Source organism: Streptococcus sp. NLAE-zl-C503 (assembly GCF_900104285.1).
GTDB lineage: Bacteria > Bacillota > Bacilli > Lactobacillales > Streptococcaceae > Streptococcus.
In genome coordinates, this window is sequence record NZ_FNJT01000005.1 from 1 (window position 1) to 56,389 (window position 56,389).

The following is a 56,389-nucleotide window of genomic DNA, read 5'->3' on the forward strand; positions in this document are numbered from 1 at the left end:
TATTTGATAGATATTCAATTTTGAGTAGGTATTACTCAGAGTTAAGTGACGATAGCCTAGGAGATACACCTGTACCCATGCCGAACACAGCAGTTAAGCCCTAGAACGCCGGAAGTAGTTGGGGGTTGCCCCCTGTGAGATATGGAAGTCGCTTAGCTTTTATCCGCCATAGCTCAGTTGGTAGTAGCGCATGACTGTTAATCATGATGTCGTAGGTTCGAGTCCTACTGGCGGAGTAAGATCAAGAGTCTGAGATAAAATGGTTCTCAGCCACAAAAAAGCTAGAGATTCCCAATAGTGGAACTCTAGCTTTTTAATTTTGAGTCGTTCTCTTATTGTATTTTAGGAAGTTATTAGCCATGAGTACCAATCCCATGTCAATTCTCACTTGACGCTTATCTCTCAGATTACATCTCTTGTAACCTAAACAAGCCTTTATCTGCCCAAAGACAGGTTCCACATCAATCTTACAGTGTAGCTATCCTCCTTGTCATTATAATGCCAATTTGCTAAGTTTCTAGCCGACTGTTTATACCCTCTCTTCTGTTCCTGATCAAACATGGCATATTTAATCAGATGGTTCACCTTCTTTTCATCTAGACGAAGGAGGTTTTCTTCGCTTCTATATCCAGCATCTGCGACAACTGTCTTCAAGTCATGCGGATAAGTTTCAAGTAAAGGTAAAAGAGTTTTGGTGTCTGTCGGATTTGAGAAGGCATCATAGTGAAGAACAAATTGGTTTTCCGTTCATCCTTTCCTTTAACGGGTGGCTCCTCCATGTCTTGGCTCAGTTTTTCCAATTCTTCTTCAAGGACTTGAGCGAATTCTTCTTGAAAATAGACCTGTATCTGTTCTTGAAGTTTGGCGGAGAATTTCTCTGTCGCTTCCTTCCACACGAAACTATCCTTGTTGGCATTGGTTTCAATCTTAGTCCCGTCAATAAACAAACAATCTAAGGTCACTAACTCTTCCATTTTTAAACGAAGATTGAGGTCGATGAAAAGATCACGAATGAGTTCTTCCATCCCTTCAGCGACACGAAAACGATTGATGGTACGATAGCTGACAACCAACTGCCCTGTTAGGTATTGCATAGCGAGATTTTCAATCATCATTTTTTCAATTTTTCGTCCAGAGAAAATCCCTTGTGAATAGGCAAATAGAAGAGTAGCTAAGAGCATTTTAGGGTGATAAGACGGGCGCCCAAAGTCATGATAGAAGGCGTGGAAGTGACGTTCCTCCAAGGTATTTACCACTTTTTCAATCGTAAAAATGAGATGATCTTGTGTCAAGAAAGAACGGATTTCTAGTGGTACAGTTGTTTGATTTGTGTTATAGTGAATATGCATGGGATAGCCTTTCTAAATGGTTTATTGGGCAATTCTATTTTACCAAGACTATCGCAACCATGCAAAAAAGCAACGGCAAATCCGTTGCTTTTTGGGGAGACAAGGAACTATTGTCCCAGTCTCTTTTCTTATGTGAACCACATCCCAAAAGTTAGACAAAAAAATCTAACTTTTGGGATGTGGTTCATAGACGGGTAGTTATAATTTTATAAATGAAGTAAACTTCTCAAAATTCAAAACTTAATTTTGGCATCTATAATTACCTTTATATTTTATTTTTAGTTCGTTTAGCTTTAAATTCTACTCTTATAGGATTTGAAGCTTTTTTAGTTTGTTTTTCTGTTAGACTAATGTTAATAATAAGAAAGGGATTTTTTATATGCTTCAAAAATTTTACGAACGAGCATTTGTCTTTTTGAAACTAGTTGAACAAGAATATGCTTCTTTATGTCAGAGTTGTGCTGAGTGGGAATCACTTCATCTTCGTTTTTTACTTTATTACCTGATAAGATTTAGAATTAAAAGCGATAAAGAGTTTTGTCTATATCATTTCCAGACGGCCTATCGTCTGTATCTAGATAAATTCTTGCTAGAGGGTGCTACTCTAAACTAGTGAGGTTCATATATATCATTTATCACGAACAATAATGAGCATTGAATTTGTGATTTTAAGGATTTTATTTAAAATATAAGGTTTTGCATTTTATGATTTACAGAAATTCCAAATCTTTTCCAGTGTTTCTTCTTGATAAAATGGTCTTTTTTTCTTATAATAAATTGTAAGATATGATTGCAGGTGAGACTCCTGCCATGTATATGAGAAAGGAAGAGCCTAGCGGCTCAGACAAGATTATGACTTCAGTTGTTGTTGTAGGTACCCAATGGGGCGATGAAGGTAAAGGGAAAATTACAGATTTTCTTTCATCCAATGCGGAAGTGATTGCTCGTTACCAAGGTGGTGATAATGCTGGTCACACTATTGTGATTGATGGTAAGAAATTTAAGTTGCACTTGATTCCATCTGGAATTTTCTTTCCTGAAAAAATCTCTGTTATTGGGAATGGGATGGTTGTAAACCCTAAATCTCTAGTAAAAGAGTTGAGTTATCTTCATGAGGAGGGTGTTACAACAGATAACTTACGAATTTCTGACCGTGCACATGTTATTTTGCCTTACCATATTGAGTTGGATCGCTTGCAAGAAGAGGCTAAGGGTGAAAATAAGATTGGTACTACAATTAAGGGAATCGGTCCAGCCTATATGGACAAGGCAGCTCGTGTCGGTATTCGTATTGCGGATCTTTTGGATAAAGACATTTTTCGTGAGCGTTTAGAACGTAATCTTGCGGAAAAGAATCGTCTGTTTGAAAAATTATATGACAGTACTCCTATTTCAATTGATGATATTTTTGAAGAGTACTATGAGTACGGTCAACAAATCAAGCAGTATGTGACAGATACATCCGTTATCTTGAACGATGCGCTTGATAACGGCAAACGTGTGCTTTTTGAAGGTGCGCAAGGTGTTATGTTGGATATTGACCAAGGGACTTATCCATTTGTTACTTCGTCAAACCCTGTCGCTGGTGGTGTGACAATTGGGTCTGGTGTTGGCCCAAGTAAGATTGACAAGGTTGTAGGTGTATGTAAAGCCTATACGAGTCGCGTAGGTGACGGACCTTTCCCAACTGAATTGTTTGATGAAGTGGGAGATCGCATTCGTGAAGTAGGTCATGAATATGGTACAACAACTGGTCGTCCACGTCGTGTAGGTTGGTTTGACTCAGTTGTGATGCGTCACAGCCGTCGTGTATCTGGGATTACCAATCTTTCATTGAACTCTATCGATGTTTTGAGCGGTTTGGATACTGTGAAAATTTGTGTGGCCTATGATCTTGATGGTCAACGTATCGACCACTACCCAGCTAGCCTTGAGCAATTAAAACGTTGCAAGCCAATCTACGAGGAATTGCCAGGTTGGTCAGAAGACATCACAGGAGTTCGTAATTTGGAAGATCTTCCTGAGAATGCACGTAACTATGTTCGTCGTGTAAGCGAGTTGGTTGGGGTTCGTATTTCTACCTTCTCAGTTGGTCCTGGTCGTGAACAAACCAATATTTTAGAAAGTGTTTGGTCATAGGAGATTTTTAAGATTAGTTTAAGAGAGGGCGGGTATACTATAGATAGTTACAAGAAGACCTCCTAACTTGTTGTAACAAATATCCTAAACTTTTCTTTTTCATAATAATCTCCCTATTAAGTCACCGCATTCGGTGGCTTTTTTAGTTCATAAGTCTTATACAGGCTTCTACTTGACTTTTTAAGATAAAGAAAAAAACAGTGGGACAGAAATCTCTAGACCAAGTCTTAATTTGATAGACCTAGAACTTCATGGTTTCAACAATTCGGTAGATTGGTTAAGGTTGTGGATAGAGAAAGGAAGTTTTGTTTAAAGGAGTTTTTGAATTCTAAAATACCAACAAATAGTTTAATCTACTAATAAATTATAGGTGTACAACTAAGCAAAAATGAGGTTGGGATTTTTGATCCCAGCCTCTTCAGTGAACTATTTTCTTTAGAATTTATAAGTTAGATAAAATTAAATTTTTTGTAAATTAGCTTATTTGATAACTTGGTTTCCTGATTTGTCATTTTGAATTTGGTTCATTTCGTGCATAAAAACATCTGCTTTCAGTTTATCTGTGATGATACTGATACTTATTAGCTTATTTCGATTTTTCTCATATCCTTCTAAAAAAATAGGATTTCTAATTTTCATGGTTAACTTTGCACAATTAAAGGGACGCTTTTTAATGGTTATTTGTTTGATATCTTGAAGTTTAAATTGATAATGTAATACGCTGAGGCCTCTGCTACTATAGGTATAATACTGAATAGTATTGTTTTTATGAACTTCTAATTTTACTCCATTTATGAAGAGATAATACCCCATAAACCATAGAAGAAGTGGAACATAAATCAGTACAATTGCTATAATAATCTTGTCTGTAAAATCGGTATTATAACCTATCAGATGCTTTAGAATCCAGAGAATCATAACAGATAAAGATATCATGAATGGTCCCCCTACTCTATTAAATTGATTTTTATATGGAAACATTAAGGTAAATTTTGGTTTATCCAGTAATAACTCTAATTTCATCATTTACCCTTTCATATTGTTTATTGTATAAATTTCAGTATATTCATCTCTTGAACTTTATATGTCAGTTATTTCTATTATTTTAAGTTCATGATTTCTGATTTTCTATCAATTTTGCTAATATTATACTCTTTTTAAAACATTATTTCTACAATCCAGCGGTTTGATAATATCTAAAGTTAGTCAGTGTAAATATTATAGAGCTCTTTTTTTGTCTAGGAAAACATGCTATAATGATAGAATCGATAAGTAGGAAAAGGAATAATCGATGAATTATACAGTTGAAGAAAAAGAAAGCTTCATGAGAGAGGCCTTGAAGGAGGCAGAAATTGCTCTAGAACACGATGAAATTCCAATTGGCTGTGTGATTGTCAAGGATAGAGAAATCATTGGTAGGGGGCATAATGCGCGCGAGGAGTTGCAACGGGCGGTTATGCATGCAGAAATCATGGCTATAGAGAATGCTAATCTGAGTGAAGAGAGCTGGCGTTTACTAGATTGCACCCTTTTTGTGACCATAGAGCCTTGTGTCATGTGTAGTGGGGCAATCGGGCTTGCCCGTATTCCAAACGTAGTCTATGGGGCTAAGAATCAGAAATTTGGTGCAGCTGGAAGTTTGTACGATATTTTGACAGATGAGCGTCTCAATCATCGTGTAGAGGTTGAAACGGGAGTTTTGGAGAGTGAGTGCGCAGGTATTATGCAGGACTTTTTCCGAAATCGACGGAAAAAATAATTTTTCTTTAAAAACAGAGGAGAATGTGGTATAATAAACAGTGGAGCAACAGTTCTGCGTGAAGCGGGTCAGGGGAGGAATCCAGCAGCCCTAAGCGAGTGTGAATTGTGTGCTCTTTTTTCGTGCTTTTTTCGAATAAATAAGATAAAATAGCCTAGAATAAATGATTATAGAAAAGAGAAAATATGAAAATTCGTGGTTTTGAATTGGTTTCGAGTTTTACAGATGAAAATTTATTGCCGAAGCGTGAGACAGCGCATGCGGCTGGTTATGATTTAAAGGTTGCAGAACGCACTGTGATTGCTCCAGGAGAGATTGTTCTCGTCCCAACAGGAGTCAAGGCTTATATGCAGCCAACAGAAGTGCTCTATCTCTATGACCGTTCATCAAACCCTCGTAAGAAGGGTTTGGTCTTGATCAACTCTGTGGGGGTTATTGATGGGGATTATTATGGCAATTCTGGTAATGAGGGACATATCTTTGCGCAGATGAAAAACATTACTGATCAGGAAGTAGTTCTTGAAGTTGGGGAACGTGTGGTTCAGGCTGTCTTTGCACCATTTTTAATCGCAGACGGAGATGCAGCTGATGGCGTGCGGACTGGTGGATTTGGATCGACAGGACACTAGGATGAAAATCATCTTTGTACGTCACGGGGAGCCAGATTACCGTGAGTTAGAGGAACGTTCTTATACAGGTTTTGGGACGGATTTAGCACCTTTATCTAAGGAAGGACGGCAACAAGCTCAGGAACTTTGCCAAAATCCTTTGCTTGGCTCAGCTGATATACTGGTGTCTTCTGCAGTGACGCGAGCATTAGAAACGGCTTTTTATGTATCTTGTGCTACAGGTCTTCCTTTAAGAGTAGAGCCTTTATTGCATGAATGGCAGGTTTACGAAAGTGGCATAGAGAATTTTGAAAAAGCACGTACTCTGTTTTTAGAAAACAAGGGGGAGTTGCTTCCTAATAGTCCTATTCAGTATGAGACAGCTGAGGAGATGAAGGCGCGTTTTTTGGAAACTATGATAAAGTACCGAGACTACCAGACAGTGCTAGTTGTCGCTCATCGAATGCTCATGCGCCAATTTGTACCAGACGAGAAGATTGATTTTTGTCAAGTGATTGAGTGTGAGGTAGAGATTTAGAAAGAGGTTTATCATCGCAAAGAAAAAAGCGACATTTGTATGTCAAAATTGTGGGTATAATTCCCCTAAATATCTAGGGCGCTGTCCAAACTGTGGGTCTTGGTCTTCTTTTGTAGAAGAGATCGAGGTTGCAGAGGTCAAAAATGCGCGTGTGTCCTTGACAGGTGAGAAAACTAAGCCTATGAAACTGGCTGAGGTAACCTCAATCAATGTCAATCGAACCAAGACCGAGATGGAGGAGTTCAACCGTGTACTTGGAGGCGGAGTGGTACCAGGAAGTCTCGTACTCATAGGTGGGGATCCTGGAATCGGGAAATCAACCCTTCTCCTACAAGTTTCAACCCAGCTGTCTCAAGTAGGGACTGTTCTCTACGTCAGCGGGGAGGAGTCTGCTCAGCAAATCAAGCTACGAGCAGAGCGCTTGGGAGATATTGATAGCGAGTTTTATCTCTATGCAGAGACCAATATGCAGAGCGTTCGAGCTGAGGTGGAGCGCATCCAACCAGACTTTCTTATCATTGACTCCATCCAGACTATCATGTCTCCTGAGATTTCAGGGGTACAAGGATCTGTGTCTCAGGTGCGAGAGGTGACAGCTGAGCTCATGCAGCTGGCAAAGGCTAATAACATTGCCATCTTTATCGTAGGGCATGTGACCAAGGAAGGAACCTTGGCTGGTCCGCGTATGTTGGAGCATATGGTAGATACGGTGCTTTACTTTGAAGGGGAACGACACCATACCTTCCGTATCTTGAGAGCAGTCAAAAACCGTTTTGGTTCCACTAATGAGATTGGCATCTTTGAGATGCAGTCAGGTGGATTGGTTGAGGTGCTCAATCCGAGTCAAGTTTTCCTAGAGGAGCGTTTGGACGGGGCTACTGGCTCGTCAATCGTTGTAACTATGGAAGGGACGCGTCCGATTTTGGCGGAGGTCCAGGCTTTGGTAACACCGACTATGTTTGGGAATGCTAAGCGTACTACAACTGGACTAGATTTCAATCGTGTGAGTTTGATTATGGCTGTTTTGGAAAAGCGGGCAGGACTTCTCTTGCAAAATCAGGATGCCTATCTCAAATCTGCTGGTGGCGTGAAATTGGATGAACCTGCGATTGACTTGGCTGTTGCGGTTGCCATTGCTTCGAGCTACAAGGATAAGCCAACCAATCCTCAAGAATGCTTTGTAGGAGAGTTGGGCTTGACCGGAGAAATTCGGCGCGTGAATCGTATCGAACAACGTATCAATGAAGCGGCAAAACTGGGCTTTACCAAGATTTATGTACCCAAGAATTCCTTGACAGGAATCACTCCACCCAAGGAAATTGAAGTCATTGGTGTGACGACTATTCAGGAAGTTTTGAAAAAGGTCTTTGCATAATCCGTGACAAATCTTCTTAAAAATGATAAGATAGGAGAAATATTTGATTGTCAAATTTTTGAGGAGGGAATCGTGTCGTATTTTGAACAGTTTATGCAAGCCAATCAGGCTTATGTTGCCCTACATGGGCAGTTAAATCTGCCACTTAAACCCAAAACCAGAGTAGCTATCGTGACCTGTATGGACTCACGTCTACACGTTGCGCAAGCTCTAGGTTTGGCCCTTGGGGATGCTCATATCTTGCGGAATGCGGGTGGTCGAGTAACTGAGGACATGATTCGTTCACTGGTAATTTCCCAGCAACAAATGGGGACAAGAGAGATTGTGGTGTTGCACCATACAGACTGTGGAGCTCAAACCTTTCAAAATGAAAGTTTTCATGAACATTTGAAACACGAGCTCGGAGTTGATGTGTCTGATCAAGATTTTTTACCATTTCAGGATGTTGAAGAGAGTGTGAGAGAGGATATGCAGTTGCTTCGAGAATCCCCGCTGATTCCTGATGATGTGGCTATTTCAGGTGCGGTTTACGATGTGGATACAGGGAGTATGAGAGAAGTATACTAACTTCATCCCGCAGAATTCTAATTCTAGCATAAAATCGATTGTTAAAATGTAGGATTTTTAATTTTAATATAGCCAATATAAAATAGTAAAAAACAAGAGTATAAATGTTTGCTCTTGTTTTATTTTTGATTGAAAAATAAAGGAAAAAGCGCTACAATGGTAGATGGAAAATGTTGTGTAAAAAACAAGCGATACATAAATACCGGAGGAAATCATGTCTTTTTCTGATTTAAAGCTGTTTGCCCTTTCTTCTAATAGGGAATTGGCAGAGCGTGTGGCGCAAGAGATTGGAATAGAGTTGGGGAAATCAAGTGTTCGCCAATTTTCAGATGGGGAGATTCAGGTTAACATTGAAGAATCAATCCGTGGAAAACACGTCTTTATCCTACAATCAACTAGTTCACCTGTAAATGATAATTTACTTGAAATTTTGATTATGGTGGACGCATTGAAGCGTGCTAGTGCAGAATCTGTCAATGTTGTTATGCCTTACTATGGCTACGCACGTCAGGATAGAAAAGCGAGAGCGCGTGAGCCAATCACTGCAAAACTCGTTGCCAATATGCTAGAAGTGGCTGGAGTGGATCGTTTGTTGACGATTGATTTGCATGCTGCGCAGATTCAGGGATTCTTTGATATTCCTGTGGATCACTTGATGGGTGCTCCTTTGATTGCGGACTATTTTGAACGTCGTGGCATGGTTGGATCTGACTACGTAGTTGTCAGCCCAGACCATGGTGGAGTGACTCGTGCTCGTAAATTGGCAGAGTTTTTGAAAACTCCGATTGCGATTATTGACAAACGTCGTAGTGTAGACAAGATGAATACCAGCGAAGTGATGAACATTATTGGTAAGGTAGAAGGTAAGACTTGTATCTTGATTGATGATATGATTGATACGGCTGGAACGATTTGTCATGCAGCGGATGCTCTTGCTGAAGCAGGTGCTGTTGAAGTTTACGCAAGCTGTACACACCCAGTTCTTTCGGGGCCAGCTATGGACAATATCCAAAAATCAGCTATTGAAAAATTGGTTGTTTTGGATACCATCTACCTACCAGAAGAGCGTTTGATTGATAAGATTGAACAAATTTCGATTGCCCACCTTCTAGGAGATGCCATCGTGCGTATCCATGAAAAACGCCCTCTTTCTCCTTTGTTTAGCATTGAGAAAAAGATTTAATCTTTCACTTGAAGTAGACAGAACTCCTAGCAAGTTTCTTTTCTTGCTAGGAGATTTTTTGTAGTCAAATTCTGCAAGCCTTTTCAAAATATGCTATACTGATGAAAAAGGAGGATTTCTATGAGCCAAGAATTTATCAATCCAAGTGATGGAGTGATTCGTCAGTATCTGACAACCAGTAAAACGTTAGCAGTGGTGGGCTTGTCCGACCGCGAGGAGACAACCAGCAATCGAGTGACCAAGGAAATGCAGGCTCGAGGCTATAAAATCATTCCAGTTAATCCCAAGGCTGCAGGTGGTGAAATTTTGGGAGAAAAGGCTTATGCGAGTCTAGCTGAGATTCCTTTTCCTGTAGATATTGTCAATGTTTACCGACGGAGCGAGTTTTTACCAGATGTGGCACGTGATTTTCTCAAGGCTGATGCTAAGATTTTTTGGGCGCAATTAGGACTTGAAAATCTAGAAGCGGAAGAAATCCTGCGTGCTGGAGGATGCGATGACATTGTGATGAATCGCTGTATCAAGAGAGAACATACACGCTTAATTCTTGAACAATAAAAGGTAGCCAGTGGGCTACCTTTTGTGTTAGAAAATACCAATCAATGCTTGCATGCCTAGACTGGTGAGGATGATGGCAATCCAGCAAAGGGCTCCGAGGACAATAGATTTGCCACTGGATCTAACCATGCCAATCAGATTGGTTTTGAGACCGATGGCACTCATGGCCATGACGATAAGGAATTTGGAGAGTTGCTTGAGAGGTGCAAAGAAGTCACTGCTGACACCTAATGAAGTGAGAATGGTAGTTAGCAGAGAAGCCAAGATAAAGTAAAGGATAAAAAGTGGGAAGACCTTTTTTAGTTGGAAATCTTGGCTGTTTTTTTGTTGGCGACTTTGCCAGTAGGAGAGAAAGAGCGTAATGGGAATGATTGCTAAGGTGCGTGTGAGTTTAACAATGGTTGCCGATTCGAGGGTATTGGTTTGGTAAAGACTGTCCCAGGAGCTGGCTGTGGCCGTTACAGAAGAAGTATCGTTGACTGCGGTTCCTGCAAAGAGGGCAAAGCCTTCGTTGGATAGGTGAAGCCAAGTTCCTAGAGTTGGAAAGATGAGCGCAGCCAAGACATTGAAGAAAAAGATAACGGAAATGGCTTGGGCAACTTCTTTTTCCTTGGCATGGATAACGGGCGCTGTCGCAGCAATGGCAGAGCCACCACAGATAGAAGAACCCACTCCAATCAAGGTAGCTAGTTTTGTGTCTAGCGCAAAGAAACGCTGGAAGAGGTAGGCGACAATCAAGGAAATCGAAATGGTGGAGAGGATAACAGGGAGCGAAGATTGCCCGACCGCGAAGACTTGCGAGATATTGAGACCAAAACCAAGCAAGACAACGGCATATTGGAGTAATTTTTTAGAACTAAAGGTCAAGCCAGCATCCAGTTGCTTGTAGGAAGAGAGAAAAGGATGGAGGAGCATTCCCGCAAAAATCGCAAAGACAGGTGCTCCGACGACAGGAAAGAAACCTCCTAGGTACCAGGATATGATAGAAATGAGAAGGCAGGCCAAGATTCCTGCTCCATTTTTTGATAAAAATGACATATAAACCTCCAAAAATAAGCACTTATTATTATAGTCCTGTCGAGAAAAAAAGTAAAATAGAAAGTGAAAAATACAGGTTTCAGATGGATTTTGCGGTCAGGGAGCTTTTGTAGTATAATAGTACTATGTTCTGTAAACAAGGGGGATATCTATGGACTTAACCAAGCGCTTTAATAAACAGTTAGACAAGATTCAAGTTTCGTTGATTCGTCAGTTTGATCAGGCCATTTCAGAGATCCCTGGAGTTTTGCGTTTGACCTTGGGGGAACCTGATTTTACAACGCCAGATCATGTCAAGGAGGCAGCCAAGCGAGCCATTGACCAGAACCAGTCCTACTATACAGGGATGAGCGGTTTACTGACCTTGCGCCAGGCAGCCAGTGATTTTGTAAAAGAAAAATACCAGCTAGATTATAATCCTGAAAATGAAATTTTGGTTACAATTGGGGCGACAGAGGCTTTATCTGCTACTTTGACAGCTATTTTGGAAGAGGGAGACAAGGTTCTCTTACCAGCTCCTGCCTATCCAGGATATGAGCCGATTGTCAATCTAGTTGGGGCAGAGATTGTCGAGATTGACACGACTGAAAATGGTTTTGTCTTGACTCCTGAAATGTTGGAAAAGGCCATTTTGGAGCAAGGTGACAAGCTCAAAGCGGTTATTCTCAACTATCCGGCTAATCCGACAGGAATTACCTATAGTCGGGAGCAGTTGGAAGCCTTGGCAGAAGTTTTACGCAAGTATGAGATTTTCGTTGTCTGTGATGAGGTTTACTCAGAATTGACCTATACAGGGGAAGCTCATGTGTCTCTAGGAACTATGCTGAGAGACCAGGCCATTATCATCAACGGCTTGTCTAAATCGCATGCTATGACAGGTTGGCGCTTGGGTCTGATTTTCGCTCCTGCAGCTTTCACAGCGCAGTTGATTAAGAGTCACCAGTACTTGGTAACTGCCGCAAACACTATGGCTCAACATGCTGCGGTGGAGGCTTTGACCGCTGGTAAAAACGATGCAGAGCCTATGAAGAAGGAATACATTCAGCGTCGAGATTATATCATCGAAAAGATGACTGCTCTTGGTTTTGAGATTATCAAACCAGACGGTGCCTTCTATATTTTTGCTAAAATTCCTGCGGGCAACAATCAAGATTCCTTTGCTTTTTTGAAGGATTTTGCTCAGAAGAAAGCCGTGGCCTTTATTCCTGGTGCCGCCTTTGGGCGTTACGGAGAAGGCTATGTGCGTTTGTCTTATGCAGCCAGCATGGAAACGATCAAAGAGGCCATGAAACGACTTGAGGAGTATATGAGAGAAGCATGATTCAGTCTATCACGAGTCAAGGCTTGGTGCTCTACAATCGTAACTTTCGTGAGGATGACAAGCTAGTCAAAATTTTTACCGAGCAGGCTGGCAAACGCATGTTTTTCGTCAAACACGCTGGTCAGTCCAAACTGGCTCCTGTTATTCAGCCCTTGGTGTTGGCACGATTTCTCTTGCGAATCAATGATGATGGGCTCAGTTACATCGAGGATTACCATGAGGTGATGACCTTTCCCAAGATTAATAGTGACCTCTTTGTCATGGCCTATGCGACCTACGTAGCAGCTCTTGCAGATGCTAGTTTGCAGGATAATCAGCAGGATGCTCCCTTGTTTGCTTTTTTGCAAAAGACTTTGGAATTGATGGAAGAGGGCTTGGATTATCAAGTTTTGACCAATATTTTTGAAATTCAAATCTTGACCAGATTTGGAATTGGGCTAAATTTTAATGAGTGTGTCTTTTGTCATCGAGTTGGTCAGGCTTTTGACTTTTCTTTCAAATATGGAGCCTGCCTCTGTCCAGACCATTACCATGAGGACGAGAAACGTTGCCATCTGAATCCTAACATCCCTTATCTGCTCAATCAATTTCAAGCTATTGATTTTGAGACCTTGGAAACCATTTCGCTCAAGTCTGAAATCAAGCAAGACTTGCGCAAGTTTATGGATCAAATCTATGAAGAGTACGTCGGGATTCACCTAAAATCAAAGAAATTTATTGATTCCCTAGCAGACTGGGGACAATTACTAAAAGAGGAAGACAAATGAAAAAAATCGCAGTAGATGCTATGGGGGGCGATTATGCACCTCAAGCCATCGTTGAGGGTGTCAACCAAGCCCTTACTGACTTTTCAGATATTGAGGTTCAACTCTATGGAGATGAAAGCAAAATCAAGCAATATCTAACAGCGACAGAGCGCGTTAGCATTATCCATACGGATGAGAAGATTGATTTTGATGATGAGCCTACAAAAGCTATTCGTAAGAAGAAAAATGCCAGTATGGTATTAGCGGCTAAGGCAGTCAAAGAAGGAGAGGCAGACGCTGTCCTCTCGGCTGGGAATACAGGTGCCTTGTTGGCTGCAGGATTCTTCATTGTCGGTCGTATCAAGAATATCGACCGTCCTGGACTCATGTCGACCTTACCGACCATTGATGGCAAAGGCTTTGACATGCTAGACCTTGGAGCCAATGCAGAAAATACAGCTCATCATCTGCACCAATACGCTGTTTTGGGTTCCTTTTACGCGAAAAATGTTCGTGGGATTTCGAAACCACGTGTTGGTTTGCTCAACAACGGAACAGAAAGCAGCAAAGGTGATCCCCTTCGTAAGGAAACTTACGAATTGCTAGTAGCTGATGAAAGTTTGAATTTTATCGGAAACGTGGAAGCGCGTGATCTGATGGAGGGAGTGGCTGATGTTGTCGTAACAGATGGTTTCACGGGAAACGCTGTGCTCAAATCCATCGAAGGTACAGCCATGGGGATCATGAGCTTGCTCAAGACGACTATTACAGGTGGTGGGCTTCGAGCAAAACTTGGTGCTCTTCTTCTCAAGGATAGCCTTAGAGGTTTGAAAAAGCAACTCAACTATTCAGATGTTGGTGGAGCTGTTTTGTTTGGTGTCAAGGCACCTGTTGTTAAGACTCATGGCTCAAGTGATGCTAAAGCTGTGTACAGTACGATTCGTCAGATTCGTACCATGCTAGAAACAGACGTAGTTGCCCAGACTGCGCGTGAATTTTCAGGAGAATAACAGATGACAGAAAAAGAAATTTTTGACCGTATTGTAATCATTATCCAAGAGCGACAGGGAGAGGACTTTGTCGTGACAGAAGCTTTGAGTTTGAAAGACGATCTCGATGCAGACTCAGTGGACTTGATGGAGTTTGTCTTGACGCTAGAAGATGAATTTGGTATCGAGATCAGCGATGAGGAAATTGACCAATTGCAAAGTGTAGCAGATGTGGTCAGAACTATTAAAGGTAAAATATAGCAAAAAGCAACATGCAAGTCATGTTGTTTTTTTGTTTGCAGAAAAAAGAATAACGTTAAAATTTTTTGTAGAAATTGCGAATAAAGAGATGAGAAAGAAAAAAGGAGGAACGTTCATGTACATGCCAATCTTGTATCCATGGTACATCAAGTGGTTTTTAAAATAAAAATGAATTAATTGTTCATTTTCGAATTGTTTTTCGAATAGATAGATAAGAAAAAAAGGAAGGAGACTACGCGATGTATTTACCAATCTTATTGCCATGGTTTATCAAATGGTATTTAAAATAAATGAAATTTACCTGTTCATTTTCAATCATCTCTCGAATAGATAAGTGAGAAGAAAAGGAAGGAAAAAAGATTTCAGTAATTTATCCAATCTGGATTTTAAAATGGTTTAAAATCTAGAAGTCGTAAACTAAAAAATAGAAATAAAGGAGAAAAAAGATGACAAACTTTGACAAAATGGAACAGAACTTTGTAACTCTTACAGAAGAAGAGTTGATGGATGTGGATGGGGGTTCTGTTACTGCTGTGGTAGTAGGGGGCATCCTACTTATTGGCGGTATTGCTTGGGGATACTTTATGTGATAATAGGAGGATAAAATGAATATGAATAATTTAAATAATTGGCCAGAGTTGACAGAAGACGAATTAATGAATACTGATGGAGGCGTGATCACATTCGCTACGATTGGTATTGGAGTGACTATTTTCCTTGGCGGTAGATTAATCGGGCAAGATTTAAAGCGTAGGTTTGGATAAAAAGTGATTAGGTATGAAAAATCGAAAAAATTTAATAGGCGTGCTTTTAATCAGTTTTGGAGCACTCTGCGTTCTAGGTGATTTAAATGTAATTACCTTTAAAGTTGATCAGTATGTAGGCTCGGAATTATGGATTCCAATCCTTATTTTAATGATGAGTTATTTGGATTCAGGCAAAAACAAGGTTTAAAGAGAACTATTGTTAGTGTGTGGGAAATACTATTGAATAGTCATCTTTTAGTTACTATCAATGAAAAAAGAACTAAAAAATGGAGAAATAAATGAAGATTTCAGAAGAATTTTCAGTAATTATTATATCAGCTTCAGGAATAGTAGAGCTTTTGGTTGGAGTAGCTATTGGATTAGCCAGTATTATTTAAAAAGGAGAGAGAAAAATGAAAAAACTGGATGAAAAATTTGACATCATGACAGAAGCAGATTTGGCTCTTACTGAAGGAGGCTTCGTTGTCACTACTTCCACAGCAATAGCTTGGGGTATATTAGGAGTAGCTTCTTATATGTATGGGCGTTATCTAGGAAGTAGACGTTAAGCTAAAAATTTGGGATAAAGTAGGTAAGGAAATTAACCATGAATCACAACATTAATCTCAACACACTCTTACCTAAATTAGCCACTGTATTTCCTTTGTTGGCAATCGGCCTGCATCTTGCGCTTCATGTGATTCGTACAGGTTCATTAGTATCCTTTGATTGGAAATGGACTGTAGTTGGTTTACTTGCTTCGGGCTATTTTGGTATTTTTTGCAGAGATTTGTCAAAAAATAATCAAAACTATAAATGATGAATCTGAATGAAAAGGATTTTGTGTATGTAAATGGCGGAGTTTTCCCGCCTTTCTTTTCAGGTAAATAGGAGTCTGCTATGAAAAAATTCTTATTAGGATTTGCTGAGGGGTATTTTGTCGTATCAATCATTATTTATATCGCAACGTATTTGATTTTGAAAAAACCGCTCAATACCTTGTTTTATCCAGAAACTTATCCGATTCTGCTTGGCTTGTTTTATGTAGGGTACAAGTACAAAATAACAGAAAGTAAGATAGGAAATTGATTGACCATCAGATTGGAGTTTGAGATGAAAGTTGTTTAATTACTAGGAAAAGCTTGGCCAGAGACCGCTATATTATTTGGCTTGATGGCTTATCTAATTATTAGAATCGTAGCTGATATAAACAAAATAAATCTAGCTACATGGTTTGAATATTTTGATATACCTACGATTTCATTATTCTTGATGACCTTTATCTTACTTTATAGAAGTGAAGAAAAAGATGACAAGTGGTGACAACATGAGTCTGATTTCTGTAGCTCCAGCATAAAAGCAATCTTGGAGTGTTAGACCAATGAACCATAATCTGCATTTAGTGAGGAAGGTATCCGTATGTTAAAAAAGAAGTGATGTTATTAGGGGGGCTTCTACTAGTACGTATTGTACTTTCTATCCTTCAAGTTTTAATGGACTATAAACTATTGCCAGGAAAGTATAGTGTAAATTTCATGGGAGTTTCAGACTTGTTCTCTTATCCCCTACTTCTTTTAATCATTTACATAGCGGTAAAATACCATACTATCCAGAAAATAACGGCTAAAGAAGGCAATGAGGGCGAAAATGACTAAGATTTTAAAATCTATTCTTGTATTCACTTTCCTATTTTTGATGAATATTTTCATCTTTGGGATACTAGCAACTCTTGGATTTCAAGTAACAATGAGTGAAAATAGTTATATGGTGCCCCCAGTGTTTGCATTTATCGTTTTATACACCATTCACAAAAGAAGTGGGAAAGGTAAGAAATCTGTGTAATTGAATGATCTAGGTAGGACGTTTGTTCTGCCTATTTTTTGCCCAAAAAAGTGCAGTTGAGGTGTTTATTTGGAGTTTTACATATATTTTTGATAAAATAGGTGCAGAAATTAGGAAAGTTGAAGAAAAGAAATGAAGAAGGTTTTAGGATATTTTTTAGTATTTGTTTTTCTATTTTTGATGAATATTTTCATCTTTAAGATACTAGCAACCATGGGATTTCAGCTGACAATGAGTGAAAAGAGTTATATTGTACCACCGCTGTTTTCGATTATCGTTTTGTACATGATTGACAAAAGAATTAGGAAGAAAAAGAAATAAATATATATTTTAGGTAGGACGCTTGTTCTGCCTATTTTCTTTGGCAAAAAGTGCTGTTTAGGCGTGGATATTGTTTTTTCAGAAATAATTCCCTTATTTCTTCTTCGTTTGGTTAAAATAATCTTACAAAGTTTTTAAGAGATTGTTAGAAAAAAGGAGAAGGATATGAAATTTAAGAAAAGGCACTATCGTCCCCAGGTGGATCAGATGGATTGTGGCGTGGCTTCCTTGGCCATGGTATTTGGCTACTATGGTAGTTATTACTCCTTGGCTCATCTACGAGAACTAGCTAAGACGACCATGGATGGGACGACGGCTTTGGGCTTGGTCAAGGTGGCAGAGGAGATTGGTTTTGAGACGCGAGCAATTAAGGCGGATATGACGCTTTTTGACTTGCCAGATTTGACTTTTCCTTTTGTTGCCCATGTGCTTAAGGAAGGAAAATTGCTCCACTACTATGTGGTGACTGGGCAGGATAAGGATAGCATTCATATTGCAGATCCAGATCCTGGGGTGAAATTGACCAAACTGCCACGTGAGCGTTTTGCGGAAGAATGGACAGGGGTGACTCTTTTTATGGCACCTAGTCCAAACTACAAGCCTCATAAGGATCAAAAGAATGGTCTGCTCTCTTTTATCCCTATATTAGTGAAGCAGCGTGGCTTGATTACTAATATCGTTTTGGCGACACTCTTGGTGACCCTGATTAACATTGTAGGTTCTTATTATCTGCAGTCTATCATTGATAGTTACGTACCAGACCAGATGCGTTCAACCTTGGGTATCATCTCAATAGGGCTGGTCATCGTCTATATCCTCCAGCAGATTTTGTCTTATGCTCAGGAGTATCTCTTGCTGGTCCTTGGGCAACGCTTGTCAATTGACGTGATTTTGTCCTACATCAAGCATGTTTTTCACCTGCCGATGTCCTTTTTCGCGACACGCAGGACAGGAGAAATCGTGTCTCGTTTTACAGATGCCAATAGTATCATCGATGCGCTGGCATCGACCATTCTGTCGATTTTCCTAGATGTGTCGACGATTTTGATTATCTCGCTTGTCTTGTTTTCACAAAATGTGACGCTCTTTTTCATTAGTCTGCTTGCATTTCCTATCTATACCGTGATTATCTTTGCCTTTATGAAGCCTTTTGAAAAGATGAATCGGGACACTATGGAAGCCAATGCGGTTCTGTCTTCTTCTATCATCGAGGACATCAACGGTATTGAGACCATTAAATCTTTGACTAGTGAAAGTTCACGCTATCAAAAGATTGATAAGGAATTTGTAGCTTATCTGAAAAAATCCTTTACCTATAGTCGGGCAGAAAGCCAGCAAAAGGCTCTGAAAAAAGTTGCCCAGCTCCTGCTCAATGTTGCCGTTCTCTGGATGGGAGCAGTTCTGGTCATGGATGGGAAAATGAGTTTGGGCCAGCTGATTACCTATAATACTTTACTTGTTTACTTTACCAATCCTTTGGAAAATATCATCAACCTGCAAACCAAACTTCAGACAGCGCAAGTCGCCAATAACCGTCTGAACGAGGTCTATCTAGTAGCTTCGGAGTTTGAGGAGAAGAAAACGGTCGAGGATTTGAGCATGATGAAGGGAGATATGACTTTCAATCAGGTTCACTACAAGTATGGTTACGGTCGAGATGTTTTGTCGGATATCAATTTGACGATTCCGCAAGGTTCTAAAGTGGCTTTTGTGGGAATTTCAGGATCAGGCAAGACAACTTTGGCCAAGATGATGGTTAATTTTTACGATCCAAGTCAGGGAGAGATTAGTCTGGGTGGTGTCAATCTCAATCAGATTGATAAAAAAGCCTTGCGCCAGTACATCAACTATCTGCCTCAACAGCCCTATGTCTTTAACGGAACGATTTTGGAGAATCTTCTCCTTGGAGCTAAGGAAGGGACGACCCAGGAAGATATCCTACGAGCAGTTGAATTGGCTGAGATTCGGGAGGATATCGAGCGCATGCCACTGAATTACCATACAGAATTGACTTCGGATGGGGCTGGAATTTCTGGTGGGCAACGGCAGCGAATCGCTCTGGCGCGTGCTCTTTTAACGGATGCTCCTGTTCTGATATTGGACGAGGCGACCAGCAGTCTGGATATCTTGACGGAGAAGCGGATTGTCGATAATCTTATGGCTTTAGACAAGACCTTGATTTTTATCGCCCACCGCTTGACCATCGCTGAGCGGACAGAGAAGGTTGTTGTCTTGGATCAGGGCAAGATTGTCGAAGAAGGCAACCATGCAGCCTTGCTTGCCCGAGGTGGATTTTACGCTCATTTGGTGAATAGCTAGAAAGAGGAGAAGATGAAACCAGAATTTTTAGAAAGCGCAGAGTTTTACCATCGTCGTTACCATAATTTTGCCAGTCGTGTGATTTTACCCATGACGCTTTTGCTCGTGTTTTTACTTGGCTTTGCAGTCTTTGCAGAGAAGGAGATTAGTTTGTCTACCAGAGCGACTGTCGAACCTAGTCGGATCATTGCCAACATCCAGTCGACTAGTAATCAACGCATTGTGGCTAATTATATAGAAGAAAACAAACTAGTCAAGCAGGGAGATCTCCTCGTTCAGTACCAGCAAGGGGCGGAAACCGTTCAGGTTGAAGCATACACCAGTCAGTTGGAGATGTTTAAGGATCAAAAAAAGCAGTTGGGTTATTTGCAATCCAGTTTGAAAGAGGGGACTGATCAATTTCCAGAGGCGGATAAGTTTGGTTATCAGGAGATGTTTCGAGACTATCTCAGCCAAGCTAGTAGTCTTAGGAGTAATGTTTCTCAGCAAAATGCCAGCATCTCCTCGCAGAATGCGGCAGCAAGTCAGAGTCAGGCCGAGATTGGCAATCTTATCAGCCAAACGCAGGATAAAATTCGAGATTACAAAACAGCTAAGTCGGCGATTGAAACAGGAGCTCAACTGGATAGTCAAAATGCGGCCTACTCTTTTTACCAGACCTATAAAAACCAAGCTGGAGAAGATCCGCAAGCTAAATCGCAAGTGATTGCGCAAATGGATGCACAAATTGCTCAGCTAGAGTCTAGTTTAGCTACTTATCGTGTGCAGTATGCGGGTTCTGGAGCTCAACAAGCCTACGCAACGGGACTGGATAGTCAACTTGAATCCCTCAAGTCTCAGCAGCTAGTCAAAGTCGGCCAGGAATTAACCCTTTTGGATCAGAAAATTTTAGAAGCAGAGTCGGGTAAGAAAGTCCAAGGAGGTCTGCTGGACAAGGGGAAAATTACAGCAAGCGAGGACGGTGTGCTTCACCTTAATCCTGAAACCAGTGATTCTACCATGGTTGCAGAAGGAACCCTGCTAGCCCAACTGTACCCGGCCTTAGAAAGAGAAGGCAAAACCAAACTCACAGCTTATCTCAGTTCAAAAGATGTTGCAAGGCTAAAAGTAGGTGATTCTGTTCGCTTTACTACAAGCAAGGATGCCAACAAAGAACTTATTCTTGTTTCTGCGATTACGAATATTGATGCGACAGCTACTAAGACTGAAAAGGGAAATTTCTTTAAAATAGAAGCGGAGACCAGTCTGACTCCTGAACAGGCGGAAAAACTTCGCTACGGTTCAGAAGGACGTTTGACGCTAATCACAGGGAAGAAAAGTTATTTCCGCTATTATTGGGATCAATTTTTGAACAGAGAATAATGTTTGGTTTTAATGCAACATTATACTTTTAAAACTGTAAAATGTTTTGATTTTACAGTTTTTCTTAATGTTAAAAATAGGTGTCTTCATCTTCGTTCGCAAATTCTTGCTATTCTTGCTATTTTGTAGTAAAATGAAGTAAAGAAATACGAAAGGCGAACTTTAAAATGTCAAAAGAATTGATCTATTCGGGAAAGGCCAAGGATATCTATACAACTGAGGATGAAAATCTCATTATTTCAACTTACAAGGACCAGGCAACTGCCTTCAATGGTGTCAAGAAGGAGCAGATTGCGGGTAAGGGAGTCTTGAATAATCAGATTTCATCTTTTATTTTTGAAAAGTTAAATGCTGCTGGCGTAGAGACTCACTTTGTGGAGAAAATTTCGGACACGGAACAACTCAATAAAAAGGTGGAGATCATTCCTTTGGAAGTTGTGCTCCGCAACTACACCGCTGGTTCCTTTTCAAAACGTTTTGGCGTAGAAGAAGGTATCGCATTTGAGACTCCAATTGTCGAATTTTACTATAAAAATGATGATTTGGATGATCCCTTTATCAATGACGAGCATGTGAAATTCCTTAAAATTGCGGATGACCAGCAGATTGCCTACTTGAAGGAAGAAACACGTCGTATCAATGAACTTTTGAAAACCTGGTTTGCTGAGATTGGGCTTAAGTTGATTGACTTTAAGCTAGAGTTCGGTTTTGATAAGGATGGCAAGATTATCTTGGCAGATGAATTTTCACCAGATAACTGCCGTTTGTGGGATGCGGATGGCAACCACATGGATAAGGACGTTTTCCGTAGAGGATTGGGAGAACTAACAGATGTTTATGAGATTGTCTGGGAAAAGTTGCAAGGTTTAAAATAACACCTTCAAGGTTATTTGGGAACATTGCAAGAACTGAAATAAAGGAATAAGAACTGATGGATAAACGTATTTTTGTTGAAAAAAAGGCTGATTTTCAGGTCAAGTCAGAGAGTTTGGTGAGAGAGCTCCAGCACAACTTGGGATTATCAACTTTGAAAAGTATTCGCATTGTGCAAGTTTATGATGTCTTTGATTTAGCTGAGGATTTGTATGCACCTGCAGAGAAACACATCTTTTCTGAGCAGGTGACAGACCGTGTCTTGGACGAATCGACTGTGCAGGCGGATCTTGCTAACTATGCTTTCTTTGCCATTGAAAGCCTGCCTGGTCAGTTTGACCAACGTGCAGCATCTTCACAGGAAGCCTTGTTGTTGCTGGGAAGTTCGAGTGATGTGACGGTCAATACAGCCCAACTTTACTTGGTTAATAAAGATATTGATGCGACTGAGTTGGAAGCGGTCAAAAACTATTTGCTCAACCCAGTTGATTCTCGTTTCAAGGACATCACGACAGGAATTGCCAAGCAGGAATTTTCAGAGTCAGACAAGACCATTCCTAAATTGACTTTCTTTGAAAGCTATACGGCAGAAGACTTTGCCTGCTACAAGGCTGAACAAGGGATGGCTATGGAAGTGGATGATTTGCTCTTTATCCAAGACTATTTCAAGTCAATCGGGCGCGTGCCAACTGAGACGGAGCTCAAGGTTTTGGACACTTACTGGTCTGACCACTGCCGTCACACGACTTTTGAGACAGAGTTGAAACAGATTGATTTCTCAGCATCTAAGTTCCAAAAACAATTACAGGCAACCTATGATAAGTATATTGCCATGCGTGAGGAGTTGGGGCGTTCTGAAAAACCGCAAACCTTGATGGATATGGCGACTATTTTTGGTCGTTATGAGCGTGCTAATGGTCGTTTGGATGACATGGAAGTGTCTGACGAGATTAATGCCTGCTCGGTTGAAATCGAGGTGGATGTGAATGGAGTGAAAGAGCCATGGCTTCTCATGTTTAAAAATGAAACCCACAATCACCCAACAGAAATCGAACCATTTGGTGGAGCGGCTACTTGTATCGGTGGAGCTATTCGTGACCCATTGTCAGGGCGTTCTTATGTCTACCAAGCTATGCGTATCTCAGGTGCTGGAGATATTACAGCACCAATTTCAGAAACTCGTGCTGGGAAATTGCCACAACAAGTTATTTCTAAAACAGCGGCTCATGGTTATTCTTCTTACGGGAACCAGATTGGGCTTGCGACGACCTACGTTCGTGAATACTTCCACCCAGGCTTTGTTGCTAAACGTATGGAGCTTGGTGCCGTTGTTGGTGCAGCTCCAAAGGGAAATGTAGTCCGTGAAAAACCGGAAGCGGGAGATGTCATTATCTTGCTCGGTGGTAAGACTGGACGTGATGGTGTCGGTGGTGCGACAGGGTCTTCTAAGGTTCAAACAGTTGAATCGGTTGAAACAGCTGGTGCTGAAGTTCAAAAAGGAAATGCCATCGAAGAGCGCAAGATTCAACGTCTTTTCCGTAATGGCGATGTCACTCGTCTTATTAAGAAATCCAATGACTTTGGTGCTGGTGGTGTCTGTGTAGCCATCGGTGAATTGGCAGACGGTCTTGAAATCGACCTCAACAAGGTTCCTCTTAAATACCAAGGCTTGAATGGTACAGAAATTGCCATCTCTGAATCACAAGAACGGATGGCGGTTGTGGTTCGTCCTGAGGACGTAGATGCCTTCGTTGCAGAATGTAATAAAGAAAATATTGACGCGGTTGTGGTTGCGACAGTGACTGAAAAACCAAATCTAGTCATGCACTGGAATGGTGAAACAATTGTCGACTTGGAACGTCGTTTCCTTGATACAAACGGTGTGCGCGTGGTCGTAGATGCTAAGGTAGTTGACAAGGATGTCAAGCTTCCAGAAGAACGTCAAACATCTGCTGACACACTTGAAGCAGACGCCCTTGTGGTTCTATCTGATCTCAACCATGCGAGTCAAAAAGGCTTGCAGACCATCTTTGACTGTTCGGTCGGTCGTTCAACGGTTAATCACCCACTTGGTGGTCGCTACCAACTCACACCAACTGAGGCATCTGTGCAGAAATTGCCAGTTCAACACGGTGTAACTCACACTGCGTCAGTCATGGCTCAAGGCTTTAACCCTTATGTAGCAGAATGGTCTCCATATCACGGAGCTGCCTATGCAGTTATCGAATCAACCGCTCGTTTGGTGGCTGCTGGTGCAAACTGGTCCAAGGCTCGTTTCTCATACCAAGAGTATTTTGAGCGGATGGACAAACAAGCTGAGCGTTTCGGTCAGCCAGTAGCAGCTCTCCTAGGTTCTATCGAAGCACAAATCCAGCTTGGCTTACCATCTATCGGTGGTAAGGATTCTATGTCTGGTACTTTCGAAGAATTGACCGTACCACCAACCTTGGTCGCTTTTGGGGTGACGACGGCAGATAGCCGTAAAGTCCTTTCTCCTGAGTTCAAGACTGCTGGTGAAAACATCTACTACATTCCAGGTCAAGCCCTCTCTGCAGAGATTGATTTTGATTTAATTAAGCAAAACTTTGCTCAATTTGAAGCCATCCAAGCTGACCATAAAGTAACATCTGCATCAGCTGTTAAATATGGTGGTGTTCTTGAAAGCTTGGCTCTTGCTACCTTTGGGAACCATATCGGTGCAGAGGTAACCTTGCCTGAACTTGAAAGTTCTTTGACAGCTCAATTGGGCGGATTTGTCTTCACATCTCCTGAAGAAATTGCTGGAGTGGAGAAGATTGGACAAACAAGAGCAGACTTTACACTCCTTGTCAACGGTGTGAAGCTAGATGGACACAAGCTTGACAGTGCTTTCCAAGGAAAACTGGAAGAAGTTTATCCAACAGAATTTGCCCAAGCTACAGAATTGGAAGAAGTGCCAGCTGTCGCTTCTACCGCAGTCATCAAAGCTAAAGAAACTATTGAAAAACCAGTGGTTTACATCCCAGTCTTCCCAGGAACCAACTCGGAATATGACTCAGCAAAAGCTTTCGAAAAAGAAGGTGCAGAAGTCAACTTGGTGCCATTCGTGACCTTGAATGAAGAAGCTATTGTCAAGTCAGTTGAGACCATGGTTGACAATATCGGCAAGGCCAATATCCTCTTCTTTGCAGGTGGCTTCTCAGCTGCGGACGAACCAGATGGTTCAGCTAAGTTTATCGTCAACATCTTGCTCAATGAAAAAGTACGTGCAGCAATTGATAGCTTTATTTCTCGTGGTGGCTTGATTATCGGTATCTGTAATGGATTCCAAGCCCTTGTAAAATCAGGTCTTCTTCCATACGGTAACTTTGAGGATGCCAGCAGTACTAGCCCAACCCTATTCTACAATGATGCCAACCAACACGTGGCCAAGATGGTGGAAACTCGTATTTCTAATACAAATTCACCGTGGCTTGCCGGAGTGCAAGTGGGCGATATCCACGCTATTCCTGTTTCGCACGGTGAAGGGAAATTTGTCGTGACGGCTGAGGAATTTGCAGAGCTCCGTGACAATGGTCAAATCTTTAGCCAATACGTTGACTTTGACGGCAAACCAAGTATGGACTCTAAGTACAATCCGAACGGTTCAGTCAATGCCATCGAAGGAATCACCAGCAAGAACGGCCAAATCATCGGTAAGATGGGCCACTCAGAACGTTATGAAGACGGTCTCTTCCAAAACATCCCAGGAAATAAAGACCAGCACCTGTTCGCGTCAGCTGTGCGTTATTTCACAGGGAAATAAAAGGTATAAAAAATGACATACGAAGTTAAATCTCTTAATGAAGAATGTGGTGTTTTCGGTATCTGGGGACATCCAGATGCTGCCAAATTGACCTATTTTGGGCTCCATAGTCTTCAGCACCGTGGTCAGGAGGGGGCAGGGATCCTCTCCAATGACCAAGGGAAATTGAAGCGCCATCGTGATATGGGGCTTCTATCAGAAGTTTTCAAAAATCCTACCAAATTGGACAAACTGACAGGAACGGCTGCCATTGGGCATGTGCGTTATGCGACTGCAGGGGAAGCTTCTGCGGATAACATCCAACCCTTTCTCTTTCGTTTTCATGACATGCAGTTCGGGCTGGCCCATAATGGGAACCTGACCAACGCATCGTCGCTCAAGAAAGAACTGGAACAAAGAGGTGCTATTTTCAGCTCGACTTCCGATTCGGAAATCTTGGCTCACCTGATTCGCCGTAGTCACAATCCAAGTCTGATGGGCAAAATCAAGGAGGCGCTTAGTCTTGTCAAAGGCGGTTTTGCTTATATCTTGCTGTTTGAGGATAAATTGATTGCGGCCCTTGATCCTAATGGTTTCCGTCCGCTTTCTATCGGGAAAATGGCAAACGGAGCGGTGGTTGTTTCCTCTGAAACCTGTGCTTTTGAAGTAATCGGTGCGGAGTGGATTCGCGATGTGAAACCAGGCGAGATTGTCATTATTGATGACAATGGCATCCAGTATGATAGCTATACGAATGATACTCAGCTCGCGATTTGCTCTATGGAGTATATCTACTTTGCCCGCCCTGACTCCAATATCCACGGTGTCAATGTTCATACGGCACGGAAACGTATGGGTGCCCAATTGGCGCGTGAATTTAAGCATGAGGCGGATATCGTGGTCGGTGTGCCAAATTCCTCGCTGAGCGCAGCTATGGGATTTGCAGAAGAATCTGGTCTGCCAAATGAAATGGGTCTGATCAAAAACCAATACACCCAACGGACCTTTATCCAACCGACTCAAGAGTTGCGGGAGCAAGGAGTACGGATGAAACTGTCTGCTGTTTCAGGCGTTGTCAAAGGCAAACGTGTCGTCATGATTGATGATTCCATTGTTCGTGGGACAACCTCTCGTCGCATCGTTCAGCTATTGAAAGAAGCAGGTGCGTCTGAGGTTCACGTTGCTATTGGAAGTCCTGCGCTAGCTTATCCATGTTTCTACGGGATTGATATCCAGACTCGTCAGGAGCTGATTGCGGCCAATCATACGGTCGAAGAAACCTGTCAAATCATTGGTGCGGATAGCCTGACCTATCTTTCGATTGATGGCTTGATTGATTCTATCGGGATTGAAACAGATGCACCGAATGGCGGTCTCTGTGTCGCTTACTTTGACGGTGATTACCCAACTCCTCTCTACGACTATGAAGAAGAATATCGTAGAAGCTTGGAGGATAAGACCAGTTTTTACAAATAGACGGATAAAGACTCTCCGTTAAAGGAAAGGAAGAGGAGACAAAAATGACAAATAAAAATGCATACGCTCAGTCTGGTGTGGATGTTGAAGCGGGTTATGAAGTTGTTGAACGGATCAAAAAGCACGTGGCTCGTACGGAGCGTGCAGGTGTTATGGGAGCTCTAGGTGGTTTCGGTGGCATGTTTGACCTTTCAAAAACAGGTGTCAAGGAGCCCGTCTTGATCTCAGGAACTGACGGTGTCGGAACCAAGCTCATGTTGGCTATCAAGTATGATAAGCATGACACGATTGGGCAGGACTGTGTGGCCATGTGTGTCAATGATATCATCGCTGCAGGTGCGGAGCCCCTCTATTTCCTCGACTATGTGGCGACAGGGAAGAATGAACCAGCTAAACTGGAACAAGTCGTTGCTGGAGTGGCAGAGGGCTGTGTGCAGGCTGGTGCTGCTCTCATCGGTGGGGAAACGGCTGAAATGCCTGGTATGTATGGTGAAGATGACTATGACTTGGCTGGTTTTGCGGTCGGTGTGGCTGAAAAATCTCAAATCATCGATGGATCAAAGGTGGCAGAAGGAGATATTCTTCTCGGACTTGCTTCGAGTGGGATTCACTCAAATGGTTACTCACTCGTTCGTCGTGTCTTTGCCGACTATACAGGTGAGGAAGTCTTGCCAGAATTGGAAGGCAAGCAACTTAAGGAAGTTCTTCTTGAACCAACTCGTATCTATGTCAAGGCTGTCTTGCCACTCATCAAGGAAGGGTTGGTCAACGGCATTGCCCACATCACAGGCGGTGGATTTATCGAGAATGTCCCTCGTATGTTTGCGGCTGACTTAGCTGCTGAGATTGAGGAAAGCAAGGTTCCAGTGCTTCCGATTTTCAAAGTTCTTGAAAAATACGGTGAAATCAAGCACGAAGAAATGTTTGAAATCTTCAATATGGGTGTGGGACTCATGCTGGCAGTCAAGCCTGAAAATGTAGACCGTATCAAGGAATTACTGGATGAGCCAGTCTATGAAATTGGTCGCATAGTCAAGAAAGAAAACGAAAGTGTCATCATCAAATGAAAAAAATAGCGGTTTTTGCCTCTGGTAATGGCTCAAATTTTCAGGTGATTGCCGAAGAATTTCCAGTGGAGTTTGTCTTTTCAGACCATCGTGACGCCTATGTGCTGGAGCGTGCAGAAAAGCTCGGCGTCCTGTCCTATGCTTTTGAACTCAAGGAGTTTGAGAGCAAGGCGGACTACGAAGCAGCTCTTGTCGAACTCTTGGAAGAACACCAGATTGACTTGGTTTGTCTAGCAGGCTACATGAAAATCGTTGGGCCAACCTTATTGGCGGCTTATGAAGGTCGAATCATCAATATCCATCCAGCCTACCTGCCAGAATTTCCAGGAGCACATGGGATTGAGGACGCTTGGAATGCTGGGGTTACTGAGAGCGGCGTGACCATTCACTGGGTGGATTCGGGTGTGGATACAGGCAAGGTTATCAAACAAGTTCGGGTGCCAAGACTGGCTGATGATACCATCGAAAGCTTTGAAGCTCGCATTCATGAAACGGAGTATCAGCTCTATCCAGAAGTGTTGGAACGTTTGGGAGTGGATAGGAAAGAAGATGGATAATAGTTTTAACAATTGGAATAACAATGCTGGTAGAGATGTTAATATTCAAATTAATCAAGATCAGCCAGAAAAAGTTGCTACTTATGAACCTGAACCAATTTGGAGAAGTCCGATTACAATGGCTGTCTTATCATGGCTGGGCTTCTTTAGTTCGTTAGGGAGCATATTTTCGCTCTTCAAAGTCTTCGAACCTGTACTGAAGTGGTTTAATAATTCTAAGCAAGAAGTGTCCACAGAAGTTAATCAAAGCTATACGTTTATCTTTATTGGAATTCTATTAATCACAATAATTATTTTTTCATTACGCAGGATTACTAGTAGACAGACTAGGCATCCTTTGCTATTTAATTATGCGCTTAGTGGAATTGGCAAAAGACTTACTCTTGAGAAAATAAATATTGATCACTGTCCAATATGTAATGGAAAGATGAAATATTACAATAAACCTATAGCGTGGGATATAGTAAGAGACTCAAATGGGAAAGAGAAACGTATTGTGACCGAGAGGGTTCCAGCGTTGGAGTGTAAAAGAAATAGTAAACACTGGGCTGAAGTTGACCCAGCAGAAGATAAAGTATAACATAAGGAGAACCAATGACTAAACGCGCCTTAATCAGTGTCTCAGATAAAGCGGGCATTGTTGAATTTGCCCAAGAACTCAAAAAACTTGGTTGGGAGATTATCTCGACAGGTGGAACTAGGGTTGCCCTTGATAATGCTGGGGTGAAGACCATTGCCATCGATGATGTGACTGGTTTTCCAGAAATGATGGATGGTCGTGTTAAGACCCTTCATCCAAATATACACGGTGGACTCCTCGCTCGTCGTGACTTAGATAGTCACCTGGAAGCGGCCAAAGACAATCAAATCGAGCTCATTGACCTTGTAGTAGTCAATCTCTATCCCTTTAAAGAAACGATTCTCAAACCAGATGTGACTTACGCTGACGCAGTTGAAAATATCGATATCGGTGGTCCTTCTATGCTTCGATCAGCAGCGAAAAATCATGCCAGCGTAACAGTTGTGGTGGACCCAGTGGATTATGCTGTGATTCTTGACGAATTGTCAGCCAATGGCGAAACGACTTATGAAACTCGCCAACGTTTAGCAGCTAAGGTTTTCCGTCACACTGCGGCTTATGATGCTTTGATTGCAGAGTATTTCACAGCTCAAGTCGGAGAAAGCAAACCAGAAAAGCTCACTTTGACTTATGACCTCAAACAAGCTATGCGTTACGGTGAAAACCCTCAACAAGATGCAGACTTTTACCAGAAAGCTTTGACGACAGACTACTCGATTGCTTCAGCAAAACAGCTCAACGGTAAGGAATTGTCCTTCAACAATATCCGTGATGCGGATGCAGCTATCCGTATTATCCGTGATTTTAAAGACCGTCCAACCGTTGTGGCTCTCAAACACATGAACCCGTGCGGTATCGGTCAAGCTGATGACATCGAGACTGCTTGGGACTACGCTTATGAGTCTGATCCAGTGTCTATCTTCGGTGGTATTGTCGTTCTCAACCGTGAGGTGGATGCTGCGACAGCTGAGAAGATGCACGGCGTTTTCCTAGAGATCATCATCGCACCGAGCTATACCGATGAAGCGCTAGCCATTTTGACCAACAAAAAGAAAAACTTGCGTATCCTTGCCTTGCCATTTGATGCTCAAGATGCTAGTGAAGTGGAAGCAGAGTACACAGGCGTGGTTGGTGGACTTCTCGTGCAAAACCAAGACGTGGTCAAGGAAAGCCCGACTGACTGGCAAGTGGTGACCAAACGCCAGCCAACTGAGACAGAAGCAACAGCTCTTGAATTTGCTTGGAAGGCTATCAAGTACGTCAAATCAAACGGAATCATCGTAACCAACGACCACATGACACTCGGTGTTGGTCCAGGGCAAACCAACCGTGTAGCTTCCGTACGTATTGCCATTGAACAAGCCAAAGACCGCCTTGACGGCGCTGTGCTTGCTTCCGATGCCTTTTTTCCATTTGCCGATAATGTGGAAGAAATCGCCAAAGCAGGGATCAAGGCGATTATACAACCAGGTGGCTCTGTCCGTGACCAAGAGTCCATTGAAGCTGCTGATAAATACGGCTTGACTATGGTCTTTACAGGTGTGAGACATTTTAGACATTAAGAAGACAAAAGGGAGGAAAACAGTTTCTTTCCTTTTTTTACCTAAAACGCGGAGTGGAACGAGATTAAAGCGAACGTTTGTGTTATAATATTAGTAAATAATTCGCAAAAGAGGTTGTAAGATGAAGCTGTTAGTTGTCGGTTCGGGTGGTCGTGAACATGCGATTGCTAAGAAGTTGCTTGAATCAAAAGACGTTGAAAAAGTCTTTGTAGCTCCTGGGAATGACGGAATGACTTTGGATGGTCTGGAATTGGTAAATATCTCTATTTCCGAACATTCTAAGTTAATTGACTTTGCAAGGACCAACGATATCGCTTGGACCTTCATTGGTCCAGATGATGCCCTGGCTGCTGGGATTGTAGATGATTTTAACCAAGCTGGACTCAAGACCTTTGGTCCGACTAGGGCTGCAGCGGAGCTAGAGTGGTCCAAGGATTTTGCCAAGGAAATTATGGTCAAATACGGTGTTCCGACAGCAGCCTATGGTACATTTTCAGATTTCGAGGCAGCCAAGGCCTATATCGAGGAGAAAGGAGCTCCAATCGTTGTCAAGGCAGATGGTTTGGCGCTTGGGAAGGGTGTTGTTGTTGCTGAAACGGTTGAGCAAGCAGTCGAAGCCACTCATGAGATGCTCTTGGATAATAAATTCGGTGACTCAGGTGCGCGTGTGGTCATCGAGGAATTCCTCGACGGTGAGGAGTTCTCTCTCTTTGCCTTTGTCAATGGCGACAAATTCTACATCATGCCAACGGCTCAGGATCACAAACGTGCCTACGATGGCGATAAGGGTCCTAACACTGGTGGTATGGGTGCCTATGCGCCGGTTCCTCACTTGCCACAGAGTGTAGTTGATACGGCAGTGGAGACTATTGTCAAGCCAGTCCTTGAAGGGATGATTAAAGAATGTCGCCCTTATCTGGGTGTCCTTTATGCCGGTCTTATCTTGACAGCTGATGGACCTAAGGTTATCGAGTTTAACGCTCGTTTCGGAGATCCAGAAACTCAGATTATCCTGCCTCGTTTGACATCTGACTTTGCACAAAATATTACGGATATCCTTGATTGTAAGGAGCCAAATATCACGTGGACGGATAAGGGCGTGACTCTGGGTGTGGTTGTCGCGTCAAACGGCTACCCGCTAGACTATGAAAAAGGTGTTGAATTGCCAGCAAAAACCGAGGGAGATATCATCACCTACTATGCAGGGGCTAAGTTTTCGGAAAATAGCAGAGCACTGCTATCAAACGGTGGACGTGTTTATATGCTCGTCACCACAGCAGACACCGTCAAAGACGGACAAAACATTATTTACAGTGAACTCGCCCAACAAAACACAGAAGGCCTCTTCTACCGAACCGATATCGGAAGCAAGGCCATTAAGTAAAGATATAAGAATAACGCGACGAAGTCGCCAAATACGATAATGGTTGCATAACTTGCGAGCATTAGCGAGCAATAAAATAACAATCACCGCCGTTGTGAAAGAAGGCTTGGATTTATTAGTCAAGCCTTCAGGGAAATCGGAAGACCTGGGGCTTACGATTTAGGTATGAGACACCTTTGGTGGTTGCTACCGTCCCTCACAACCTAAGGTGATTGTTGAAAGGAAGAAAAAGGAGAAGAAATGAAACCAGTAATTTCCATTATCATGGGCTCAAAATCTGACTGGGCAATCATGCAAAAAACCGCCGAAGTCCTAGACCGTTTCGGTGTAGCCTACGAAAAGAAGGTTGTCTCTGCCCACCGGACACCAGACCTCATGTTCAGACATGCCGAAGAAGCTCGTAGCCGTGGTATCAAGGTCATCATCGCGGGTGCTGGTGGTGCAGCCCATTTACCAGGAATGGTAGCGGCTAAAACCACCCTGCCTGTCATCGGCGTACCGGTCAGATCACGCGTGCTCAGTGGCCTGGACTCTCTTTATTCGATTGTGCAGATGCCGGGCGGTGTACCTGTGGCAACTATGGCTATTGGGGAAGCGGGAGCGACAAATGCGGCCCTCTTTGCCCTCCGTCTCCTGTCAGTAGAGGATCAGGCTATTGCAATAGCGTTAGCGGATTTCGCAGAAGAACAAGGAAAAATCGCAGAGGAGTCTACAAATGAGCTCATCTAAAACAATCGGAATTATCGGTGGTGGTCAGCTGGGACAGATGATGGCCATTTCTGCTATCTACATGGGGCACAAGGTTATCGCGCTGGATCCTGCGGCGGATTGCCCGGCCTCTCGTGTGGCGGAAATCATCGTGGCTCCTTATAATGATGTGGATGCCCTTCGTCAGTTGGCTGAGCGTTGCGATGTCCTCACTTATGAATTTGAAAATGTTGATGCAGACGGTTTGGATGCGGTTATCAAGGATGGTCAGCTTCCTCAAGGGACCGACCTGCTTCGCATCTCCCAAAACCGGATCTTTGAGAAAGACTTCCTCTCAAATAAGGCTCAAGTCACTGTTGCCCCTTATAAGGTTGTGACTTCTAGCCAAGACTTGGCGGAGATTGACCTGTCCAAAAACTATGTTCTAAAGACTGCGACTGGTGGCTATGATGGCCATGGTCAGAAGGTCATTCGCTCAGAAGCAGATTTGGCAGAAGCCTATGCGCTAGCCGACTCAGCAGACTGTGTTTTGGAAAAATTTGTCAGCTTTGACCTTGAAATTTCTGTCATCGTGTCTGGTAATGGTAAGGATGTGACGGTTTTCCCAGTTCAGGAAAATATTCACCGCAACAATATCCTGTCTAAGACCATCGTACCAGCCCGCATTTCAGAAAGTCTAGCTGAGAAAGCTAAGGCTATGGCCGTGCGAATCGCAGAACAACTGAACCTATCTGGAACCCTTTGCGTGGAAATGTTTGCGACAGCTGATGACATCATCGTCAATGAAATTGCCCCACGCCCACACAACTCTGGGCATTACTCTATCGAAGCCTGTGACTTTTCACAATTTGACACGCATATTTTAGGTGTTCTTGGAGCACCATTGCCAGCTATCCACCTGCATGCCCCAGCCGTCATGCTCAATGTCCTCGGCCAGCATGTCGAGGCTGCTGAAAAGTATGTCACAGAAAATCCAAGCACCCACCTCCACATGTATGGTAAAATAGAAGCGAAGTACAACCGCAAGATGGGGCATGTGACTTTGTTTAGTGATGTGCCGGATGAGGTGGAGGAGTTTTTGGGGAGGATTCGTGAATAATCTAAAATTTATAAATACATATGTACTACCGATAATAAGTCAAGCTTCCAAAGACAATAGACAGCGAGACATCCTTTCAATTTTATTTATTGTAGCTACTTTTTTATCCGGAACGTCATTGATATATATTGTTGGGACAATTGATGATGCTTTAGGGTATATTGTTCCACTGATATTACTGATTATATTAATAACAATAGCTTTCTATATTTTTTACAAATCAAAACATATTTTTATTATAAAGTTAATTGTTTTAGTAGTACTATCAATTTTCCTTATATTGTTTTATAAATTGCAATTTTTTGCACTTTTATTAATAGGTCTTTTTATACCTATGCAATTCTTTTATCCTATTGGGGGATTAGGTTATTATAGAATAATACAAAATTTGAATTATCTTGAAGAAATAATAAACTTATATAATAAAAAACAGATAAAAAAAAAGAGATATCAATTTGTTGCGATGATAGCTATATTAATTGGTTCTGTATTTTATTCCTACGCAATCCAGCATATTATTCCTTTAAATGACTTGTTAGGTGGAGCATTATTTGGGGCTTTGACATTAATAATGTGGATGTATCAAGGTAGTTCTAGTAGCGAAGTACAACTCTTCAAAAAATCTATTGTTTATCTAATTTTCTTTATTGCATTGGTAATTGCAAATTTTAAAACAGAGTCTGATGTCTTAAAGATACCTCTTTTGTTATTTAATATTTTTTTCGCTCTGGATAGAATTATTTCTCTATCAAAGGAGGCGAAGGATCTTATTGTTTCTAAAAGTATACTTTATTATAATGATCATGATGATATAAAAAACTCTCAGTTAATATCTAATTTGATTCCAGTGCAATACATTGAAAAAGTCGAATTAGAGGAAGAAGAAATTGTAAGACAGTTAATTATACGAAGTAGACTAAAATTAGAAGAAGAATTTTTGGAAGTATATAATGTATATTCTAAGAGAGATTTTAAGAGTTACAAGCATATAGTAGAATCTTATAAATACTTTATGGAATTTGATGAATCGTGGCTGAATGATATGGATGCTCTATATAAAAAAGTAAAAGAGATAGTAGAAATTCCTGATCAGGAGATTGTAATACCTCAAATATATATAGAATATGCTATTATATCATTTCGTTCTGATAAATATAAAGAATCAATTGATGCTTTTCGGAGGGTATTTATATACCTAGACATTCAAGATTTAGAGATGTTGAGACAAGCCTATGTGGAATTAGAGGATACGAAGAATGCTGAGATTATACAAAAAATAATTATTAAGGAGCAAAACAATGATCGAACGTTACTCTCGCCCTGAGATGGCGAACATTTGGAGTGAAGAAAATAAATACCGTGCTTGGCTTGAGGTGGAAATCTTGGCTGACGAGGCATGGGCTGAGTTGGGGGAAATCCCTAAGGAAGATGTGGCTTTGATTCGCGAGAAGGCAGACTTTAACATCGACCGTATTTTGGAGATTGAGCAGGAGACTCGCCACGATGTGGTGGCCTTCACACGTGCGGTTTCTGAGACGCTTGGTGAAGAGCGCAAGTGGGTTCACTATGGTTTGACTTCTACCGACGTGGTGGACACGGCCTATGGTTACCTTTACAAGCAGGCCAACGACATCATTCGTCGTGACCTTGAAAACTTCACCAACATCATCGCTGACAAGGCTAAGGAGCACAAGTTCACGATCATGATGGGCCGTACTCACGGTGTGCACGCTGAGCCGACAACTTTTGGTCTTAAATTGGCGACTTGGTATAGCGAAATGAAACGCAACATTGAGCGTTTCGAGCATGCGGCTACTGGTGTGGAAGCTGGTAAGATTTCTGGTGCGGTTGGTAATTTTGCCAACATCCCACCATTCGTTGAAAAATACGTCTGCGACAAATTGGGTATCCGTGCTCAAGAAATCTCTACACAGGTGCTTCCTCGTGACCTCCACGCTGAGTACTTTGCAGTTCTTGCTAGCATCGCAACTTCAATCGAACGCATGGCTACTGAGATCCGTGGTTTGCAAAAGTCTGAGCAACGCGAAGTAGAAGAATTCTTTGCCAAGGGGCAAAAAGGTTCATCTGCTATGCCACACAAACGCAACCCAATCGGTTCTGAAAACATGACTGGTCTGGCGCGTGTTATCCGTGGTCACATGGTGACAGCTTATGAGAATGTAGCCCTTTGGCATGAACGTGACATCTCTCACTCATCAGCTGAGCGCATCATTACACCAGATACGACTATCTTGATTGACTATATGCTTAACCGTTTTGGAAATATTGTCAAGAACTTGACAGTCTTTCCAGAAAACATGATCCGCAACATGAACTCAACTTTCGGTCTAATCTTTAGCCAACGTGCTATGTTGACTTTGATTGAAAAAGGGATGACTCGTGAGCAAGCCTATGACTTGGTGCAACCAAAAACAGCCTACTCTTGGGATAACCAAGTAGACTTTAAACCACTTCTTGAAGCAGATCCAGAAGTAACATCACGCCTGACTCAAGAAGAAATCGATGAAATCTTCAACCCAACTTACTACACCAAACGAGTGGATGAAATTTTCGAACGCATTGGTTTGGGTGACTAATCATAAAATAAAAAAGCGAGATTGAATCTCGCTTTTTTCTATTCTTATCGAAGAGATTTAATCTTCTTTTCTCTTAGTGAGTCCGTAGGCTGCTAGAGTCGCCATGAGTCCTGCTGCGACCAAGCCTGCAGAATCTTGGCTGCCTGTTGCAGGGAGTTGTTTTTCATGTGCTTTGACAGTAGTTGGTACAGTTTGCTCAGCTTTCTCAACGGCAGTGCCGACTTCAACGATTTGAGCGACCGCTTCCTGTGTTACTACGCTATTGACAAGTGTTCTTTCTTCTTTTCCATCAGCAGTAGTGCTTACAGAGTAGAAGGCAGTACGGTGGCCGTTAGCGCCCTTAGTAACAACTTGTGTTTGTCCTTTTGGTAATTGAGGATTTTCACGTGTCACAGTAGTGAATGGAATTTCTTCCTCTTGGATGTCCAGTCTTGGTTTTGTTTCTGCGGCTGGAGCAAGCCCGTGTTCATCCCCTACATGAGTTACAAGGGTTCCGACTTCGATAACTTGGGTCACTGCTTCTTGGGTTACAAGGCTATCTACAAGAGTTTTCACTTCCTTACCGTCAGCAGTAGTGCTCACAGAGTAGTAATGACTGCGACGACCGTTAGCACCTTTAGTAACAACTCGAGTCTTCCCTTTGAGTAAGAGTGGATTTTCACGTGTCACGGTAGTGAACGGAATCTCTTCCTCTTGGATATCCAGTCTTGGTTTTGCTTCTGTGGCTGGAGCAAGCCCGTGTTCATCCCCTTTGTGAGTAATAGGGACACCGATTTCAACCACTTGGGTCACAGGCGCTTTGGTTACCTGGCTATCTAGAACGGTTTCTGTTTTCTTACCATTTTCAGTAAGGACAGAGATGTAATGAGTACGTTCGCCCTCTACACCTGGTGTGATGATCTTTTCCTGACCAGCTGGGAGGTTCGGATTTTCTTTTTTGATAACTTCAAATGGAATCTTTTCTGCTCCTGTGATGAGTTCCGGTTTGGTTTCAACATTGGCAGATGACTCATTTTCGTCGAGGCTTCCTGAGTGGGTTGCCGCTGGTTTGAGACCTAGACGGGCTGCTTTGAGTTTGGCTACGAGAGCATCTAACTCGGCTTGTTTACTACGGTTGAGGTTGTAGTTGAGAGTCTCTTTAGCTGCATTGAGGGCATCAAGACTTTCTTTGCTGTATCCTTCTAGGTTTGCTGGAATTTGAGCAAGCTCCTCACGGAGTGCATTGTAGTTAGCGCGGAAGTAGTCTTTGTTGTGGTCTGCAAAGGCAGTCATGAGTTCAAAGATTTCTTCTTCCTTGTACTCAGCACTTGGTCTATCTGCCCAGATAGCAAGCATACTACCAATAGTAGGAAGGTCAACTTCAGGGTATTTAGTTGATGCTAGTTGATTAAATGGAGTTTTCTCGGTATTTTCGAGAGCTTTTTTGAGGAAGCCACCACCATCTTCTGGTTTTTGACCGAGAATGTAGTACCAGTCTCCGTTAGTATTAAGGAATTTATAGCCTTTACTTGCAAGGTACTGAGGAGATGCAAGGTTGTAGCCCCACCATCCTTTAGACCAGTAAGAGATGATGACATCCTTGTCAAACTCAACATCATCCTTGTCCTCGTAGTAGAAACCATCGTTGAAGGCCATTGGTTGAAGGCCTCTTTCTTTGGCCATAGCAGCAAGGGTGTTAGAGTATTCAGCAAACTTGCCATAGAGCCCGTACCATTTGAGGTAGTACCAGCCTTGAGCGTTGGTAGCGTCATTAGCGTACTCGTCTGTACCGTAGTTGAAGATCTTAGTCTTGCCTGCAAAGAAGTCCATATACTTGCTGATAAGAGCTTTGACAAAGTTCATCGCTTCTTCGTTTTCGAGGTCCATGGTTGTTTTGGAGACCTTGTCGAAGTTGGCTTGAGGATTCTTGATTCCAAGTTTTTCCATAGCGACGAGCATGGCATCCATGTGCCCTGGGCTGTTAATCGCTGGGATGAGTCCGAGACCTTTTGATTTTGCGTACTCGATTAATTCAGTGATTTCTGCTTGACTAAGAGTGGTTCCGTTTGGATCATCGTAGTAAGCTTTTGTTCCTTCGATAATGGCCTTTTTGACATCGTCACTTGCATAGGTTTTACCGTTAGCAGTGATAGTCATGTCATCAAGTAGGAAGCGAAGTCCGTCATTTCCTAGGAGGAGATGAATGTCAGAATATCCAAGTTCGCTAGCTTTATCAATGATACGTTTGAGTTGCTCAGCTGAGAAGTACTTGCGTCCAGCGTCGATAGAGATTACCTTGTTCTTGGCAAGTTTTTCAACTTCGCGTTTCGCGTCTTCTTCTTTTTGAGCTTCTGGTGTGAAGGTTAGGTTGCTAACAGCTTCTTGAAGTTTTGCAATTGCTTGGTCAATGGTGTCTTGCTGGGCACGGCTGAGATTGCTGTCGAGTGAGCGAATGGCCTTTTCAGCTTCTTTGACAGCTGCGACACTTTCTGCAGTATAGCGGTTAAGGGCTGTTGGAACTTCTTTCAGAGCTTGCTCAGCAGACTCATAGTCAGCAGCAAAGTACTCAGCGTTAGCATTTGCGAAGCTACGCATGAGTTTGAAGAGGCGTGATGGTGAATAGCGTGCAGATGGGGTATCTGCCCAAGCAGCTACCATACCGCCGATAAATGGAATATCTGCCCCTTCAGATTTTGGCACCGAAGTGATTGGAGTGTTCTTGATACCATTGAGTCCTTGGTCCAGGTTGTACCAGCCTTGGCCATCTGCATTTCGTCCGAGAACGTAGTACCAAGCATCGTTGGTGTTTAGAATTTGGTGACCTTTTTCAACTAGAAGTTTAGAAGAAGCGACGTCGTATCCGCCCCATCCACCAGTCCACATAGAAACGATGATGTCTTTGTCAAAAGTTCCAAAGCTAGTGTCGCTATTATAGTAGATACCGTCATTGAAGGCCATTGGCTTGAGGCCGTGAGATTTGACGATGCGAGCAAGGTCATTGGCGTAGGCGATAAATTTGTCGTAACCCTTATCTGGGAAACCATCTTCTGGATACCACTTGTAGGCTTGAAGAACGCTCCAACCTTTGGCATCTGTAGCATCGTTGGCGTATTCATCTAGTCCGATGTTGAAGATATCAGATTTGCCAGCGAAGTATGCGGCATACTTGTCGATTAAAGCTTTGGTAAATTCAACAGCTTCTTTGTTATCAAGGTCAACGGTACGAGCAGATTCCTTACCAAAGTAGTTGAAATTCGGCTTTTGGATACCTAGTTCTTTCATGGCATGCAAAATAGCATCCATGTGGCCAGGGCTGTTTACAGTTGGGATGAGGCCAATACCTTTATCTTTGGCATAATTAATCAAGTCAGTCATCTGACTCTCTGTTAAGTGGTTGCCATTTGGATCCTTGTAGTAGGCATCAGTTCCGTTTTCGAGTGCACGTTTAACATCGTCACTTGCATAGGTTTTGCCATTGGCTTTGATGGTCATATCATCTAGCATGAAACGCATGCCATCATTTCCAACTAATAGATGGAGGTCAGTATAGCCGTAGTGTTTAGCCTTGTCGATGATTTCCTTGAGTTGATCTGGAGAAAAGTACTTGCGTCCAGCGTCGATTGAGATCATTTTTCTTTTGGCCAGTTTTTCATTTACCTGACTTGCTCGTTCAGTGCTCGGAGCAACTGCAGCAGGCGTTGCTGGTTCATTTTTCTTTTCTTCGTCAATTTTAACTGGTTCTGATTGTTCTTTTGAAACAGGAGTAACTTTTTCAGCGACTGGAGTCTCGTCAGCTTTCTCTGCAACTACTGGGGATTCAGTTTTTTCGACTGTTGGAGCGAGTGTAGCTGAAGCATCCTTCTCCTCCTTGTTTTTTGCTTCACCCCTTTCTTCAAGCTTGCTTTCAACCGATGTCTCAGCATCCTGTGGCTGTCCCTGAGCAGTTTGAGCTGTGCTTGGATTTTCTGGTGTTGGAGTGACGCTGTCGGCAGACGCGACTTGGGTACCAAAGGCAAATCCTATGAGTACAGAAGCTGCCCCAATCGCGTACTTACGAATGGAGAAGCGCTGTTTCTTTTCTAGTTTCATGATAAAACCTCCCTATTATTATATTGTATGATAACGTTTTCACAAAACTGTTTTTATTTTATTATCTAAGATATAAAAAGTCAAGCGGCTTTATGAAAGAACTATAATAAATGGAGAAAATCATAAGATTAGGAAGCTGTTTTTTGATTCGTTTGTTTTTGTGGAAAACCAGTAGTTTCTATTTAACTTGTTTTTAGTAAAAGCGCTACTAATTAAAGATTCACCCTTTCTCGCCTGTTCATTGCAAATCAAGCGTGCTATAATGAAATAGAAAAAGCCGAGCTAGGCTCAGGCTTTTTCTTAATGACCTCGGTTACATGAGATGAATTTGATTTTGTAGTAGTCTGCTCGCTTATAAGTTTCGCTATAGGCAAGGACTTGGCCAGTGGCCTCAAGTTTTGTAGTCTTGGTTTGGAAGACAGTTGGGAATTGTGTATCGATTCCAAGTACAGAAGCAGCGTGCTCTGGTGTTGGAAAGGCAATCTCGTTGATTTCCTCAAAATGCTCATCAGTCATGTGAATGCGGTAATCCAGCTTGAAACGTTTATAGATAGAACTATAATAGTCAAGATTTGGATAGTTGGCATTGATGTATTGCTCAGGAATATAAGAAGTGTGGTAGATATAGGTCACATCGTTTGTTTGACGTGTCCGTTCAATCTTGTAGTAGAACTGGTCTCCACGCAAACCAAGTTTTTCCAAATATTCAAGCTTATTTCCACGTTCGATAGAAAGGACAGTTACCTTATCGTCTTTTGTTTCAAAAATTTCTACGTCTGAAAACTCAACGAGTTTGTGCTTACGAGCGCGTGAAACAAAAGTTCCTTTTCCTTGCTGGCGGACAATATAGCCATCTTTGGCAAGGTCGTTCAAAGCACGAACAACTGTGATAGAACTGACATCATACATGGCGATCAACTCTGCTTCAGTATAAAACTTGTCTCCACTCGCAAATTGACCTGAAATGATTTTATTCTTGAGTTCGTCTTTAATATATTGGTATTTTGGAATAGCCATAATTGCACCTCAATTTTTTTCTTTCTCCTTCTTTGATTTTACCACAAACACAAAGAAAATAGTAGCATTTAGATGAAAAAATAACATAATACATTAAAAATATTATTTTGCACATATATAAAAGTGTCATCTAAACAGAGGTCGTGCAAAAGCCCTCATCTTATGCCATTTTTTAGATAATTTTGGTAAAAAAGAAGTAAAAAAATAGAAAAATTTTAAATAATTTTCTAAAACCTATTGACAAATGCACGAGATTTGATTATAGTTAATATTATAACAAATGAAAGCGCAAACTTAATTTGTCAGAGGTAATAACATGACAAGATTTAAAATTGAGGACGATTTCTATTTAAACGAAAAACCGTTCAAGATTTTGTCCGGCGCCATTCATTATTTTAGGATTCCAGAAGAGGATTGGTATCATTCTCTCTACAACTTAAAGGCGCTTGGCTTTAATACAGTTGAGACCTATGTGGCTTGGAATTTACACGAACCTGTTGAAGGGGAGTTTGATTTTGAAGGTGCCAGAAATTTGGAGAGATTTCTTCAAATTGCACAAGATTTGGGACTTTATGCTATTGTGCGTCCGTCTCCATTTATCTGTGCAGAGTGGGAGTTCGGTGGCTTACCAGCTTGGCTCTTGACCAAGCCCATGCGAATCCGCTCGTCCGACCCGGCCTACATTGAGGCAGTTGCTCGCTATTATGACCAATTATTGCCAAGGCTTGTGCCTCGCTTGTTGGAAAATGGCGGAAACATTCTCATGATGCAAGTTGAAAACGAGTATGGCTCTTATGGAGAAGATAAGTCTTATCTGAGAGCGATTCGGAAATTGATGGAAGATCGAGGGATTGATTGCCCACTCTTTACTTCAGACGGTCCTTGGAGAGCGACTCTGAAAGCCGGAACCTTGATCGAAGATGATCTCTTTGTGACAGGGAATTTTGGTTCTAAGGCTCCTTACAACTTTTCACAGATGCAGGAATTCTTTGATGAGCATGGTAAGAAATGGCCCCTCATGTGCATGGAATTCTGGGATGGCTGGTTCAACCGTTGGAAAGAACCTATCATCACGCGTGATCCAAAAGAGTTGGCAGAAGCTGTTCGAGAGGTGTTAGAGCAAGGATCCATCAACCTTTATATGTTCCATGGCGGAACAAACTTTGGTTTCATGAATGGCTGCTCGGCTAGAGGAACTTTAGACCTGCCACAAGTTACGTCTTATGATTACGATGCCCTTCTTGATGAAGAAGGAAATCCAACTGCTAAATACCTAGCAGTTAAGAAGATGATGGCAACACACTTCCCGGAGTATCCACAGTTGGAACCGCTTTACAAGGAAAGCATGGAAATGGAATCCATTCCACTAGTCGAAAAAGTTTCCTTGTTTGAAACCCTGGATAGTCTGGCAAGTCCAACTGAAAGCCTCTATCCAAAAGCGATGGAAGAACTTGGTCAAAGTTATGGTTACCTTCTTTATCGTACCGAAGCAAGTTGGGATGCAGAAGAGGAACGTCTCCGTATTATCGATGGACGTGACCGAGCTCAACTCTATGTAGATGGTCAATGGATCGCCACTCAATACCAGACAGAAATTGGTCAAGATATCTACTGTCAGGGCAACAGAGAAGGCTTTTCAGAGATTGACATCTTGGTCGAAAATATGGGGCGTGTCAACTACGGACATAAGTTCTTGGCAGATACGCAGCGTAAAGGAATTCGTACAGGTGTCTGCAAGGATCTACATTTCTTACTGAATTGGAAACAATATCCACTACCACTGGATAATCCTGAGAAAATTGATTTTTCAAAAGGATGGACAGAAGGACAACCAGCCTTTTACGCTTTCGACTTTACGGTCGAAGAGCCGAAGGATACCTACTTAGACTTGTCTGAGTTTGGTAAGGGGGTTGCCTTTGTCAACGGGCGCCACCTAGGGCGTTTCTGGAACGTCGGCCCGACCCTCTCACTTTATATCCCTCATAGCTATCTCAAGGAAGGTGCTAACCGCATCATCATCTTTGAAACTGAAGGTGAATATAAAGAAGAGATTCATTTAACTCGTAAACCTACACTAAAACACATAAAGGGGGAAAATTTATGACAATTGTAGGATGCCGTATCGATGGACGTTTGATCCACGGTCAAGTAGCCAATCTTTGGGCAGGGAAACTAAACGTTTCGCGCATTATGGTTGTAGACGATGAAGTCGTTAACAACGATATTGAAAAGAGCGGCTTGAAACTTGCTACACCACCAGGTGTGAAACTCAGTATCTTGCCGGTTGAAAAAGCGGCAGCGAATATCCTTGCTGGTAAATACGATAGCCAACGTCTCTTTATCGTTGCACGTAAACCAGACCGTTTCCTTGGTTTGGTCGAAGCAGGTGTTCCGCTTGAAACACTCAACGTTGGCAATATGTCTCAAACACCAGAAACTCGCTCTATCACACGTTCTATCAACGTGGTAGACAAGGATGTGGAAGACTTCCACAAACTAGCAGAAAAAGGTGTGAAACTCACTGCTCAAATGGTTCCAAATGATCCAGTTTCAGACTTTTTGAGCTTATTAAAATAGGAAAAAATTTTTAGGAGGTCATTGTTATGATACAATGGTGGCAAATTTTACTTCTCACTTTGTACTCAGCTTATCAAATCTGTGATGAGTTGACAATCGTTTCATCTGCAGGTTCCCCTGTATTCGCTGGTTTCATTACTGGTTTGATCATGGGAGATGTGACAACTGGTTTGTTTATCGGTGGTAGCTTGCAGTTGTTCGTTCTCGGGGTTGGTACCTTTGGTGGTGCTTCTCGTATCGACGCAACTTCTGGTGCGGTTCTTGCAACAGCATTCTCTATCTCTCAAGGTATTGATACAGACCTTGCGATCACAACAATCGCTGTACCAGTAGCAGCACTTTTGACATACTTCGACGTTCTTGGACGTATGACAACTACTTTCTTTGCACACCGTATTGATGCTGCAATCGAACGCTTTGACTACAAAGGTATCGAGCGCAACTACCTACTTGGTGCAGTGCCTTGGGCTCTTTCTCGTGCCCTTCCAGTATTCTTCGCTCTTGCTTTTGGTGGTGCTTTCGTACAATCAGTAGTAGACCTCGTTAAAGAATATCAATGGGTTGCAGACGGTTTGACACTTGCAGGTCGTATGCTTCCAGGTCTTGGATTCGCAATCTTGCTTCGTTACCTTCCAGTTAAACGTAACCTTCACTACCTTGCAATGGGATTCGGTTTGACAGCTATGTTGACTGTTCTTTACTCATATGTAACAGGTCTTGGTGGAGCTGTTGCGGGTATCCTTGGTACTCTTCCTGCTGATGTTGCTGAAAAGATTGGCTTTGCTAATAACTTCAAAGGTTTATCTATGATTGGTGTTTCTATCGTAGGTATCTTCCTTGCAGTTGTTCACTTTAAGAACAGCCAAAAAGTAGCTGTAGCAGCACCTTCTACACCATCAGAAAGTGGGGAAATCGAAGATGACGAATTCTAATTACAAACTTACAAAAGAAGATTTTAATCAAATCAACAAACGTAGCTTGTTTACTTTCCAATTAGGTTGGAACTATGAACGTATGCAAGCTTCTGGTTACCTTTACATGATCTTGCCTCAATTGCGTAAAATGTATGGGGATGGAACTCCTGAATTGAAAGAAATGATGAAAGTTCATACTCAATTCTTCAATACTTCACCATTCTTCCACACAATTATCGCTGGTTTTGACCTTGCCATGGAAGAAAAAGATGGTGTAGGTTCAAAAGATGCCGTTAACGGTATCAAGACAGGTTTGATGGGACCATTTGCTCCTCTTGGAGACACAATCTTTGGTTCACTTGTACCTGCTATCATGGGATCTATCGCAGCAACTATGGCTATCGCTGGCCAACCATGGGGTATCTTCCTTTGGATCGCAGTTGCAGTTGCTTATGACATCTTCCGTTGGAAACAATTGGAATTTGCCTACAAAGAAGGGGTTAACCTTATCAACAACATGCAAAGTACTTTGACAGCTTTGATTGACGCTGCATCTGTACTTGGTGTCTTCATGATGGGTGCTCTTGTAGCAACAATGATCAACTTTGACATTTCTTACAAATTGCCAATCGGTGAAAAGATGATTGACTTCCAAGACATCTTGAACTCAATCTTCCCACGTTTGCTCCCAGCAATCTTTACTGCCTTTATCTTCTGGTTGCTTGGTAAGAAAGGTATGAACTCTACTAAAGCGATCGGTATCATTATCGTTCTTGCAGTAGGTCTTTCATTCATCGGTAAATTCTTGCTTGGAATGGGCGCATAATTTATGAGTAAATCATTAATTTTGGTGAGTCATGGTCGTTTCTGTGAAGAACTTAAAGGTAGCACAGAAATGATCATGGGTCCACAGGACAACATTCGTGCAGTGGCTCTTCTTCCAGAAGATGGCCCAGAAGAATTTACTGCAAAATTTGAAGCTGCTATCGAAGGATTGGATGATTTCCTAGTCTTTGCGGACCTTCTCGGTGGTACACCATGTAACGTGGTAAGCCGTTTGATCATGGAAGGTCGCGACATTGAACTCTACGCAGGGATGAATCTTCCAATGGTGATTGAATTTATCAATGCCAGCCTTACAGGTGCAGATGCGGATTATAAGAGCCGTGCTGCAGAAAGCATTGTGAAAGTCAACGACCTGTTAGCAGGCTTCGATGATGACGAAGATGAATAATACTCTTCGAAAATCTCTTCAAACTACGTCAGCGTCGCCTTGCCGTATAGATGTTACTGACTTCGTCAGTATTATCCGGCAACCTCAAAGCAGTGCTTTGAGCAGCCTGCGGCTAGCTTCCTAGTTTGCTCTTTGATTTTCATTGAGTATACGATGTGACAACGTGAAAATCGTTAGAACAGCTTGTATAGAATATACATGGGAATGGGAGTCAATCCCATTCCCATATTTTCAATAGGAATGAAACAACAATAGATTAGAGGAACTCTATGCTAAATTACACAAAAGAAGAATTACTTGAACTGGGTGCAGAAATCACTACGCGTGAAATCTACCAACAGCCTGATGTATGGAAAGAGGCTTTTGAAGCCTATCAAGCGAAACGGGAAGAAATTGCAGCATTCCTACAAGGAATCGCTGATAAACATGACTATATTAAGGTCATCTTGACGGGTGCTGGTACTTCTGCTTATGTGGGAGATACCTTGGTACCATACTTTAAGGAAGTCTATGACGAACGCAAATGGAATTTCAACGCCATTGCGACAACAGATATCGTTGCCAATCCAGAAACTTATCTAAAAAAAGATGTGGCGACTGTCCTTGTTTCCTTTGCTCGTAGTGGGAATTCACCTGAAAGTGTTGCAACTGTTGATTTGGCCAAAGCCTTGGTGGATGATCTCTATCAAGTGACCATTACTTGTGCTGCAGAAGGTAAATTGGCTCTTCAAGCTCATGGCGATGAGCGCAATCTTTTGCTCTTGCAACCAGCTGCTTCTAATGACGCTGGATTTGCCATGACTTCTAGTTTTACGTCCATGATGTTGACAGCTCTCTTGGTCTTTGATCCTACAGAATTTGCTGTGAAAGCTGAACGTTTTGATGTTGTGACGAGCCTTGCGCGTAAGGTTCTAGAAAATGCAGCAGATGTTAAAGAGCTGGTTGACCTCGACTTTAACCGTGTTATCTACCTGGGCGCTGGTCCTTTCTTTGGACTTGCTCATGAAGCTCAGTTGAAGATTTTGGAATTAACAGCTGGTCAAGTTGCGACCATGTATGAAAGCCCAGTCGGCTTCCGTCACGGTCCAAAATCATTGATTAACGAAGATACCGTTGTTTTGGTCTTTGGCACAACGACAGACTACACTCGCAAGTACGATTTGGACTTGGTTCGTGAAGTGGCTGGTGACCAGATTGCTCGTCGTGTTGTGCTTTTGAGTGATCAAGCCTTTGGTCTTGAAAATGTCAAAGAAGTAGCCCTTGGCTGTGGTGGTGTCTTGAACGATATTTACCGTGTCTTCCCTTACATCGTATATGCCCAACTCTTTGCCCTATTGACTTCGCTTAAAGTGGAAAACAAACCAGATACACCATCTCCTACAGGTACCGTAAACCGTGTGGTACAAGGTGTTATCATTCATGACTATCAAAAATAAGGAAGTGTCTATGAGTAAATTACAACTAAGTCCCAATAAAGTAGCCTGCTTACAAAAACTCTCTGACGAGAACGGCATTATCTCAGCTCTTGCCTTTGACCAACGTGGTGCTTTGAAACGCCTCATGGCTCAATACCAAACAGAAGAACCAACAGTGGCTCAAATGGAAGAACTCAAAGTCTTGGTTGCAGATGAATTGACAAAATACGCATCATCTATGCTTCTTGACCCTGAGTATGGTCTTCCAGCTACAAAAGCGCTTGATGCCAATGCTGGTCTTCTCCTTGCTTATGAGAAAACTGGCTACGATACAACTAGCACCAAACGCTTGCCAGACTGCTTGGATGTTTGGTCTGCCAAACGTATCAAGGAACAAGGCGCAGATGCTGTCAAATTCTTGCTTTACTACGATGTAGACAGCTCTGACGAACTCAACCAAGAAAAACAAGCCTACATCGAACGCATTGGTTCGGAGTGTGTAGCGGAAGACATTCCATTCTTCCTTGAAATCTTGGCTTACGATGAAAAAATCGCTGACGCAGGTTCTGCAGAATACGCTAAAGTAAAACCACACAAGGTTATCGGTGCTATGAAGGTCTTCTCAGACCCACGCTTCAACATCGATGTCTTGAAAGTAGAAGTTCCAGTCAATGTGAAATACGTTGAAGGTTTTGGCGATGGTGAAATCGTTCATACTCGTGAAGAAGCAGCAGCCTTCTTTAAAGCGCAAGATGAAGCAACTAACTTGCCATACATCTACTTGAGTGCAGGTGTATCAGCTAAACTCTTTCAAGAAACACTTGTCTTTGCCCACGAATCAGGCGCAAACTTCAACGGAGTTCTTTGTGGCCGTGCTACATGGGCTGGATCAGTTGAAGCCTACATCAAAGACGGTGAAGCAGCAGCTCGTGAATGGCTTCGCACAACAGGTTTTGAGAACATTGACGAACTTAACAAAGTTCTCCAAACCACAGCGACTTCATGGACTGAACGTGTAGAAGCATAAAAACAAGTATAGAAGAACCCCCTTTTGTTAAGAAGATACTTAAGGTTTTCTGACAAAGGATTCTGAAAACAGAAGCTACAACCATAGATGGATGGTGCATACACTCTCTATGGTTTGTTTACTTAAGAGAAATGGATCAAAGGAGAGAAGAATGAAAGCATACACAGAGCGTGTATTTGGAAATCATGAGGGCAAGGATATCTTGGCCTATCGCTTTGAGACTGACAGTGGCTACCAACTAGAAATTATGACTTATGGTGCGACCATCTTGCGCTATGTCACGCCTGACAAGGCTGGGAATTTTGCCAATGTGATTTTGGGCTTTGATGATTTTGATAGCTATGTAGGCAATAGTCCCAAGCATGGAGCAAGTGTAGGTCCTGTAGCGGGCCGTATTGCAGGTGCGACATTTGAGCTCAATGGCAAGACCTATGACCTTGAAGTCAACAATGCTAGCAACTGTAACCACAGTGGTTCAACAGGTTGGGATTCGAGCTTGTTTGAATTGGTCGAGGTGAGCGACCATGGCTTGACCCTCTACACAGAGCGTACAGACGGGACAGGAGGGTTCCCTGGTAACCTCAAGATCTGGATCAGCTATCACTTGGAAGAAACTGGTGCCTACGAAGTCAGCTATAAGGTGACGACAGATCAGGATACGCTTGTCAATCCAACCAACCACAGCTATTTTAACTTGTCTGGTGATTTCACGCAGACGGTTGACCGTCATGTCTTCCAATTAAATACGGAGGGCATTTACCCAATCGCTCCAGACGGTGTGCCAGCAAAAACTCCAGATGCTGATCGCGATGTGGTGAAACACATCTACAATGGTGCTTTGCTCAAGGATATCTTTGCAGAGGATGATGAGCAAATCCAGTTAGTATCTGGTTTGGATCACCCATTTGCTCTTCCTGCAGGTCATGACAATGCTGGTTTCCTTTATGACCAAAACTCAGGTCGCTTCCTACTTTTCAAGACAGAGGCCCCTTGCTTTGTGGTCTACACAGCAAACTTTGTGGATGAGAGTGTCATCATAGGAGGTCAGCCAATGGTGCAGCACAATGGGATTGCCCTTGAAGCGCAGGCCTTACCAGATGCTATTCACAGTGACCTCAAAGACCAAGTCATTCTCAAAGCAGGACAAACCTTTACCAGCAAAACTCGCTACGAGCTTGTTGTCAAATAAAAAGAAGAGCTGGTTTCCAGCTCTTTTGAGTTCCGTGCTGTTGTATTGACATTAGAGGCAGTTTGGTCAGTACATGGCTTATTTTTCTTTTTTCTGTTTCTCGATTCTCTCTAACATTCTGTTTTTACGCTCCTCCAGTTCTTGGATTTGCTTGAGCAAAAGATCTGAAAAGTCACTATCAAGTTCTTCAGCCTCTCCACTACTATACCAATCTAAGGCGACAATGTGATTATTGTTATCAAAGCAGAAAATCACATCTCCATCACCGATGATAGACAGAAAAGGGATATAATTTACAAAGCCTAGTTCATGTAATTCTTTGGTCTTCAGTCGAATGTCTAGAAAATCAGGTATCCCATTTGCAATACCGTAAACCTTAATACCACGGCAAAATGTCCAAAATGGTGCCACATCAAATGCTTTAGCTCTAGGCCACAGTTCCTCCCTGACTTCCATATATAGTCCGCCTAAGGGTGACATGGTAAATTCTCTAAAGTCGTCTGGAAGACTGATTTGATACAGTTTTTCAAAATCTTGTATCTCCTCTTCGGAGGGTTCGTTTCCCATGCAGGCTACAACTTGGTAGGTGCCAGAATCATAATGATGAAAATAATCATAGACTTTTTCTAATGACATGGTTACACCTCTCTATCCTAGGTAAATATATTCGACAACTAAATCACAAAGCTGATTATCCTTATCATAGCCAAAGTACACAGGATAGACACCATCTCCAAAACCTGATTGGATCATCGGAATGCTTAGGTCAGTGTTGGGGATTTTAAAATTAATCCAATCTCCGCCCTCACGTTGATAAAGGGGATTGTCTATGGCATTTTGAGCAAAAACTGCTGCAAAGAAATCGTCGTAGATATTTTTGTCAGGATTTTCTTTATACCAACTCTCTTCAAAATCGCAGTAGGCATTCTTGGTGTCAACGTCCACTATCGTTGCTAGACCTGCGTCAACTGCAAATCCAAAATAAGAGTCTTTCTCAACAGTGTCTATATCTTCATCACCAGTCAGTGCTTCATAGTAGATGACTGGCACTTGATCTGTAAATTGGATTCTCGTTGCTACATACCTGTAATGGTCTTCTTCTATCTTGGCTACTAAAGTTTTTAGTCTATATGTTCCTTTGGGAACAGATTGTAAGTAAGGCTTTTCCTCTCTACGGAGCCAGACCAAAGGATCTCGGACCAGAATTTCTCCACTAGGAAAAGTCACTTCCCCCATATCCAAAACAAAAACTTCCATGTCCTGTATTTCTTTCCTATCAAAATAGTCTGCATAATTGATAGACGAAGTGAGCAGGTGTTTTATTTCTTGGTATTTCTGTAACCACTCTTGTGAAGTTTGTATTTTTTCCATAAACAGCTTCTTTCTAAATCTTTTATTTCCCTAATGATCGAAAAAATTAGGTCTTTAAGATTTTCTGCCACATACACAACTTCATCAGGATCATGGATATAGCCAATAATCTGCCCTTCTTTTCCCTCTGTATCAGGATCAAGATCCAGCATCAAGAAACAACTGTCACAATACTCCATCCCTTTGAAAATACTCATCTAGTGCGGGTATATTCCCCTTTATAATATCACCTACAATTTGTGGAACAGATTTAAAATTTCCTATATCTTTTAATTTGACCATTTTAGGTCTCCTACAGATTATGTACTCATCTGTTATAATTTATTTCCCCTAAAGGAAGCGGATCAGGATTTAAGCTTACCCAGAGAACCGAAAGTTCACACAAACGTTCAGTTATAGTATCTTCATCACTGCCTTTTGCACGGATGCTGGAAATCAGTTCCTTAGTTTCTTCCAGTTCTTCTTCGGAAAGCGGTGTACCTGAAGCGAAATGATTTGGCAGGGCTTTAAGCATGTTCCGGTAGTGTTTATCCCAGTTGACACCGCCATTTCTATAGAGCTCATCCTGTACGCGCCCTGTTATACGGATCACTTCGCCTTGTACTGTTTTCGCAGGTCCGCTTGAAGGAATCAACATCTCCCAAAGTTCATCGTATTGCTTTTGCCAAGGACCATCTTCTACAATAATAGGAGAAACTCCGTCATGTATCTTGCGTTTCGGAGCAGGCTTTACATCAAACAGTGCATAGAGTCTCTCAAGCCCTGCTTCTGTTTCAGTCAAGTAGTCTTTATTAAAGTTTTCTCTGTGAAATTCAAAATCCTTACCGATTAGTTCGACTCTTTCTGCCATATCAGGAGTTACCTTAGCGCCCGCCTTTATGAGCATTTCTGCAATTTCTGCTGCCTGTACAATATTAATATTCCTGCAAGTAGCAAGGGTTTCGGCTAGTGGAGTTCGCCTCATAACATTTTTTGCATTAGCATCTGCACCTTTTTCAATCAAAAAACTGACTATCTTAGGGCGGAAAAACCCTGCTGCCGTATGCAGTGGTGTACTTCCATATGTATCAGGTTTTTGTATATCTCCGCCTAATTCAAAAAGTAGTTTCACAGTATCCCTACCCAGCGTGGCATGCTTATATAATGGCGTCCGCCCATAATAATCAGGAGTATTAACATCTAACCCCTGTTCTACCAGCCAGATAACAAGCTCATCAGGAACCCCGCCATAATGAAGTGCTGTATTGAGGCTGTATCTGCCGTCATGAGCAGTAAGCTCACATTTATCATATACGGCTTTAAGAGCTTCAATATCTCCTGCTGTAATCAGTTCATCAAAATTTTTAGGTAAGGTCACTCTTTTTTTGGCCATTGTTCTTCTCCTTTAATATAAAACTAACATTTGCATTTTACATTTCTAAAGCCACTTAAGCCCATCAACATCTTTTAAAATCATAGATCTTCCATCGTAGTCATTTTTTAACTCAATTTCTTTTTCCTTAACCGAAATGTTGTTGTACCAGTGATCCAAACTTGCATATTTTCCTGTATGGATATTGATAAGCATGCTTGTTATAGGATCCCAAGTGCCTTTCTGTACGGTTTCAGCAAGCATGTAATAGGCATCTAAAAATATCAAATTTCTCCCATAGATCCAAAATGGAAGCTGCATATCTAACAGTGGCAAGTTTGCAGAAAAAATTTCATCTCCATGCGGTGGAACGGTTTCATAATGAAATGCTATCTCACTCCCATAATATGCTATCGTTGCCCCTTCACAACCGATGTTTTGAGGAACTCCTTCCTCGGCTATTAAAAATTCCATGGGCATCTCCTTGTATTTTGATTGAGTAAACTCTGACTAGGCTTTCCCACGTTTACAACCAGATGGTAAAGGTAATCACCTGCTTTTTATAGGTGACAAAGATTTTTCCTCTAAACAGGCTGACAAGGTGCTGGGCCATGGAGAGACCAATGCCATACCCAGAGGTGGTTTGGTTATTGTGTGATGTTTCGGTGCGGTAGAAGCGATCAAAGAAGCGTTTAATATTGGCAGGCTGCCCATCCTTGTAGTCGTTAGACACAGTGATACAGGTGCGTTTGCGTAGGAGATAGGCTTTGCGTTTGAGAGTCAGACGGATGGTGCCTGCTGGATCACAGTATTTGCGGGCATTGTCGAGAAGAATGCTAAGAAGCTCATAAAATTCCTCTTGGGCTACTTTTTCTACAAGGTCTGCTTCAATCAGGCTTTCAAATTTTTTATCCTCTTTGGTAAAGAGAGGAGCAAAATCTGAGGCGACCTTTTCAGCGATGACGGAGATGTTTTGAGGAGCTAGTTTGATATCCTCTTGCTCCTCGAGCCGAGCAAGTCGGATCAGTCTTCCAATCAGGTGGTTGAGACGCTCGGTCTGTTCTTTGGTACTGATGCTCCACTCGGTCTCTCCTTCCATGAGTTCTTGAAGCTCGGTATTGGCTGAGATGATAGCCAGCGGTGTTTTGAGTTCGTGTCCTGCATTGGTGATAAACATCCGTTGTTTTTCATAGTTCTTGACAAAGGGACGGATAACAATCCCAGAAATCAAGGTAAAGAGCAGAGCAAGGAGAAATAGGCTAGCTAGTGATAACCAGATAGATACTTGAAAGAGGGTGTCTCGTTCGCGAATGTAGTTGGTAGCTTCAAAGAAGACTAGGAGCTTGCCCGAAGCTGTCTGACTAATCTGGTAGGTGAAGTAGCGCCCGTTGCGAGTAATCGTGCCATAGGTTTCTGGTTTTTTAAGAATTCTCTGGAGAAAACCTCTAACGTCTGCTTCGGTCAGTGATTGGACATTCCCTAGAGAAATAGTGTAGTCATTCCCCTTTTCTCTGACAGAGAAATACTGAAAATTGTAGATAATCCCTTCCTGGATGTTCTTTTTGGTGAAACTTTCCTTGATTTCATCTGTGATTGGGAGTTCGCCTTCATTTTTAGACAAGATGGAGAGGACGGTTTGGATATTATCCTCTGTCTGAGTATAGACGATGCTATTCATCAAGACCAGAAAAAAAGCAAGAATCAGAGCGATAGCAGCAGTGGCTGTGACAATAAACTTGATGCGTAGTTTTCGAAACATCTAGTCACCTCCTGTCAATTGGAAGGGGCCTTCTGCTGGCCCAAGTATTTGTAAGCTAGACTGAACACTTTGGAGTTTTTGGCGTAGGTAGGAGATATAGAGAAAGACGAGCTCGTGATCACTTTCTTCCAGCTCATCTGGCCAGACTTGCTCTAGTAGTTGTTGACAACTGAGGGCTTGGTTAGCATGCTGGATGAGGAGGGTCAAGAGTTGAGTCTCCTTTTTCCCCAAACGAATGCTGTTTGTAGCAGTCAATTCTTGTTCGTCAATATCCAAGCGGGTATTTCCTAATTGGACTGTATCCGGGGTATAGTCTTCCAGGCGGCGTGCAGTAGAGCGAAGTCTAGCCAAGAGTTCCTTGAGCGAGAAAGGTTTGGCCAAGTAGTCGTCAGCACCTGCATCGAGTCCGGTTACGCGGTCATCCACTTCGGCCATGGCTGTCAGCATGATGACGTGGGTCGTATTGCCTGCCTGGCGAATTTCTTTGAGGGCTTCGATTCCAGTTTTGATTGGCATCATGATGTCAAAAATCATGAGGTGATAGTGGTTAGATTTAGCCTTTTCGACAGCGTCTTGTCCGTTAAAAACAAAATCAACGCTGTAGCCTTCGCGTTCTAAAGCAACAGTGATGACGCGATTTAGTTGAGCTTCATCTTCGGCAAGTAGGATTTTCATAGGTTCTCCTTAGTCTTGGTCAGATCGCTGAATCAAATCACGGATGGTCTGCATGGTCAAGTCGCATGAAGCAAGCTCATCGGCACAACGTTTGAGCTCACGTGTGATTCGCTCAGGATTTTGGATGTTTTTCTTATATTTCATCTGGTGCTCAAGGCTGGCCCAAGAGTCCATAGCAATCGTGCGTAGTTGGATCTCGATAAAGTAGGTCCCTTGGGCATTTCCCAGGCAATCTGGATAGGGGGTAGTCACCTCGAGAATCAGATGGTAAGAACGATAGCCATTAGGTTTGACCTGACGGATATAGTCTTTCTCTTTAAAAATATGGATGGTGGGTATCTGACGAATATACTCTACGATGCGGTAGATATCATCTGTAAAGCCTGTGATGATCCGAACGCCGATAGCGTCACGAATCACCTTGAGGGCAGACTTACTGGTTAGGGGGAGTCCTTTACGTCGGCATTTTTCGCGCATGCTTTCCTCGGTTTTGATACGTGCGTGCAAGTGTTCATATAGCTTGAGAGAGGTTTCTTGTTTATAGCTTGTAGCAGCTTTTTCTATATCTTGGACAAAGGTCTGCAAGATAGTGGGTAAGTAGACTTCGCAAGGGCCATAGATAGAGTTCATAGGCTGGTCCATTCTAAGAATGACTCGTATTGCTACGAGCATAGATTCTAATAGTATTTGTCATTCTATTATATCATGAAAGCGATAGCAGGGTGAGATTCTATTGATAAAGAGGGAACGAGAATTTTGACAAAGGAGTCCATTAGAGATATAATGAAGAAAAAGTGACCAAGGATAAGAAGATGACAAACTCAAAGTATATAACACGCCTTAAACGCTCAGAAGGCCAGTTACGTGGTATCCAAAAAATGATAGAAGAAGAGCGTGATTGTGCAGATATCATTACCCAGTTGACAGCGGTTCGTTCGAGTGTGGAGCGCGTGATTGAGATGATCATTACCGAGAATCTCACAGCCTGCATCAACCAACCACTAGACGACCCTGAAGCTCAAAAAGAACGCTTGGAAAAGGCTGTTCAATACCTTATCAAACGAAAATAGTAGTTCTCTATGTGATAGAACAAGATAAGAAAGTA

General features: G+C 42.2%; 59 protein-coding genes, 1 tRNA gene, 1 rRNA gene, 1 other RNA gene and 2 pseudogenes. 49 read left to right on the plus strand and 15 right to left on the minus strand.

Going from position 1 to position 56,389, the window contains the following annotated elements:
* Positions 1-41: 41 nt before the first annotated feature.
* Positions 42-157, plus strand: a 5S ribosomal RNA gene (rrf, locus tag BLS46_RS08115).
* A gap of 5 nt (positions 158-162) precedes the next feature.
* Positions 163-236 (plus strand) — tRNA-Asn (locus BLS46_RS08120).
* A gap of 77 nt (positions 237-313) precedes the next feature.
* Here BLS46_RS08120 and BLS46_RS10135 read toward each other — a convergent pair.
* The 3 genes and pseudogenes from BLS46_RS10135 to BLS46_RS08130 form a co-directional block, all read right to left on the minus strand.
* Entirely contained in the window at positions 314-460 is a 147-nt protein-coding gene (locus BLS46_RS10135; RefSeq protein WP_373878968.1) for a transposase, read from the minus strand.
* Positions 436-684 (minus strand): annotated as a pseudogene (locus BLS46_RS10140) (transposase); the annotation flags it as partial. The gene BLS46_RS10135 and the pseudogene BLS46_RS10140, both read right to left, overlap by 25 nt.
* Complete coding sequence (locus tag BLS46_RS08130; protein ID WP_093586849.1) at positions 651-1,349, minus strand: transposase; 699 nt, start codon at positions 1,347-1,349, stop codon at positions 651-653. The pseudogene BLS46_RS10140 and the gene BLS46_RS08130, both read right to left, overlap by 34 nt.
* Here BLS46_RS08130 and BLS46_RS10060 point away from each other — a divergent pair.
* The 3 genes from BLS46_RS10060 (at position 1,310) to BLS46_RS08145 (ending at position 3,488) form a co-directional block, all read left to right on the plus strand.
* Positions 1,310-1,504 (plus strand): hypothetical protein, encoded by a 195-nt coding sequence (locus BLS46_RS10060; protein WP_093586851.1) that lies wholly within the window; start codon positions 1,310-1,312, stop codon positions 1,502-1,504. The genes BLS46_RS08130 and BLS46_RS10060 overlap by 40 nt on opposite strands.
* A gap of 224 nt (positions 1,505-1,728) precedes the next feature.
* A complete protein-coding gene (gene comW / locus BLS46_RS09945; RefSeq protein ID WP_093586853.1) occupies positions 1,729-1,962 on the plus strand; it encodes a sigma(X)-activator ComW in 234 nt (77 codons plus the stop codon).
* Positions 1,963-2,201: 239 nt separating this feature from the next.
* Complete coding sequence (locus BLS46_RS08145) at positions 2,202-3,488, plus strand: adenylosuccinate synthase (RefSeq protein ID WP_093586946.1); 1,287 nt, start codon at positions 2,202-2,204, stop codon at positions 3,486-3,488.
* A gap of 480 nt (positions 3,489-3,968) precedes the next feature.
* On the opposite strand, the gene BLS46_RS08150 is transcribed toward BLS46_RS08145, so the two are convergent.
* Complete coding sequence (locus tag BLS46_RS08150) at positions 3,969-4,514, minus strand: hypothetical protein (protein ID WP_093586855.1); 546 nt, start codon at positions 4,512-4,514, stop codon at positions 3,969-3,971.
* 265 nt (positions 4,515-4,779) lie between these two features.
* Here BLS46_RS08150 and tadA point away from each other — a divergent pair, with 265 nt between their 5' ends.
* From tadA to BLS46_RS08190, 8 genes are all read left to right on the plus strand, one after another.
* Complete coding sequence (tadA, locus tag BLS46_RS08155; RefSeq protein ID WP_093586857.1) at positions 4,780-5,247, plus strand: tRNA adenosine(34) deaminase TadA; 468 nt, start codon at positions 4,780-4,782, stop codon at positions 5,245-5,247.
* A gap of 32 nt (positions 5,248-5,279) precedes the next feature.
* Positions 5,280-5,379, plus strand: an RNA gene (gene ffs / locus BLS46_RS08160) — signal recognition particle sRNA small type.
* 53 nt (positions 5,380-5,432) lie between these two features.
* The gene (locus tag BLS46_RS08165) at positions 5,433-5,876 is read left to right on the plus strand and encodes a dUTP diphosphatase (RefSeq protein WP_093586859.1); all 444 of its coding nucleotides are present in this window, start codon (positions 5,433-5,435) and stop codon (positions 5,874-5,876) included.
* Positions 5,836-6,393, plus strand: a complete 558-nt coding sequence (locus BLS46_RS08170) for a histidine phosphatase family protein (RefSeq protein ID WP_093586861.1) — start codon at positions 5,836-5,838, stop codon at positions 6,391-6,393. Before BLS46_RS08165 ends, BLS46_RS08170 begins: the two co-directional genes overlap by 41 nt.
* Before the next feature lie 13 nt (positions 6,394-6,406).
* Complete coding sequence (gene radA / locus BLS46_RS08175) at positions 6,407-7,768, plus strand: DNA repair protein RadA (RefSeq protein WP_093586863.1); 1,362 nt, start codon at positions 6,407-6,409, stop codon at positions 7,766-7,768.
* 72 nt (positions 7,769-7,840) lie between these two features.
* The gene (locus tag BLS46_RS08180; RefSeq protein ID WP_180364075.1) at positions 7,841-8,335 is read left to right on the plus strand and encodes a beta-class carbonic anhydrase; all 495 of its coding nucleotides are present in this window, start codon (positions 7,841-7,843) and stop codon (positions 8,333-8,335) included.
* Positions 8,336-8,549: 214 nt separating this feature from the next.
* Positions 8,550-9,518: a ribose-phosphate diphosphokinase gene (locus BLS46_RS08185; RefSeq protein WP_093586867.1), complete on the plus strand. Its 969-nt coding sequence runs from the start codon at positions 8,550-8,552 to the stop codon at positions 9,516-9,518.
* A 120-nt stretch (positions 9,519-9,638) separates the two neighbouring features.
* Positions 9,639-10,076: a CoA-binding protein gene (locus BLS46_RS08190; RefSeq protein WP_093586869.1), complete on the plus strand. Its 438-nt coding sequence runs from the start codon at positions 9,639-9,641 to the stop codon at positions 10,074-10,076.
* Between the two features lie 27 nt (positions 10,077-10,103).
* On the opposite strand, the gene BLS46_RS08195 is transcribed toward BLS46_RS08190, so the two are convergent.
* Complete coding sequence (locus BLS46_RS08195; RefSeq protein ID WP_093586871.1) at positions 10,104-11,114, minus strand: YeiH family protein; 1,011 nt, start codon at positions 11,112-11,114, stop codon at positions 10,104-10,106.
* A 151-nt stretch (positions 11,115-11,265) separates the two neighbouring features.
* Here BLS46_RS08195 and BLS46_RS08200 point away from each other — a divergent pair, with 151 nt between their 5' ends.
* From BLS46_RS08200 to purB, 27 genes are all read left to right on the plus strand, one after another.
* Positions 11,266-12,435, plus strand: coding sequence for a pyridoxal phosphate-dependent aminotransferase (locus tag BLS46_RS08200; RefSeq protein WP_093586873.1), 1,170 nt, complete (start codon positions 11,266-11,268; stop codon positions 12,433-12,435).
* Positions 12,432-13,202: a DNA repair protein RecO gene (gene recO, locus BLS46_RS08205; protein ID WP_093586875.1), complete on the plus strand. Its 771-nt coding sequence runs from the start codon at positions 12,432-12,434 to the stop codon at positions 13,200-13,202. Before BLS46_RS08200 ends, recO begins: the two co-directional genes overlap by 4 nt.
* Entirely contained in the window at positions 13,199-14,191 is a 993-nt protein-coding gene (gene plsX / locus BLS46_RS08210; protein ID WP_093586876.1) for a phosphate acyltransferase PlsX, read from the plus strand. The genes recO and plsX overlap by 4 nt, the downstream gene beginning before the upstream one ends.
* Positions 14,192-14,194: 3 nt before the next feature.
* The gene (locus BLS46_RS08215; protein WP_093586878.1) at positions 14,195-14,431 is read left to right on the plus strand and encodes an acyl carrier protein; all 237 of its coding nucleotides are present in this window, start codon (positions 14,195-14,197) and stop codon (positions 14,429-14,431) included.
* Between the two features lie 446 nt (positions 14,432-14,877).
* Positions 14,878-15,021 (plus strand): class IIb bacteriocin, lactobin A/cerein 7B family, encoded by a 144-nt coding sequence (locus BLS46_RS08220; RefSeq protein ID WP_000180834.1) that lies wholly within the window; start codon positions 14,878-14,880, stop codon positions 15,019-15,021.
* A gap of 15 nt (positions 15,022-15,036) precedes the next feature.
* Positions 15,037-15,195: a class IIb bacteriocin, lactobin A/cerein 7B family gene (locus tag BLS46_RS08225; RefSeq protein WP_001056955.1), complete on the plus strand. Its 159-nt coding sequence runs from the start codon at positions 15,037-15,039 to the stop codon at positions 15,193-15,195.
* 13 nt (positions 15,196-15,208) lie between these two features.
* Positions 15,209-15,385 carry a hypothetical protein gene (locus BLS46_RS09915; RefSeq protein ID WP_000797314.1) on the plus strand — a complete coding sequence of 59 codons (177 nt, stop codon included), beginning with the start codon at positions 15,209-15,211 and terminating at the stop codon, positions 15,383-15,385.
* 205 nt (positions 15,386-15,590) lie between these two features.
* Entirely contained in the window at positions 15,591-15,746 is a 156-nt protein-coding gene (locus BLS46_RS09920) for a hypothetical protein (protein WP_165941768.1), read from the plus strand.
* 38 nt (positions 15,747-15,784) lie between these two features.
* A complete protein-coding gene (locus BLS46_RS08230; RefSeq protein WP_093586880.1) occupies positions 15,785-15,997 on the plus strand; it encodes a bacteriocin immunity protein in 213 nt (70 codons plus the stop codon).
* Between the two features lie 80 nt (positions 15,998-16,077).
* Positions 16,078-16,266, plus strand: a complete 189-nt coding sequence (locus BLS46_RS08235; RefSeq protein ID WP_093586882.1) for a hypothetical protein — start codon at positions 16,078-16,080, stop codon at positions 16,264-16,266.
* Positions 16,267-16,335: 69 nt separating this feature from the next.
* A complete protein-coding gene (locus tag BLS46_RS10065; protein ID WP_257367334.1) occupies positions 16,336-16,500 on the plus strand; it encodes a bacteriocin immunity protein in 165 nt (54 codons plus the stop codon).
* Between the two features lie 324 nt (positions 16,501-16,824).
* Positions 16,825-17,019 carry a hypothetical protein gene (locus BLS46_RS08245; RefSeq protein WP_093586886.1) on the plus strand — a complete coding sequence of 65 codons (195 nt, stop codon included), beginning with the start codon at positions 16,825-16,827 and terminating at the stop codon, positions 17,017-17,019.
* 132 nt (positions 17,020-17,151) lie between these two features.
* Positions 17,152-17,340, plus strand: a complete 189-nt coding sequence (locus BLS46_RS10070; protein WP_033585902.1) for a hypothetical protein — start codon at positions 17,152-17,154, stop codon at positions 17,338-17,340.
* Positions 17,341-17,505: 165 nt separating this feature from the next.
* Positions 17,506-19,659, plus strand: a complete 2,154-nt coding sequence (gene comA / locus BLS46_RS08255) for a peptide cleavage/export ABC transporter ComA (protein WP_093586888.1) — start codon at positions 17,506-17,508, stop codon at positions 19,657-19,659.
* Between the two features lie 12 nt (positions 19,660-19,671).
* Positions 19,672-21,021: a competence pheromone export protein ComB gene (gene comB, locus BLS46_RS08260; RefSeq protein ID WP_093586890.1), complete on the plus strand. Its 1,350-nt coding sequence runs from the start codon at positions 19,672-19,674 to the stop codon at positions 21,019-21,021.
* Positions 21,022-21,188: 167 nt separating this feature from the next.
* Positions 21,189-21,896, plus strand: coding sequence for a phosphoribosylaminoimidazolesuccinocarboxamide synthase (purC, locus tag BLS46_RS08265; protein WP_093586892.1), 708 nt, complete (start codon positions 21,189-21,191; stop codon positions 21,894-21,896).
* A 56-nt stretch (positions 21,897-21,952) separates the two neighbouring features.
* On the plus strand, positions 21,953-25,678 hold the full coding sequence (locus tag BLS46_RS08270) for a phosphoribosylformylglycinamidine synthase (RefSeq protein WP_093586894.1): 3,726 nt from the start codon (positions 21,953-21,955) through the stop codon (positions 25,676-25,678).
* Positions 25,679-25,690: 12 nt separating this feature from the next.
* Positions 25,691-27,133, plus strand: coding sequence for an amidophosphoribosyltransferase (gene purF / locus BLS46_RS08275; protein WP_093586896.1), 1,443 nt, complete (start codon positions 25,691-25,693; stop codon positions 27,131-27,133).
* Positions 27,134-27,177: 44 nt separating this feature from the next.
* Complete coding sequence (purM, locus tag BLS46_RS08280; protein WP_000182566.1) at positions 27,178-28,200, plus strand: phosphoribosylformylglycinamidine cyclo-ligase; 1,023 nt, start codon at positions 27,178-27,180, stop codon at positions 28,198-28,200.
* Complete coding sequence (gene purN, locus BLS46_RS08285; RefSeq protein ID WP_093586898.1) at positions 28,197-28,757, plus strand: phosphoribosylglycinamide formyltransferase; 561 nt, start codon at positions 28,197-28,199, stop codon at positions 28,755-28,757. Before purM ends, purN begins: the two co-directional genes overlap by 4 nt.
* Positions 28,750-29,337, plus strand: coding sequence for a hypothetical protein (locus BLS46_RS08290; RefSeq protein ID WP_093586900.1), 588 nt, complete (start codon positions 28,750-28,752; stop codon positions 29,335-29,337). The genes purN and BLS46_RS08290 overlap by 8 nt, the downstream gene beginning before the upstream one ends.
* 14 nt (positions 29,338-29,351) lie before the next feature.
* Positions 29,352-30,899 carry a bifunctional phosphoribosylaminoimidazolecarboxamide formyltransferase/IMP cyclohydrolase gene (gene purH / locus BLS46_RS08295; protein WP_093586902.1) on the plus strand — a complete coding sequence of 516 codons (1,548 nt, stop codon included), beginning with the start codon at positions 29,352-29,354 and terminating at the stop codon, positions 30,897-30,899.
* Between the two features lie 121 nt (positions 30,900-31,020).
* Positions 31,021-32,283 (plus strand): phosphoribosylamine--glycine ligase, encoded by a 1,263-nt coding sequence (gene purD / locus BLS46_RS08300; RefSeq protein WP_093586904.1) that lies wholly within the window; start codon positions 31,021-31,023, stop codon positions 32,281-32,283.
* Positions 32,284-32,523: 240 nt separating this feature from the next.
* The gene (gene purE / locus BLS46_RS08310; RefSeq protein WP_093586906.1) at positions 32,524-33,012 is read left to right on the plus strand and encodes a 5-(carboxyamino)imidazole ribonucleotide mutase; all 489 of its coding nucleotides are present in this window, start codon (positions 32,524-32,526) and stop codon (positions 33,010-33,012) included.
* Positions 32,999-34,090, plus strand: a complete 1,092-nt coding sequence (gene purK, locus BLS46_RS08315; protein WP_093586908.1) for a 5-(carboxyamino)imidazole ribonucleotide synthase — start codon at positions 32,999-33,001, stop codon at positions 34,088-34,090. The genes purE and purK overlap by 14 nt, the downstream gene beginning before the upstream one ends.
* The gene (locus BLS46_RS08320; protein WP_093586910.1) at positions 34,083-35,414 is read left to right on the plus strand and encodes a hypothetical protein; all 1,332 of its coding nucleotides are present in this window, start codon (positions 34,083-34,085) and stop codon (positions 35,412-35,414) included. Before purK ends, BLS46_RS08320 begins: the two co-directional genes overlap by 8 nt.
* Positions 35,389-36,687, plus strand: coding sequence for an adenylosuccinate lyase (gene purB, locus BLS46_RS08325; RefSeq protein WP_093586912.1), 1,299 nt, complete (start codon positions 35,389-35,391; stop codon positions 36,685-36,687). Before BLS46_RS08320 ends, purB begins: the two co-directional genes overlap by 26 nt.
* Before the next feature lie 57 nt (positions 36,688-36,744).
* On the opposite strand, the gene strH is transcribed toward purB, so the two are convergent.
* Both strH and BLS46_RS08335 read right to left on the minus strand, forming a co-directional pair.
* The gene (gene strH / locus BLS46_RS08330; RefSeq protein WP_093586914.1) at positions 36,745-40,755 is read right to left on the minus strand and encodes an LPXTG-anchored beta-N-acetylhexosaminidase StrH; all 4,011 of its coding nucleotides are present in this window, start codon (positions 40,753-40,755) and stop codon (positions 36,745-36,747) included.
* Positions 40,756-41,055: 300 nt separating this feature from the next.
* The gene (locus BLS46_RS08335; protein WP_001007184.1) at positions 41,056-41,772 is read right to left on the minus strand and encodes a GntR family transcriptional regulator; all 717 of its coding nucleotides are present in this window, start codon (positions 41,770-41,772) and stop codon (positions 41,056-41,058) included.
* Positions 41,773-42,088: 316 nt separating this feature from the next.
* Between BLS46_RS08335 and BLS46_RS08340 the strand changes: the two genes are divergently transcribed.
* The 8 genes from BLS46_RS08340 (at position 42,089) to BLS46_RS08380 (ending at position 50,128) form a co-directional block, all read left to right on the plus strand.
* On the plus strand, positions 42,089-43,876 hold the full coding sequence (locus tag BLS46_RS08340) for a glycoside hydrolase family 35 protein (RefSeq protein ID WP_093586916.1): 1,788 nt from the start codon (positions 42,089-42,091) through the stop codon (positions 43,874-43,876).
* On the plus strand, positions 43,873-44,349 hold the full coding sequence (locus BLS46_RS08345; RefSeq protein WP_000156968.1) for a PTS sugar transporter subunit IIB: 477 nt from the start codon (positions 43,873-43,875) through the stop codon (positions 44,347-44,349). The genes BLS46_RS08340 and BLS46_RS08345 overlap by 4 nt, the downstream gene beginning before the upstream one ends.
* 26 nt (positions 44,350-44,375) lie before the next feature.
* Positions 44,376-45,281, plus strand: coding sequence for a PTS mannose/fructose/sorbose/N-acetylgalactosamine transporter subunit IIC (locus BLS46_RS08350; protein ID WP_084851753.1), 906 nt, complete (start codon positions 44,376-44,378; stop codon positions 45,279-45,281).
* Complete coding sequence (locus BLS46_RS08355) at positions 45,268-46,089, plus strand: PTS system mannose/fructose/sorbose family transporter subunit IID (RefSeq protein WP_000185284.1); 822 nt, start codon at positions 45,268-45,270, stop codon at positions 46,087-46,089. The genes BLS46_RS08350 and BLS46_RS08355 overlap by 14 nt, the downstream gene beginning before the upstream one ends.
* A gap of 3 nt (positions 46,090-46,092) precedes the next feature.
* Positions 46,093-46,497 carry a PTS sugar transporter subunit IIA gene (locus tag BLS46_RS08360; protein ID WP_000045703.1) on the plus strand — a complete coding sequence of 135 codons (405 nt, stop codon included), beginning with the start codon at positions 46,093-46,095 and terminating at the stop codon, positions 46,495-46,497.
* 269 nt (positions 46,498-46,766) lie between these two features.
* The gene (locus BLS46_RS08370) at positions 46,767-47,933 is read left to right on the plus strand and encodes an SIS domain-containing protein (protein ID WP_093586918.1); all 1,167 of its coding nucleotides are present in this window, start codon (positions 46,767-46,769) and stop codon (positions 47,931-47,933) included.
* Between the two features lie 10 nt (positions 47,934-47,943).
* Positions 47,944-48,939 carry a tagatose-bisphosphate aldolase gene (lacD, locus tag BLS46_RS08375; RefSeq protein WP_084945529.1) on the plus strand — a complete coding sequence of 332 codons (996 nt, stop codon included), beginning with the start codon at positions 47,944-47,946 and terminating at the stop codon, positions 48,937-48,939.
* A gap of 151 nt (positions 48,940-49,090) precedes the next feature.
* Positions 49,091-50,128 (plus strand): aldose epimerase family protein, encoded by a 1,038-nt coding sequence (locus BLS46_RS08380; RefSeq protein ID WP_093586920.1) that lies wholly within the window; start codon positions 49,091-49,093, stop codon positions 50,126-50,128.
* 78 nt (positions 50,129-50,206) lie between these two features.
* Here BLS46_RS08380 and BLS46_RS08385 read toward each other — a convergent pair whose 3' ends face one another.
* From BLS46_RS08385 to BLS46_RS08420, 8 genes and pseudogenes are all read right to left on the minus strand, one after another.
* Entirely contained in the window at positions 50,207-50,764 is a 558-nt protein-coding gene (locus BLS46_RS08385; protein ID WP_093586922.1) for an SMI1/KNR4 family protein, read from the minus strand.
* A 12-nt stretch (positions 50,765-50,776) separates the two neighbouring features.
* Positions 50,777-51,499, minus strand: coding sequence for a DUF4241 domain-containing protein (locus BLS46_RS08390; protein WP_093586924.1), 723 nt, complete (start codon positions 51,497-51,499; stop codon positions 50,777-50,779).
* 23 nt (positions 51,500-51,522) lie between these two features.
* Positions 51,523-51,675 (minus strand): annotated as a pseudogene (locus BLS46_RS08395) (SMI1/KNR4 family protein); the annotation flags it as partial.
* Positions 51,676-51,806: 131 nt separating this feature from the next.
* Positions 51,807-52,871: an ankyrin repeat domain-containing protein gene (locus BLS46_RS08400; protein WP_093586926.1), complete on the minus strand. Its 1,065-nt coding sequence runs from the start codon at positions 52,869-52,871 to the stop codon at positions 51,807-51,809.
* 45 nt (positions 52,872-52,916) lie between these two features.
* Positions 52,917-53,324: a hypothetical protein gene (locus tag BLS46_RS08405; protein WP_093586928.1), complete on the minus strand. Its 408-nt coding sequence runs from the start codon at positions 53,322-53,324 to the stop codon at positions 52,917-52,919.
* Between the two features lie 52 nt (positions 53,325-53,376).
* Positions 53,377-54,609 (minus strand): sensor histidine kinase, encoded by a 1,233-nt coding sequence (locus tag BLS46_RS08410; protein WP_093586930.1) that lies wholly within the window; start codon positions 54,607-54,609, stop codon positions 53,377-53,379.
* Complete coding sequence (locus tag BLS46_RS08415; protein WP_093586932.1) at positions 54,610-55,284, minus strand: response regulator transcription factor; 675 nt, start codon at positions 55,282-55,284, stop codon at positions 54,610-54,612. It abuts the gene before it with no gap.
* Between the two features lie 9 nt (positions 55,285-55,293).
* Entirely contained in the window at positions 55,294-55,914 is a 621-nt protein-coding gene (locus tag BLS46_RS08420; RefSeq protein ID WP_093586948.1) for a GTP pyrophosphokinase, read from the minus strand.
* A gap of 182 nt (positions 55,915-56,096) precedes the next feature.
* On the opposite strand from BLS46_RS08420, the gene BLS46_RS08425 reads away from it, so the two are divergent.
* A complete protein-coding gene (locus tag BLS46_RS08425; RefSeq protein WP_000185163.1) occupies positions 56,097-56,354 on the plus strand; it encodes a metal-sensitive transcriptional regulator in 258 nt (85 codons plus the stop codon).
* Positions 56,355-56,389: the final 35 nt, after the last annotated feature.

Bases quoted from the DNA above. Each gene is read 5' to 3' on its own strand.
- BLS46_RS08130 (WP_093586849.1), bottom strand. From the start codon at position 1,349: ATGCATATTCACTATAACACAAATCAAACAACTGTACCACTAGAAATC.
- purM (WP_000182566.1), top strand. From the start codon at position 27,178: ATGACAAATAAAAATGCATACGCTCAGTCTGGTGTGGATGTTGAAGCG.
- BLS46_RS08245 (WP_093586886.1), top strand. From the start codon at position 16,825: ATGACTAAGATTTTAAAATCTATTCTTGTATTCACTTTCCTATTTTTG.
- BLS46_RS08340 (WP_093586916.1), top strand. From the start codon at position 42,089: ATGACAAGATTTAAAATTGAGGACGATTTCTATTTAAACGAAAAACCG.
- BLS46_RS08335 (WP_001007184.1), bottom strand. From the start codon at position 41,772: ATGGCTATTCCAAAATACCAATATATTAAAGACGAACTCAAGAATAAA.
- BLS46_RS08185 (WP_093586867.1), top strand. From the start codon at position 8,550: ATGTCTTTTTCTGATTTAAAGCTGTTTGCCCTTTCTTCTAATAGGGAA.
- BLS46_RS08170 (WP_093586861.1), top strand. From the start codon at position 5,836: ATGGCGTGCGGACTGGTGGATTTGGATCGACAGGACACTAGGATGAAA.
- purK (WP_093586908.1), top strand. From the start codon at position 32,999: ATGAGCTCATCTAAAACAATCGGAATTATCGGTGGTGGTCAGCTGGGA.
- BLS46_RS08350 (WP_084851753.1), top strand. From the start codon at position 44,376: ATGATACAATGGTGGCAAATTTTACTTCTCACTTTGTACTCAGCTTAT.
- BLS46_RS08415 (WP_093586932.1), bottom strand. From the start codon at position 55,284: ATGAAAATCCTACTTGCCGAAGATGAAGCTCAACTAAATCGCGTCATC.
- BLS46_RS08270 (WP_093586894.1), top strand. From the start codon at position 21,953: ATGGATAAACGTATTTTTGTTGAAAAAAAGGCTGATTTTCAGGTCAAG.
- comW (WP_093586853.1), top strand. From the start codon at position 1,729: ATGCTTCAAAAATTTTACGAACGAGCATTTGTCTTTTTGAAACTAGTT.
- purD (WP_093586904.1), top strand. From the start codon at position 31,021: ATGAAGCTGTTAGTTGTCGGTTCGGGTGGTCGTGAACATGCGATTGCT.
- BLS46_RS10070 (WP_033585902.1), top strand. From the start codon at position 17,152: ATGAAGAAGGTTTTAGGATATTTTTTAGTATTTGTTTTTCTATTTTTG.
- BLS46_RS08215 (WP_093586878.1), top strand. From the start codon at position 14,195: ATGACAGAAAAAGAAATTTTTGACCGTATTGTAATCATTATCCAAGAG.
- purB (WP_093586912.1), top strand. From the start codon at position 35,389: ATGATCGAACGTTACTCTCGCCCTGAGATGGCGAACATTTGGAGTGAA.
- BLS46_RS08410 (WP_093586930.1), bottom strand. From the start codon at position 54,609: ATGTTTCGAAAACTACGCATCAAGTTTATTGTCACAGCCACTGCTGCT.
- lacD (WP_084945529.1), top strand. From the start codon at position 47,944: ATGAGTAAATTACAACTAAGTCCCAATAAAGTAGCCTGCTTACAAAAA.
- BLS46_RS08385 (WP_093586922.1), bottom strand. From the start codon at position 50,764: ATGTCATTAGAAAAAGTCTATGATTATTTTCATCATTATGATTCTGGC.
- BLS46_RS08420 (WP_093586948.1), bottom strand. From the start codon at position 55,914: ATGAACTCTATCTATGGCCCTTGCGAAGTCTACTTACCCACTATCTTG.
- purH (WP_093586902.1), top strand. From the start codon at position 29,352: ATGACTAAACGCGCCTTAATCAGTGTCTCAGATAAAGCGGGCATTGTT.
- BLS46_RS08400 (WP_093586926.1), bottom strand. From the start codon at position 52,871: ATGGCCAAAAAAAGAGTGACCTTACCTAAAAATTTTGATGAACTGATT.
- purE (WP_093586906.1), top strand. From the start codon at position 32,524: ATGAAACCAGTAATTTCCATTATCATGGGCTCAAAATCTGACTGGGCA.
- recO (WP_093586875.1), top strand. From the start codon at position 12,432: ATGATTCAGTCTATCACGAGTCAAGGCTTGGTGCTCTACAATCGTAAC.
- BLS46_RS08190 (WP_093586869.1), top strand. From the start codon at position 9,639: ATGAGCCAAGAATTTATCAATCCAAGTGATGGAGTGATTCGTCAGTAT.
- plsX (WP_093586876.1), top strand. From the start codon at position 13,199: ATGAAAAAAATCGCAGTAGATGCTATGGGGGGCGATTATGCACCTCAA.
- purF (WP_093586896.1), top strand. From the start codon at position 25,691: ATGACATACGAAGTTAAATCTCTTAATGAAGAATGTGGTGTTTTCGGT.
- tadA (WP_093586857.1), top strand. From the start codon at position 4,780: ATGAATTATACAGTTGAAGAAAAAGAAAGCTTCATGAGAGAGGCCTTG.
- BLS46_RS08345 (WP_000156968.1), top strand. From the start codon at position 43,873: ATGACAATTGTAGGATGCCGTATCGATGGACGTTTGATCCACGGTCAA.
- BLS46_RS08150 (WP_093586855.1), bottom strand. From the start codon at position 4,514: ATGATGAAATTAGAGTTATTACTGGATAAACCAAAATTTACCTTAATG.
- BLS46_RS08195 (WP_093586871.1), bottom strand. From the start codon at position 11,114: ATGTCATTTTTATCAAAAAATGGAGCAGGAATCTTGGCCTGCCTTCTC.
- BLS46_RS08220 (WP_000180834.1), top strand. From the start codon at position 14,878: ATGACAAACTTTGACAAAATGGAACAGAACTTTGTAACTCTTACAGAA.
- comB (WP_093586890.1), top strand. From the start codon at position 19,672: ATGAAACCAGAATTTTTAGAAAGCGCAGAGTTTTACCATCGTCGTTAC.
- BLS46_RS08230 (WP_093586880.1), top strand. From the start codon at position 15,785: ATGAATCACAACATTAATCTCAACACACTCTTACCTAAATTAGCCACT.
- BLS46_RS08390 (WP_093586924.1), bottom strand. From the start codon at position 51,499: ATGGAAAAAATACAAACTTCACAAGAGTGGTTACAGAAATACCAAGAA.
- BLS46_RS08360 (WP_000045703.1), top strand. From the start codon at position 46,093: ATGAGTAAATCATTAATTTTGGTGAGTCATGGTCGTTTCTGTGAAGAA.
- BLS46_RS08235 (WP_093586882.1), top strand. From the start codon at position 16,078: ATGAAAAAATTCTTATTAGGATTTGCTGAGGGGTATTTTGTCGTATCA.
- BLS46_RS08165 (WP_093586859.1), top strand. From the start codon at position 5,433: ATGAAAATTCGTGGTTTTGAATTGGTTTCGAGTTTTACAGATGAAAAT.
- BLS46_RS08405 (WP_093586928.1), bottom strand. From the start codon at position 53,324: ATGGAATTTTTAATAGCCGAGGAAGGAGTTCCTCAAAACATCGGTTGT.
- BLS46_RS08145 (WP_093586946.1), top strand. From the start codon at position 2,202: ATGACTTCAGTTGTTGTTGTAGGTACCCAATGGGGCGATGAAGGTAAA.
- BLS46_RS08200 (WP_093586873.1), top strand. From the start codon at position 11,266: ATGGACTTAACCAAGCGCTTTAATAAACAGTTAGACAAGATTCAAGTT.
- BLS46_RS08425 (WP_000185163.1), top strand. From the start codon at position 56,097: ATGACAAACTCAAAGTATATAACACGCCTTAAACGCTCAGAAGGCCAG.
- BLS46_RS09915 (WP_000797314.1), top strand. From the start codon at position 15,209: ATGAAAAATCGAAAAAATTTAATAGGCGTGCTTTTAATCAGTTTTGGA.
- BLS46_RS08355 (WP_000185284.1), top strand. From the start codon at position 45,268: ATGACGAATTCTAATTACAAACTTACAAAAGAAGATTTTAATCAAATC.
- purN (WP_093586898.1), top strand. From the start codon at position 28,197: ATGAAAAAAATAGCGGTTTTTGCCTCTGGTAATGGCTCAAATTTTCAG.
- BLS46_RS08370 (WP_093586918.1), top strand. From the start codon at position 46,767: ATGCTAAATTACACAAAAGAAGAATTACTTGAACTGGGTGCAGAAATC.
- BLS46_RS09920 (WP_165941768.1), top strand. From the start codon at position 15,591: ATGAAAAAACTGGATGAAAAATTTGACATCATGACAGAAGCAGATTTG.
- BLS46_RS08290 (WP_093586900.1), top strand. From the start codon at position 28,750: ATGGATAATAGTTTTAACAATTGGAATAACAATGCTGGTAGAGATGTT.
- strH (WP_093586914.1), bottom strand. From the start codon at position 40,755: ATGAAACTAGAAAAGAAACAGCGCTTCTCCATTCGTAAGTACGCGATT.
- purC (WP_093586892.1), top strand. From the start codon at position 21,189: ATGTCAAAAGAATTGATCTATTCGGGAAAGGCCAAGGATATCTATACA.
- BLS46_RS08380 (WP_093586920.1), top strand. From the start codon at position 49,091: ATGAAAGCATACACAGAGCGTGTATTTGGAAATCATGAGGGCAAGGAT.
- comA (WP_093586888.1), top strand. From the start codon at position 17,506: ATGAAATTTAAGAAAAGGCACTATCGTCCCCAGGTGGATCAGATGGAT.
- BLS46_RS08225 (WP_001056955.1), top strand. From the start codon at position 15,037: ATGAATATGAATAATTTAAATAATTGGCCAGAGTTGACAGAAGACGAA.